Raw genomic sequence first — 55,998 nt, 5'->3', positions numbered from 1 at the left:
GAAGTTGAAGACTGTGTCGACCGGGGCGTCGATTGTGATGCTGCGTGTCAGTGTGGCCACTGTACTTAACTCCCTCAATATGGACGGTCTCCCGTCTTCGTACTCCGACGCTAGGCAGGTGGGATGGCAGGCTCTAGAGGAGAAGGTCCCGGCTGGCCCGGGCATCGCAGGGGACCACATCGCGGACATCCCGCCCGGCTGCCTGTCCGTGACTCACCGCAGCGCAGCCGCAGAAGCGAACACTCGCGACGCCCACGCCCACACCCGTGCCACACGCTCATCGGCAGTTCCGGTAAAACGTGCCCCTGGCGCAAAGCCGCAAATGGCCGCCCCCCGTAAGGCAAGTGGAGCCGGCTGTCGCGCCGAGCGGTTCCTCCCGCACTGCGGCGCGCCCCCGGCAAGGAGAAATGCACCCTGTTCGCCTGCGGGTAGGACTTTGAGCCCTAGCCTCGGCCTGTCGATCAGGCGATCCTCTTGTAGAAACGCAATGTCCATCAGAACGAGTGTCATGGCCGCCGCGCAATGATCTGGCCGTGTCTCGAGAACTTTTGCTTTTCGAGACCATCTACGAGCCCAAATGGGACGGCTACTTTCACTGAACCCTTGTCAATCCCCTCTCACAGCGTCTGGCGCTGACAATGCCTCTATCGCTGGTGCGTTGATTCTGGCGGTGGAGGTTAGCCGACGCGGCCAACCGGTACGGGGAATTCCCATGGCCCGCGTCGCCCTAGCCTGGGTGCTGAACAACCCCGTCGTAACCGCACCGATCGTCGGGGCCACCAAGGAACACCACCTCCCCGACGCCGTCGCCGCGACGTGGACCGCGCGCCGACGCTCGTAGTACGCAACAGCTCGACCCGCGCCACCCCCCACAGCACTTCACCAAAGAACACATGAAATTTCTCCAAACAAAGTGTGGGCGGCATTGCTGCGGGCTCGTTGATAAGGGCCAATCGGCCCATGCCCAGCCAGGGTCCGAAAGTCAGGATGGCGCCCATCCTGCCGTCGATTCCGCGTGAGCGGATAGGTACTCGGGGGAGTGGCGGAAATTCAAGGGCCAGAGTCCGGTTCGATTCCCACCTCGGGCGGACGCTGTCACGCTCAAGCGACTTGTCCTTGGTGCCAACAAGCAGTCCTTCGAAATCGCACAGCATGCCATAGTCAAGAACCAGACCAAATCACCCACCGTGGCGTCAGTGATTCAGGAACACATCGACCTTCTTGTGCGCCCGTCCGTCGGGACTGTCCACCCGAACCAAACGATGCTGAAACTGCACATCGCAGATGTCATCGATCATATTCCTGTCGACAAGCGCGACTACCGGCACCTGACCTACTGGATCAAAACGATGCAGAAGAGGGGCAGGTCTCCGAAGACCATCAAGAACAATCACGGCCTGGTCTTCGAGGCCATGCAGACGGCTGTCATGCTTCGCTACCGGAGGGACAATCCCTGCCGGCACCTCCAGCTCCCGTCAGGTGGAAAGGCAGAAGACGAGGCGCGGTTCCTACTGCACGCCGAATTCGGCATGATCCGTGAGGGTATCCCTCAACGGACGCCGGAGCGTCCTTTGCTCCGTCGGCTAAATGGTGCGGACCGACTGGGTCTTGCGGAGCTGGGCGATGCCGATGATTGTCAGTGCGGCCGTGCCCAGCAGGATCACTATCAACAGCAAGAGAAGCGGAAGATTGTGTGGGGCAAGCTGCGGAATGCGGCGCGAGGGCACAGCCAGAACGCCCACGAAGGCGCCGAGCAGGCCGAAGTAGGTGCCGGTCATGAAACTGCGGTGAGCTTTGATGTTAGCCGCCGCCGTTGGTGCCCAGGATCTTGATGGCCTCCTGCGAGGCGACCGGGCCTCCGGGAATCGTCTGGCTGATTCCCGTTGCTTGATTGGTGACGTCGGTGGACCAGAAGTTCTGCACGACCCCGCCGATCACCATAACGACGGCGGCCAGCCGGCCGGTCCCGGGAAGTCTGGCCTGCGGCGCCTCAGCCGACGTGGACCCAGGGCCGTTTGGTGACGTCCGGTTCGGCTTCGCGGAGCACTTCGCGGGTCACCGGAGCGATTTCGCCCTCGCCCAGGAACAGGAATTTCAGCAGGTTAATGACCGGGTTGCCCTCGGTCCACCGGAAGTAGATGTGCGGCATCAGGCCCGTCACGTCACGGATGTGCAGCAGCACCGAGGCGATCGTGTTCGGCACCACCGGCCCGTGGACCTCCAGGATCTGATATCCGTGCCGGGTCACGCCGCGGACCTCCAGTGCTGTTTCGAAATCGGAGGAATCGTCCACGATCACCTCCAGGAACAGCGCCTGGTGCTCCAGCGGAAGATGGCTCACCTCGATCGCGGAGGTGAGCTTGTCCCGGTAGGCCTCCGGGCTCAGCCGGAGCGGTTCGTGGGCGATGAGCGCGATCGGGCCGGACAGGTTGGAGGACATGAATTCGAGCGCCGGCCTGTCCAGGTGGACGTGGGTGGCGTGAAGTTCAAAGGACCGCCGGATCCGGGAGAGCAACGAGATTACGATGATGCCCGCGATGAAGAACCCTGCGATCCGGATGCCCTCGGGCCGTTCGAAAATGTTGGCCACCGTCGTGTAGATGAACACCACGGCAATGACACCGAACCCCATCGTGCGTTTACGCTGCTTCCGGCGCCGGGCCGACAGGGTCACGGCCACCGCTGCCGAGGTCATCAGCACCAGCACCCCGGTAGCGTAGGCGCCGCCCTGGGCGTCGACGTCGGCGTCGAAAAGCCAGGTGATCAGGAACCCGACGGCAGTGAACACGAGTACCAGCGGCCGCACGGCCCGCGCCCACCCGGGGGCCATACCGTAGCGGGGCAGGTATCTGGGGACCAGGTTCAGTAGCCCCGCCATCGCGGAGGCGCCAGCGAACCAGAGAATCGCGATGGTGCTCACGTCATACACGGTCCCAAAACCCGGGCCGAGGTATTCGTGGGCCAGGAATGCCAGGGCGCGTCCGTTGGCCTGGCCGCCGGGCTGAAACTCCTGCTCCGGGATCAGGATGACGGTGGTGAAGCTGGTCGTGACGAGGAAGGCACTCATGATTACTGCTGCGGTGGTCAGGAGCCGGCGGGCACCGTCGATCCGTCCGACCGGTTTGTCTTCGGTATCCCCGGGCCTGCCTTTGATCTGCGGCATTACGGCCACACCGGTTTCGAAACCGGACAGACCCAGCGCCAGCTTCGGAAAGACCAGCAGCGCGATGCCGACCACCATGAACGGATTCCCATGGGAGGAGGTCAGTGCATGCCACCAATCGGCCACGGCAACCGGATGGGTAAAAGCCTCGACAATGGTCGCGGCCACCACGACCACATTCAGGCCCAGATAAATACCGACCAGGACGACGGCCACACCAATGGCTTCCTTGAAGCCGCGCAGGAACACAGCCCCCAGCAGTGCCAGCAGGAACAGCGTGACCAGAACGTTTTGTCCCTGCATCCAGGACGGCGTGAAGGGGTTCTGGATCGCGTGCGCCGTCGCATCGGCTGCGGAAAGGGTCATGGTGATCATGAAGTCCGTCGCCGCGAACCCCAGCAGCACCAGAACCAGGAGCTTCCCGCCCCAGCGCGGCAGAAGCCGTTCCAGCATGGCGATGGACCCCTCGCCCCGGTGGCTCTCCCCGGCAACCCTGCGGTACACGGGCAGGGCACCGAGCAAGGTGACAGCGACCAGCACCATGGTCGCGAGTGGTGAGATAACGCCCGCCGCCAGGGCGGCGATGGCCGGCTGGTAACCCAGGGTGGAGAAGTAGTCGACACCCGTCAGGCACATCACCTGCCACCACGGATGCCTCTTCAGATGCGAATCGCTCACCGCGCCGGGCCCCTGGTGGATCCCCTTGGCGTCCTGCAGGCCGAACAGCAGCCAGTTCCTGAAGTGGTCCGCGGCTCCCGGCCGTGCGGCCTGGGGATCCGCCGGCGGCCTGCTCATCGTGGTCATAGCGGCCTTCCCTTGCGATGCGCGCCATCGCGGTCACTGCCGACGCTAACACCGGCTCCGCGCTGTGACATCGGCGTCGGAACAATCTTGACGGATCCTTAACGCCGGAACGATACGGACATCCGGTGAGGCGCTTGTCCGGGACAGGACGGCCCGCAGCCTGGACGGTGGGACGGATATCAGTTCGGCGGGGCCGGGACTTCAATGTACAGGTTGAATCCGGCGGCCGCCGGCAGATACCAGTGCCTGCGGTGCCGCAACGGCCGGTAGACGTGGCCGAAAGGGTCCTTCACGTGGACATGTTCGGGCAACTCCTCATGCCCGAGCCAGCGGTCAATATCCTCCAGATCGGTAGGTTGCGATGCAACGCCACTGACATCCATGGTCCAGGAGCCCCCGGCCGGCTCCGGCCCGTGTTCCAACACCAGCGTTTCGAACAGGTCCGAGACCACCTCGTCCCTGGTCAGGGGGAAGAAGCGTCGAAGCCGGTGCCGTTCCGGGTGCGCGTTTTGAGCGTCTAGCCATGCCTGGCGAAGCCAGTGGAACTCCACAGGGCCGCGCAATGGTCCCAGGACCAGATGCCGGTTCGAATCCAACGCCAGACGATAGGCGCGGCCGCTGCGGTCGATAATGCACGCAGCTTCCCCGACATACTCAAATGCCGACACAAGGTCCTGTTCGGACCGGTGATACGAAAAGTCGCCGCTGTCATCGACCGCGATGAAATCCCGGGCGTCACCTGTAGGACCCGGAAGACCGGATGTGCCCTCGATCCGCTGCGCCGTGTTGTTCATTCCGGTTGGCTCCTGCCGGGGACTAACCGCGGCCAGGGTGGTCGGAGCGTCCTCTTCCTTCATGACATCACCGGCAACGCCGTACCGGAACCTGCCTTGATGGTTTCCATACGCCGGCACATCGAAAATTTGCGTGATCTTAACGCGACCGACATTCCGTAAATCAGGGTGCCCCCGAATCTGTCCTGTTCGAATGATAGGGCACCCCGTCGCGTCAATCAGAAGGTGAGCAGCCGGGTCTCGGCGGAGCCATCGCTATAGCTAACCTGTACGGGCAATCCTTGATCCGAGGCATTCTGCAATTCGTTGCCCGGTAGCCAGAAGGCGAACTGGCCTTTCGCTACGGTTGCGATCACCTGGTCGTTGGCAGCGTTGGTGTAGGAAACCGCTGTGACATCGGTTCCCACGCGCCCTGAGGCAATTGAGATCGGCTTGTCTGCAATTGTTCCGGTTCCGAGTTGAGTAGCAGTGATACCTCGTGCCGGGAGTGCCGCTACATTACCTGGTTTGCCGATGGAGCCGATCAACCCTTTGCGGAACCAGGGTGCCGTGGCGTCCGTGGTGCACGTTGCTTCAAAGCCCTCGGGTCCACTGAGGACGACCGTCACCCAGGCTCCCCGCCGCTCGACGATGGCTACTTCGGCTGCTGAAAGTTCGGCTAAGTACATGCCTCCACCTACATTTTGTTTTGAGTTGAGGCAGTCTGAGACGGCGTTGTCACGTTCCGCGCCAGTGAGTGTCCCGGGTGCTGCGGTCCATGTTGCGAAGGCCGGATCACCGCCGGAGAGTGCGGGCATGATGAGCAACCCGGCAGTGACTGCTGCTGCCAGACCTCCAAGAGTGACGGCTCGTCGTCCGCGGGCGGCCTTGGGTTTAGCCGGCTCGTGGTTAACTTCCGTTCTTCTGTCAGAGGCAGTGGAAACTGGTTGAGAGCCAAGAATGAGGTTCAGGTCGGTTTGTGCCCGGGCAGGATTCGGCGGTGAGCTGTGCTCTGCTGCGTCCATGGAGCGGAGAAGTGTGTCGAGGTTCTGATCACTTTTCATGGTGTTGACGCCGTTTCAGCTGATGCTGCCGAAATGTCGGAAGCATGGTGGGGGAGGTGGTCAAGGAGGAGCCGCAAGGCCCGTCTGGCGCGGGTCAATCTCAGACGAAAAGCCACGGGTGAGATTCCTAAGACTCTGGCAGCCTGCGGCGCCGCGAGGTCCTCAAAGACGGCGAGTCCCAGGGCTTCTTGATGGACTTCAGAAAGAAGCTCCCATGCGCGGCCTAAATCTATACGGCTATTGACCAGATCAGCATGAGAGGTGCGGAGGTAATCGGGTGTTGTTTCCGCAAGTCGGATGCCTAGCGAATGACGTCGTTGTTCTCCTCGCTGAGCATTCAGGATGAGGTTCCTCGTGATTCCGAAAACCCAGGCACGAGCATCACTCTCGTGCGCCGGCGCTTCGGAGAAGCGCCTCCAGACAACAAGAAACGCCTCGGCGACCACGTCCTCGGCGTTTGCCGGCTCTGTGCGACGCTGAACGAACTTCAGCAGGTCGGTGTATGAGGATTCGTATAGCGACCGGAAGGCGTCCGCCCTGTCAGGGGCCCTCGATAGATGACTCATACCCTGTACCTGTCCGCCACGTGCATAAGTGTGTCGCAAATGGTGCAGCAATTCTGCTGGAGAGCGTAGACACTGTGCGATGTCAGCGATGTGGCTTGGGCTGGTTGCTGTGGCTGCAGGTGTTCCCGCTTACCTCGCCGCGACCGTCTGGATTCAATGCCCGCCCTGGGATGTTTCGCGGTACCGCGCGGAGAGGCGGTCCGTGACTTTGGCGATGGCTTCACGCTATTCCGTATCGTCCATTGGATTAGCTTGACGCATGGGGACGGCGGCGTTCATCAGCTTGTTTACTGCATTCAGCGGGCCGCCACGGGCCGGTGCCGGGGGACCTGCTCAGGAATGTCGGCTGCGCTTCGACCGGGCGAGCGGCTGGCATGAAGAAATCACGTGGTGGAAACTTTCGGGCCATCTGGGGCGTGCACAGTGTAGACAGGGAACGCTTCGGAAAGGACCCGCTCGTGAACGTAGCTGAGAAGAGAGTCGTTGAGTCCTGCCATGAGTTGATGGACGGGGACAGGATCGACGCCCGTTACAGAGAAGCTTTGGTGCACCGGGGACGGGTCACGGAGAGGATGCCGGACCACGGGTTGTTCTAGATCATGGATGAGATTTCCGGCGGGAGGAGGCTGCTGGACATGGCCGAACTGGACATCGTCCTTCTGCAGGAGCCCCTTCAAGGTGCTGCGGGTACCAAACCGACCGCCGCCTAACGCCGGACCGACGTGGGGCGGGGGGACGCAGGCGTCCCGGACTTCCATTGGGGGAGCCCGGGCTCATTGCGGGGGAACGTGTGTCCTGGGTGAACGGTCACGTTTTGTTGGCCCTCACGCTCCGCGCCTTGCTGGTGAACATCACATGTCCTTGGGGACAGATTCCGGAAGAATAGGCTGCCCGCCGCGTGCTCCACGGGTTGAGGCCACGCCTAGAGGCGCCGGCCGCGGGCCTTCTTGCGCACCTTCCGGTAGGCTACCTCGGTTTTCGCGGCCGTTTCGGCTTCCTGTTCGATGAGGGCCTTGTAGACGGCCGTGGTCCCGGCGGCCATGTCCGGGACTGCGGCGAGCCGGTGCAGGAGCTCGCGCGCGACGACGGCGTCCTGGTGGTCGCCGAGGACACTTTGAATCCGGTGGCCGGTTTCTTCCAGGACGCGTGCCCGCTTCCCATGGATGGCGGTGACGGATTCTGCGGCGTGACGGAGCCGTTTGGCGTCTTTGCGGACCTGGTGGAGGGCCGCATCGTGTCCGGGGGTTCCGGCAGCTTTCCTGGCGGCCTTATGTGCCCGGTCCAGGCGGCGGGCAGCCTTGTTCACCAGTCGTGCGCTGGTCTTGCGGGCGGGTTTGGAGGCTTTGGCTTTGGATTTCACGGGCGGGTTGTCTCGGAAGTGTTCCAGGGCGGTCAGGATCCGGTAGTACCGCGCCGAGCTAATCGTTGCGAGGGCGCGCTGGTAGCCGGTGTTATAGGCCGTGCCGAGTTCATGCTCGATCTGTCCGAGGACCGGCCCGGAGGCCTGCGCTTCGGGCAAGGCGTGCAGATTCGCGAGAATCCGTTCCCGCATCACTTCGGCGTCGCGGGGGCGGCCCAGGATCCGGCCGAGCCACTGCAGGTCCCGCTCCAGTCCGACGACGGCGCCCTTGGTGAACAGGGTCCGGTAGGTCCGCAGCGCGGACCGGGTGCGGCGGGCGGCGGAGCGCATCTGGTGTACTGCGTCCGGCAGTTCTTGCCGGACGCCGGCGTCATGGGTGAGGAGTTCGTTGATCTGCGCGCCAACGTAGGCGGTGACGACGTCGCGGACAGGTCCCTTTTTCCGTGCCGAGCCGGGGGCGGCGGTCCGGGCCTCCGGCCAGGCCGGGCCGAGGGCGCGGACGAGCTTGGCGGCGTGGGCTGAGGGCACTGCCCCGGCTGCTTCCAGGGCCGGTTGCGCAGCGGTGAATAGCTTCGATGTGGCGTGGACGAGTTCGAGTTCCCATTCACGCCAGTGCGTCTCCGGACCCAACTTACGGAGCGGGACGGCGTGCACGCGGTCATCGGTGAAGTCGGCGAGGTGTTCCCCGGCCGGCCCGTGCAAACGGTAGGTGGTACGCCGGGTAGAGAGGCGGGCCACGGGCGAGAGCTGCCGCCCGCGGGTGATGGCGGCGAGGTGGTCGAGCAGTTCGGCCGGGACGTGGTCGGGCTGGCCGAGGGGTGCCTGGAGTTCACGGCGGGTGTCCGGGCCGGTCGGCAGCTTCAGGTGCCAGCCCTGGTCGGTGCCGCCGGTGCGGCGGCGCAGGGTGATGCCCCGGGTCGCGAGTTCCAGCCCGGCGGTGTCGTAGTAGACGGCTTCCAGGAACGTCTCGGCAGGTTCTCCGGCCTGCTCGACGCCGGCAATATTGGTCAAGTCGGGGACCCGGGAGGTGTGGCCGGTGTCGTACTTGCGCTCCGTTTCGGTGCTGTCCCGGGATGCCATGGGGCTCAGGCCGCCGGCCTGGCTGCAGGAATGTTCGTCATTGGGCATGTCCTTGCCTGGCGCCGGGGGCAATGGCTGGGGCAGGGCGCCCCGCCTGTTCCGGTCGTGCACTGATTCTAGGGCCCGATGCGTGGCCCGGGCCAGTGCCGTTTGGGCGGGGTTTTAGTGGACCGGGGACGCGGCACCGACCGTACCCCCGGCCCCGATCCGGGCAGCGGGCAGGATGACGCCGTGCGGGCCCATCGTCGCGCCGGCGTCGACTATCAGGCCCAGCAAGGAGGCGGCGGCATAGCCCGCCGCCCTGCGATCAGACACCCGTTCCCGCCGAATCGCCAAGGCAGTCGCGGACCTCAGGGCTGGCAAGAAATAGCTCCGGGGTCCTAAGCCGACGGCCGGCAGTCAAGCGGAGGTCAGCGTCGCAAAACGTGTCCCCTGACTTGCTCACCGAAAGATCGTCCTGCGTTCATTCGGTGTTCGTCCTCGTCCCGGATGCTGTCCGGACGATCCCTCATGGAAAGGTCACAATGACGCTTCGCCTGCCCCGAGCTCTGCCGACGTTACGCACTGTCACAGGCCGCTTTGTTCTGTCCCCGTTCAGCGCCGGGGACATCCACGCGCTGGCACATATCCTTGCTAATGACGACATCTGGGCCACGGGGTTCGGCGACGGTCACCACCGTCCACTCACGCACGAGGAGACGGTCGGCTTCATCAGCCGCCGCCATGCGGGTCTCCGGATCTTCTCGGTCCACTACACCGGACTGCCCGGCGGTCCGCTCTTTGTCGGGACCACCGGCATTACGGAAACCCATGCCCCGACGGAACGCGTAAAGATCGGCAGAACCCTCATTAGCCCGGCGTTCTGGGGCATGAAGGTCAACCTTGAGGTGAAGCTGGCGCTGCTCGACTGGGTGTTTTCCCATGGGGCAGGGCGTGTCGAATGCGATGTGGATCCTAGAAACCACAGGTCCATTTCGTCCCTCAGAAGGTTCGGTTTCACTATCGAGGGCACCCGCAGGCGCTCCTCGCAACGGATCGACGGTTCCTGGCGGGACATCGTAGTGCTGTCGTTGCTCACGGAAGAATGGCCGGCGATCAGGGAACGGGCGCTCCTAGGCCTGGAGGCAGTGCGTGATTCCCGGCTGTACATCTAAGCCCGGGCGCACCCGTTTCCGCCCGGGCCTGCAACGAGCGAGGCGCAGCGGCACACGCCGACGCTGCCACCAAGCTGCCGGAAGCCATGACCGGCGGGGCAAGCCCCGCGAAAGCGGGGGTCGGCGACAATCCGGTCTTCGCATATATCGCCGGCCTGCCGCAGCCGCGGCGCGGCATCGCCGAAGCGGTCGATGCGCTGGCAGCTAAGACGCTGCCCGGCCTGGATCGGGCGGATGATCGAGGCGAGGATCCCTGACGCGAGAAGTCCTGGCCCGAGCGGACCGGTGGAATTCCCACCCAGCGGTGGCAAGCGCCGAAGTGCACACCGGGCGGCAGCCACCGCAGCCGGGCTGGTTACCTATGTTGCGGCACGGCCGGCAACAAACCGCCAGCGGATCCCGTCGGCGGCACTGAGCTCACCGCGAGCGAAGGCCCGGGATCGGGCGATGGCGTCGCGGGGCCGACCATCCGTCGGTGCCTCTGACTCAAATATGGCCACGACCCGCTCAGCGCAGTCAGCGGCCCACATCGCGACGACACGGCGCTCAGCCTCGCTTAGCGTCTGCGGAGACGCAATATCAGTACCGTACACACTGCCCGCGTACCCATCGTCAATTGACCGTGGACCCGGTCGGGGGGAAACTTGGCAAGTGAACATGGACGATGAATCAAGAGCCATCGATAAGGTGGTGGACCATCTCGCCGAACGATTCCCGAGTGTTCCCCGCCCCAGCATCGAACGGGCCGTCCGTGAGGAACACCAGGCTTTGGCCGACGGCCGAATACGCGACTACATCCCCGTTCTCGTTGAGCACGCAGCCAAAGCCCGCTTGTCCCGCTAAGCGCCGATAGGTAATCGGTTCCCGAGCGATCTGACCTTCGTGCGACATGCACGGGCCTTGTCCCTGGACGTGCCGGACGATGCGTCGGTCACCCGTTGTAATGCGGCGGGCATCGGTTTGGACTTTCTGGGGCTGGCATCGCTCCGCATCCCGGTCGAAGCGGTGGCTGGCCGTGCCTCGAAGTGCTGGGGGGACTTGATGCGCGACAGCTCTGCGCCTGTGCCGCACGAGCAGGGCGCGGCCGGGGCGCGGGGCTGGTGCTGCAGCCCGAGGACATCGCCCACGTTGCCTCGGATCTGAAGAAGATCAAGGAGGGCAAGAAGCTCTCGCCCATCCTGATGGTCAGGGGCGGCCTGGCCCGAGGGATTCCCGCAATGGTGGCCGATGGCTACCATCGGGTATGCGCAAGTTACTACACGGACGAAAATAGCGACATTCCACTCAAACTGGCTGACGCGCCGCGGTAACTACCGCAGGCCAACCGCAATCCCGGTGGAAGGAGGAAGGTGTCGTTCTTTCAGCTTTCGCTGATCGCCGCGGTCGCGCTGTTGGGACCCCTGCTGGCACTTCCCAGGAAATGGCATCTTCCCGTAGTGCTTGGCCAGTTACTGGCCGGGATCGCCATCGGGCGGACGGGTTTGGGCCTGGTGGACTCTTCGGACCCCACGTTCACCTTTGTGGCCGACGTAGGGTTCGCCCTTGTCATGTTTGTCGCCGGGACTCATGTTCCGGTGCGGGACGAAGCCATCCGCCCGGCACTGGGCGCGGGCGCGTTGCGCGCCGGCGTGGCCGCAGTGTTGGCTGCCGTCGTCGGAATCGGCATTGCCTTTGCCTTTGGCACCGGACATGCCCCCCTTTACATCGTTCTGCTCGCGTCCTCTTCTGCAGCCCTGGTCCTGCCGATCGTCGATTCGCTGCGGCTGAGGGGACCAAAGGTCCTGACGACGACGGCTCAAGTGGCGGTAGCGGACATCGCCTGCATTGTGGCGCTCCCGCTTGCTGTCGACCCGCCCAATGCGCCGAGGGCGGCCGTTGGGGCAGCCGTCGTCGCGGCGTGCGCTGCAGTTTTGTTCTTCATCCTCCGCTGGCTGGAGCGCAGCGGCACGCGCGGACGGGTGCATGACCTGTCCGAGGACCGGAAGTTCGCCCTGGAGCTGAGGATCCAACTTGCCCTGCTCTTCGCGCTCTCCGGGCTTGCCGTGGCCGGCCACGTGTCCATTATGCTGGCCGGGTTCTCCTTCGGCCTGGTGGTTGCAGCGGTCGGCGAACCCCGGCGACTGGCTCATCAACTGTTCGCCGTCAGCGACGGTTTTCTAGGGCCGGTGTTCTTCGTCTGGCTGGGCGCGTCGCTGGATCTGCGCACCCTTGCGGTAAGCCCGAAAATGTTTCTCCTCGGGATTTGCCTGGGGCTGGGAACCCTGCTGGTCCATGGAAGCCTGCGGCTACTGCGCCAGCCTCTGCCGCTCGCGATGCTGGCAGCGTCCCAGTTAGGAGTGCCGGTTGCCGCTGCCACTATCGGCTCCCAGTTGCATTTGTTGGAACCGGGCGAGGCCGCGGCCATGATCCTCGGAGCGCTCATAACCATCGGGGCGAGCACCGCCGCTGGCTCACGGGCCGCCCGCACGTTTACCCAAGCCGCCTCGGCGCCGGCGGGCAACGCATCCGGGGGCGGCCCGACCTTGGCTGCGTAGTTGGCCACGCTGCAGGCAACTTCCGCCAGTCTCCGAGTTCCATGCTGTGGCCCGACAGTGAGGCCAGAGTCCGGTGCTCAACGTACTCCGGGTGCAGCTGGGCGGGGGCGATTCGGGAGCCGCCACCCAAGCAGCGCACGCTCTCGTTGTCTGCGGAAACGGCTCAGGTAAATGTGGCGCGATCGGGGCCTGAATGGCTGACAGGACCTTTCTTGGGTGGTGGCCGTTGCCGTGGCCGGCGTGTTCCTCCACTGGACACCTAATGGTTCGGCTCTGTTACGCCTTCATGGATGTAGGTGTCCGTAACTGCATGACCGCTTGTTGCCCTTCGAGCCGTTCTGCCGCCTGGAAAGGAAGGCCCCGTGAAGTGCCTGGTTCGCTACCTGGGACTGCTGTTCCAGCTGTCCCGTACCCAAGACCTGGCGTCGTGGGAGGCCGAGCTGGCGGCGTCCACCATGACATTGACATCGTCCGCCTGGGTGGGGCGGTACGAGCCGGACACTGCGGGCTGACCCGCCCTAGAGATCGAGATGGTCCGCGTGCTCAAGCAGCCTGGACACCGCGTAGCCGATGACCAGGCCCCAGAACGCGGCGTGGATGTTGAAAAGGTTCAGACCTGAGATGGTGACCAGGAATGTCACCAGTGATCCCAGCGTGAAGGCAGAGGCGAAAGCCGTGACAAACGCCTGTTGAAGGGCCCGCAGCATCGCGATGCCGCCCAGGGTGAGAACGAACTCCTTGGGGGTGGCGAGCATCAGCCTCGTGAGCAAGGGAGCCAGCACGGCGAAGGCAACGGCAAGCAGGCCGTAGACGACGGCAGCCGAGTACTGGCGCTCTTTCGTTCCGGAGGATGTCAACAGAGCATTGGTAGGGCCCGTGACGCACGCTGAAACGGCGCCGAATGAAGCATTGAGCACCGAAAACGCCCCGGACGCCACTGCAAAGACGTTAACGGGCGGACGATGGCCTGCGGCACGGAGAACCGCGATGCCCTGCCCATTCTGAACAAACAACACGGTCAGGGCCAGGGGCATAACCAACTCGACCTGGGCTGCCCAGGTGAAGTTGGGAACCGTGAACACGGGTGCAGCCAGAAGGGGTCCTGCTTCTCTGAGGACGAACTGGCCGGTTACCGCCACAGCCACGCAGCCGGCCATCAAGGTACCGAGTACCGGCGGAAGGAAGCGTCCCAGGACCGGTACGGCAGTGAGCAGCAGGAATGATGCCACCATCGGGCCGGCAATGGCCGGGTTGGATTGCGTCGAGGCAATAATGTCCGTGCCGAACTTAAGGAATACCGCGGCCACCATGGCCATGACTATTTGCATTGGCACCCGGGCCATGATTCCGCGGACCACGCCGCTGGCGCCCAAGGCCAGGATGAGTACGCCCGAGGTGAAAAAGGCTCCAACCACTTCCGCGAAGGACAGGTGCTGCAGGGACGGGCCCAGGAGGACCGTGCCGGGAATGGACCAGGCAAAGCCGAGGGGCTGACGATACAGCAGCGACATGACCAGGGTTGCTGCTCCGCCGGAAAATAGAATGCCGAACACCCAGGACGCGAGCTGGGCGTCACTAAGTCCCCCCGCCGTTCCAACAGCCAGGGTTACAGCTATCGGGCCGGAAGCGGAGAAGATGAGGCCGATCACCCCGTTGGAAATATATGGTACGCCGAGGTCACGGAAGACCTGCCGCACGCCTGCGGGCAGAACACCGGGGCGTTCCAGCAGGGGCTGGCGCACCTGGGCCGCAGCAGTTTCCGTTTCGGGGACGGCGGGCGGGTCCTGGCGGGATTGTGGCATGTCGGCTCCTCGCAACGGCGGCACAAGATACAGGCGCCCCGGAGGTGGCCCTCCGGAGCGCCCTGTGGGGCCGGAGGGAACCGGCACCATTTGTGAGCGGTGGTTCTTACTTGTGCTGGCCTTCTTTGGCGAGGACGTAGTCATAGACCACTTCTTCGCCGGCGCCGCCATCCGTGCGCGGCTTGGGATCGAGCATAAGTTCAGGCTTGACTGCCGAGGCAATGTCGTCGGCGTTGTGGGGGTCGCCGGGGAAGTAGAGCTGCTGGGTTACAGGCTGGAAGCCGGGCGCCGAGACCTTGATGTGGATGTGCGCCGGGCGCCAGGCATGCCAGCCTGCCGCGCTGATCAGCTGCCCGCAGGCCCCGTCCGTGGGAATCTGGTAAGGCGCCGGGCGCATCGTGTTGATTTCGAAGCGGCCGTCGTCGTCCGCCTTGACCGTTGCCCGGAAGAGCCATTCCGGGAGGCCCGGCGCGTACTGGGAATAGAAGCCGGCGCTGTCGGCATGCCAAATCTCAACCTGGGCGTTACGGATGGGATTACCGTCCGTATCGGTGAAGCGGCCGCTAAAGTGCAGCGGGGTGCCCTCTTCGTCCTCACGCATTTCGACGGTGCCCGGGGTCTGGAGCAACGGGGAGCCCGGCACATAGTAGGGTCCTTCGATGGTGCCCACAGTGCCGGGGCGGTCCTGGGAGTTGACGTCCTCCACGGTGTGCTCCAGCCACACGTCAAGGAACAGCGGCCATTCCCCGTCAGTTCCCACTTTGATGAGCCAGGCTTTGAGTGCGTTGTATTCCTCGTAGGTGACCTGGTGTTCGACGACGATGTCGTTGGCGGCCTTGATGAGGGCCCCGGCCAGCAGGCTCACCCTTTCCTTCGGCACATCCAGACGGGAGAGCTTGCCTGAGGCGGTGAAGCGTTCGGTGGCCTTGGAGCCGGCTTCGACGGCTGTGCCTTCGTCCTCTTTGCGGGTGTCTGCTTGGGTCTCGGTCATGGTGATGTCCATACTCCTCTTTGAATAAAGGACAGGAAGTGATCCTGTGCCATTGCGAAGGCGTGCGGCCGGACTTGCACCTGCCACCACGCGACCTCGGGTGATGTCCGTCTCATCGTAGGCTTCAAATAAGGACGCTACAAATATCGATTTAGCCTGTTTTCAGTCAAAAAGGCGACATAAAGACACCCTTGGTCGAACCTAGGTTTTTGCCTGATGTGAGAGCTGTCACGGTGGACAAGAATTACCTGACAACGTCCTGGGCGTTCCGCGACGCTAGCCGGACCACGCGCCCATCCGTCCAGCACTCTCCAACGAAGGAGCAGCCATGACCGAGAACATGACCCATGTCCGCGAGGTCCTTGCCGACGCCGTGATCGACGACCGTGAGAACGGCGTCATCCGGGCCAAGCGTGAGATTTTCACGGATGAAGAGATTTTCGAACTGGAAATGAAGTACATCTTTGAGGGCAACTGGGTTTACCTGGCCCACGAATCCCAGATCCCCAGCGTGGGGGACTACTTCACCACCAACATCGGCCGTACTCCCGTGGTGATCACCCGTGACAAGGACGAAAAGCTCAATTGCATCGTCAACGCCTGCTCACATCGCGGTGCGATGCTGTGCCGCCGCAAGACGGACAACCGCACCACTTTCACCTGCCCGTTCCATGGCTGGACCTTCAAGAACTCCGGTGAGTTGCTGAAGGTCAAGGACTCCCGCAACGCGGGCTACCCGGAGAGTTTCAACAAAGAGGGCTCCCACGACCTCACCAAGGTTGCCCGCTTCGAGTCCTACCGCGGTTTCCTCTTTGGTTCCTTGAAGGCGGACGTGCTCCCGCTCGAAGAGCACCTGGGCGACGCCACCAAGGTGATTGACTCCATCGTGGACCAGTCACCGGAGGGACTCGAAGTGCTGCGCGGCTCCTCCACCTACACCTATGACGGCAACTGGAAGGTGCAGGCGGAGAACGGCGCCGACGGCTACCACGTCACCGCCGTGCACTGGAACTACGCTGCCACCACCGCCCGCCGCAGCGCAGGCGACTCCGCCAACAAGACCAAGGCCATGGACGCCGGCAAGTGGGGCAAGGTCAAGGGCGGCTTCTATTCCTACGACCACGGACACCTGCTGCTGTGGCAGGAGTGGACCAACCCCGAGGACCGCCCGCTGTGGGACCGCCGCGACGAGCTTGTGGCGAAGTACGGCGAGGAGATGGCCAACTTCATGATCAACATCTCGCGGAACCTGTGCCTGTACCCGAATGTCTACATCATGGACCAGTTCTCCTCCCAGATCCGCCACTTCCGCCCGATCTCCGCGGACCAGACCGAGGTCACCATCTACTGCATCGCACCCAAGGGCGAGTCCCAGGAGAACCGCTCCAAGCGCATCCGCCAGTACGAGGACTTCTTCAACGCCACGGGCATGGCGACCCCCGACGATCTCGAGGAGTTCCGGTCCTGCAATAAGACCTACTGGGCTACTTCTGCGCCTTGGAACGACATGACCCGCGGGTCCACCCACGAGATTACCGGTCCTGACGAGCAGGCCCAGGCGCTGGGAATGACCAGGGTCATCGCTTCCGGGGTACGCACCGAGGACGAGGGGCTCTACCCCATCCAGCACGGGTACTGGAAGGAAGTCATGGACCGTGCCCTGGCGGAGGAGGAGACCTCCGCACTGGACGCTGTTCCAGTCCGAGCCTGACCCAGAGCCCGCCGGAAACAGAGAGAGCACAGAACCCATGACCAACCTGACCCAAACCGCCCCGGTCCTGAAGACCGCGGAGGAGATCGCAACCCTGGAGACCGTCCGGGCGTTCCTTTACCGGGAAGCCCGCCTGCTGGATGACCGCCAGTTCGATGACTGGCTCCAGTGCTACCACCCGGACTCCGAGTTCTGGATGCCCGCATGGGACGTCGACGACCAGCTGACGCAGGACCCCCAGAACGAGATCTCCCTGATCTACTACGACAACCGCGGCGGCATCGAGGACCGTGTCTTCCGGATCAAGACGGACCGGTCCTCGGCCACGTCCCTGCCGGAACCCCGCACCGGGCACAACATCACTGACATCGAAATCATGGAGCACGACGGCGACCAGGTGAAAGTCCGCTTCAACTGGTTCACCCTGTACTTCCGCTACAACACAACGGACACGTACTTTGGAAACAGCTTCTACACGATCGATCTTGCCGGCGGCGACCCCGTCATCCTGAAAAAGAAGGTCGTCCTCAAGAACGACTACATCCATCACGTGGTGGATATCTACATGATCTGACGGTCCCGTGCCGGTGCCGGGCGTTTGCCTGGCGCCGGCCCTGAACGTTTCACCATTCGCCCGTTCGGGCACATCTGCACATTCCCGGGCCGCGTCGAGGCGGCCCCCAGCCAGGAGGAAACCATGGGCCACAAAGTTGCCCTCAGCTTCGAAGACGGCGTCACCAAAGTTATCAAAGTCGGCGACTACGAGACCGTGATGGACGCCGCGTACAAGGCCCGTATCAATATCCCGTCGGACTGTCGTGACGGCGCATGCGGCACCTGCAAGGCGTTCTGCGATTCCGGCTCCTTCGATCCGGGGGACTACATCGACGACGCCATGACGGAGGAAGAGCTCGATAAGGGCTACATGCTTACCTGCCAGGCCGTCCCTGAATCCGACCTGGCCATCCAGATCCCGGCCACGTCGGAATCGGCCAAGACGGCGGCCGCCACCTTCAGCTCCACCATCAAGGAGCTCAACCGGCACACCGACACCACGGTCTCCTTCACCCTCGAGGTGGAGAACCGGGACGCGCTGGCCTTCCTTCCCGGCCAGTACGTCAACCTCAAAGTCCCCGGCACCGACGCCGAGCGCTCCTACTCCTTCAGCAGCGGCCCCGAGGTGGACGATGCGTCCTTCATGGTCCGCGTGACCCCGCAGGGCGCCATGTCCGAGTACCTGCGCGACCGCGCCGCGGTAGGCGACGCCATCGAATTCACCGGCCCCTACGGATCCTTCTTCCTGCGCGAGCCCAAGCGGCCCCTGCTGCTCCTGGCCGGCGGCACCGGCCTGGCCCCGCTGCTGTCCATCCTGGAAAAGCTCACCGAAAACCCGCCGTCCAGCCCGGTCCACCTGATCTACGGACTCACCCGCGAGGCGGACATCGTGGGCCTGGACTGGCTCCGCGCCTACGAGGCGAAACTGCCTGGCTTCACCTGGGACTACATCGCCTCCGAGCCGGGCACCTCCGCCCCGCACACCGGCTATGTCACCCAGATCATCGAACCGAAGCACCTGAACGACGGCGATGTTGACATCTACCTGTGCGGACCCCCTCCCATGGTCAACGCCGTGTCGAAATGGCTGGACTCCGAGGGCCTCAAGCCCGCCAACTTTTACTTCGAGCGCTTTGCCCCAAAGGAAACCACTGGCGGCGACGCGGAAACAGGTGCGCCGGCAGCCGCCGAGAAGATTGCGGCCGACGGCGACACGATGAGCCGCAGCGAGGCCGTTTCGTCCCTGGAGACCGGCCGGCTGGATTTCCGTAAAGAGGACAGCTTCGCGCAGCTGGACGCGCGCATGGGCCTGGAACTCGCAGTGAGCGAACTGATGGTGGGCCGCCTGAGCGAGGAGCAGCTGCACCAGTTCCGCCGCCTCGCCGAGGCAACCAAGCGCTCTGTAAATGCCGGCACCATCCACGAACCGGAAGAGTTCGCGCGGACTAATGAGGAGTTCCACGAATACCTCTTCATGATCTGCGACAACCCCATGCTGCTCGAGTCCTACCGTCGGCTGGACGTCCACGCGCAGATGGCGGCGGCCTTGGAAACGGGAACCAGGATTTTCGAGCGGGTCATACAGGACCATCTTGATGTCGTTGACGCTTTTGAGCGCCAGGACAAAGCGCGGGTCCGGGAGGTCATCATGGCCCACGCCCACGATGCCAAGGAAACCATGGCCGGCGCCATCGACGCCAAGGCCGGCAGCTGATGACACAGCCATATGCCGGACAGTTCGTTACTCCCGGCCGGTACGCCGGCAAGGTAGTTGTTGTGACGGGTTCCGCCCAGGGCATCGGCCAGAAGGTGGCCGAGCGCATTGGTGCCGAGGGCGGCGCCGTCGTCCTCGTAGACCGTGCCGAGCTGGTCCATGAGGTGGCGAGCGGGATACAGCAGGCGGCACAGGGGACCGGTTCAGGTGGCTCGGCCACCTCGGTGACTGCGGATCTGGAGACCTTCGCGGGAGCACAGCAGGCCGTCCACGCGGCACTGGCCGCCTACGGCCGCGTGGATGTACTGGTTAACAACGTCGGCGGCACCATCTGGGCGCGTCCCTATGAAGAATACGACGAAGACATGATCGAGAAGGAGATCCGGCGCTCCCTCTTTCCCACCCTGTGGACCTGTCGGGCGGTATTGCCGGCCATGCTCCAGCAGGGCTCGGGCACCATCGTCAATGTTTCGTCGGTGGCCACGCGCGGGCTGCACCGGGTGCCGTATGCGGCAGCCAAAGGGGGTGTCAACGCCCTGACCCAGTCATTGGCGATGGAGGTGGGAGGGCGCGGCATCCGCGTGGTGGCGACAGCCCCCGGCGGCACCGAGGCGCCACCCCGCAAGGTCAAGCGCGGGCCAGAGGCCGAATCCTCCACCGAGAAGGCCTGGTACCAGGTAATCGTTGACCAAACCGTGGAGTCGTCCTTCATGAAGCGCTACGCGACGCTGGACGAGCAGGCCGCGCCGATAGTCTTCCTCGGATCAGATGAGGCGTCATACCTGACGGGCACCATCCTTCCGGTTGCTGGCGGGGACCTGGGCTGAGCCCGCCGTGATGGATGTCCGCCGTCAGGCCCGGCCGGCCGGCTCCGGTAGAGTTGCGGCCATGACGGCGGGCTCCATGCAAGGCGATACTGCAGAGGGCTTTCCCCTCGTCGGCCGGTCAGGGGTCTTTGAGGAACTGCTGGGCATTCTCCGCACGGTTCGCAAGGGCAAAGTGGGCGCAGTGGTGATCACCGGCCCGTCCGGTTCCGGGAAGACCGCCGTGCTGGAGTCCTTCCTTGAGCACTGCCGCACTGTGGCCCGTGGTGTCCGGGTGTTGTCCGCCATGGGCGATGAATGGGAGGCGCAGTTTCCGCTCGCGGGTTACTCCCAGCTCATGCTCACCTCGCCGCTGCGCTCGGCAAAGGATTACGACGGCGGCCCTGCCCTGCCCGCGGGTCCGGTTGCGGCTCTCACCGCCGCCCAGGTGGTTAATTACGCTTCCACCCTCGGCACCCACCTCGAAGGGCTGCAGGCTCATGGCAGCGTAGTTGTTGCCGTCGATGACGTCCACAAACTCGATGTGGAGAGCCTCCGCATCCTCACCTTCGTCATGCGCCGGGTCTACGGAAAACGGATTATGTTCGTGCTCACCCTCAACCCCGATGACGCTTTACGCGTCCCCGGTGGAGTGCTTGACTTCCTCACCGGCCACCAAGTAGCCAGTATCCCGCTGGATCCGATAACCCCGCAGCAGGCTCAGGATCTCGCCCGGAGGATGTTCGGCCTCGACCTCAGCGCGACCGCAGCACACGGCCTGGTCCAGCACACCCGGGGACTCGCGCAACCGATCGTGGAGCTGCTCCGTGAACTGCCGCCCGAAACCTGGCAGACGTGGTTTCCCTCCCTGCCCCCGACATCCCGCGTCCGCGCCAGGGTGCGAAGTGTCCTGGCAGCAGCGTCCCCGGGGCTGGTTGCTGTGGCAGAGGCAGCGTCGGTGCTCGGGCGGACCGCCAGCATGGCAGAGGTTTCCCAGGTCAGCGGGGTGGGCGCCATTATGGAGGCGCTCGACGAGGGGCACCGCGCCGGGCTGTTGGGGCTGTCTGTCGACCAGGCACGTTCCGCCGTCGTGTTCTTTGAACCAGCCACCGACGCAGCCGTCTATGAACAGATCGCTCCCAGCCGGCGCATTGGGCTTCATCGGCTGGCCGCCGAGGCCGTCCAACCCGAGGGCGAGAGGTTGGGCCACCGTGTGTCCGCCACACCCGGCGCGGACGAAGCCCTGGCCCAAGAGCTGGAAGAATTTGCCCGACGCCAAGCCCTCGTTGGAGCCTGGCAGGACGCCTCAACAGCATTGTTCTCCGCCTCCCGACTTTCCGAGGACATCCGTTCCCGGAACGACAGGCTCCTGAGGGCCGTGGATGCACTGGTGGGTTCCGGCAACATTGCCCAGGCCCAGATGTGGACGGCGGCAGTGGACGCGCTTCCGCCGTCGCCGCTTCGCTCGTCCGTGTTGGGCTACCTCTCCACCGCGTCGGGACAGAATGACAGTGCACAGAAGCAGTTGGAGATGGCCTGGCGCACCTCCAACCCGCAGCGTGATCCAACGGCCGCCGCGCAGGTGGCGCAGCGCTTCGTCCTGCACGGCGTGGCGTCGTGGGACGGTCCGGTTATTACCACCTGGGCAGAACGGGCCATGGAACTTACCCAGCCGGGCACCCCCGCCCATATTGAATCAGAGGCCATCTACGGCCTCGGCCTGTACGCACAGGGTCGGCTTTCCGAGGCGGAGGCTTCCTATCACCGGGCTTTTGAACATGCTGCCGAGAACGCCCAAAAACAACGGGTCCAGATGGGTGCGGGCTGGCTGGCGCTGCGGCTCGACAACGTTGAGACAGCGCTGGTGAACTTCGAGTCGGCGGCTCCCACTGAGTATCAGGGCGGCTCGATGCGGATTTCGCTTTGGGCCGAGGCCTGGCTGGCTCGCACTCACCTGGTACTCGGCAACTGGGATGCGGCGGCCGCCACAGTGGCGCGCGCATCCGTGCGGCTCGAGACTTCGCGGATGCCGCTGATCCGGCCCCTGCTCTATTGGACTGCAGCGGAGCTATGGTCCATGCGGGGAGACTGGGAGCGGGCCCGGTACTACGTTTCCCAGGCAGCTGTTCAGCCAGGGACGTACCGTGCCATGCAGGTGCCCGCGAGCCTCGCCCGCGCCCGCTTCCATGAGGCCAGGGCGGATTACGAAGGGGCCTTGGCTGTCCTGCAGCCGCTGACGGAGCTGGACCCATGGACCGAGAACAGGGTGTCCTTCTGGCCCTGGCAGGACACCTATGTCAACGCCCTGGTCATGACCGACCAGCTCGACGCCGCCGACTCATTCCTTACGGCGTTCGAACGCGTGCCGCGCGAGCGGGAAGTGCCCTCGGATATGGCGCGGATGGCGTGGGCCAGGGGACGTCTCGTGGCTGCACAGGGAGACCCGGACACTGCGAGGGAACATTTTGAGGCGTCTTTGGGGCACCTTAGGGGGCTCAACCGGCCTTATCTCCGGGCACGGATTAGTTTTGCATTCGGCCAGAGCATGCGCCGGGCGGGCAAACGGCGCCTGGCCTCCTCGGTCCTGCGGGCCGCCCGTGACCTCTACGACTCCCTGGGCGCGGCCACGTATGTGGAACGGTGCGACCGGGAGCTCAAGGCAACAGGGCTCGACGTCGGGAGCCTGGCTGACCCTGCCGACCCCGTGCTGACCGCCGTCAGCGACCAGCACCTCCAGCTCACAGCCCAGGAACGCGCCGTGGCCGAACTGGTAGCGGGCGGCGCCACCAACAAGGAAGCGGCCCGGACCCTGTTCCTGGCAGAGAAGACCGTGCAGTACCACCTGACCCGGCTTTACCGCAAAATGGGAATCCGCTCCCGCAGCGAGCTCGCGGCCGTGTTCCGGGCCAGGGACTGAACCCGGAACAGGGCCAGCCCGGAGGCCTCGCGCCGGTGACTACTTGACGTCGGAGGGGTGCTTCGCGAGCGGGACCACCGAGATGTCCATGTACGGGAACAGCGGCAGGTTCTGCAGGATCTCGTGGAGTTCGTCGTTCGAATCGACGTCGAAGATCGAATAGTTGGCGTATTCACCCACCACCCGCCAGATTTCCGGCCACTTGCCAGAGCGCTGCAACTGCTGCGAGTAGGCCTTCTCCCTGGCCTTGATCTCCGCGGCTTGGCCGGCGGGAAGGTCTGCGGGCAGGTTTACGTCCATGTGGACGAGATACTTCATGAGTGTCCTTTCGGTAAAGCGGTTTCTAGCGGTCGGTGCGGTAGCGCGAAAGCTTTTCTTCATCAACAGCGGCGCCCACGCCCGGGCCCTCGGGAACACGGATGCGTCCGCCCGTGATGGCCAAGGGCTCGGCCAGGAGGTCGTCGGCCATGTCCAGGTAGTTGGACAGCTCCGCTGCCCGCTTGGCCGAATGGGCAAAGGCGGCGCCGAAGACCACCGAGGCTACCGTGCCGACCTGGGTGTCGATCTGGTTGCCTATATAGACATCGATGCCCATACCCTCGGCCATGCCAACGATTTTGGCCGCCTCGGTAAAACCGGACCGGGCAGTCTTTACCGCCAGGAGGTTTGCACCGCCCGTGAGGATCTCCCGAGCGGCCTCGCCAAGGTTGGCAGCAGACTCGTCCGCGGCGATCGGGATGGGGGAGTTCGTCACGAGGCGGCGTCGGCCGAGGACTTCGCGGGCGTCGTCGGGCTCCTCCAGGAACTGCAGGCCCAATTCTGCCGTGCGGCGCAGCACTTCGGCGGCCTCGTTGGCGGACCAGCCGCGGTTGGCGTCCATGTACAGCTCAGCGTCCTCGCCAAGACCCTCGCGCAGCACCCTGGCGGCCTCAACGTCGAGGTTGAGCGGGCGGCGGCCGGTCTTGAGCTTGAACGTGTTGATGCCATAGGTCTCGCGGAACTCCAGCGCCAAGGCGAGCAACTCCTGGGCAGGCTTGAAGCCGAGCATGTGGGAGACCCGGAGCGAGTCGGTGTACCCGCCTAGCAGCTTTGTCACCGGCTGGCCGAGAGTCTTGCCGATGACGTCCCACAGGGCGATGTCTACGGCGCCCTTAGCCGTCTGGTTGTGAACGGTCCTGTGCAGGATTGACTGAACTTTCTCCCGGTCAAAAATATCGACACCGATCAGTTGCGGAGCGAAAATGTCCTCCACCACCGCCACGATCGACTTCTGCGTCTCACCATAGGTGTAGGGGCGCGGCGGGGTATCAGCGGTCCCCACCACGCCGTCGTCGGTGCGAAGCCTGACGAGCACGTGGTCTGCCTCGTGCACGGAACCGGAAGCGAAATGCAGTGGATGAAGATAGGGGATCGAGTAGGGAATCGCCTCAATGGCTGCGATCTTCATGAGCGGGAAAGCCTTTCATCAGTGGGAAACGGCACAGGGCCGGGGGCCGGGGCAGGCACCGTTGGTCCCGCAGTTGCGGTGGCCACGATGTCCAGGAAGTTGCGGAGCAGCGCAGAGTGATGCCCGCGCATCCAGGCGACCGCGAGCTCCACGTCGGGGACGTCTTCAATTTGCCGGTAGGCCACGCCTTCGAGCTGGAAGGCCTGCACGCTGGACGGCATCACCGCCACCCCGCCCCCTGCAGCTACAAACGCCAGCATCGTCGAGGTCTCACCAACCACCTGGGCAATGCGTGGCTGGAAGCCCGCCTGGCGGCACAGGTCTGCGGTGGTGCGGTGAAGCACGGACTCGGGCGGGTAGGCGATGAAGTCCTGGTCCTGCAGCTCGTGCATCGCCACGGGCCGATCCACGGCCAGGGCACTGAAGGAGGGAAGCGCGACGACGAGCGGCTCACGGGCCACCGTCCGATAGTCGATGTCTTGCGCTGCGACGGGGGGCCGCAGCAACGCGGCGTCCAGAGTACCGTTCCGCAGGCCCGTTTCCATGGACGGCGTGAGCATTTCGCCGTGCAGGGCCAGGGACAGGCCCGGCAGCAGCTGTTTGGCAAGTCGGGCTACCTGGGGCATGACGCCATACGTTGCCGAGCCCGAGAAGCCGACCCGCAGGACGCCGGTTGCGCCCCTGCCCACCTGATAAACATCAGCCTGAAGAGTCGCCACGTCATTGACTATCTGCCGTCCCCGATCCAGGAGGAGTTGCCCCGCCGCCGTGAGGTCCACCCTGCGGGTAGTGCGGTTGAGCAACTGGACTCCTATCTGGTCTTCCAGCTGGCGGATCTGCTGCGAGAGAGGTGGCTGGGCCATATGAAGGCGCTTGGCCGCGCGGCCGAAGTGCCGCTCCTCAGCAACCGCAATGAAGTAGTTCAGTTGGCGGATGTCCACGGTGGTGCCGTCCTTCAGCTAACCAGCCCCGACGATGCTGCCGTGGCTTATTTATTCAAATAGTAACCATAATAAGCCTCACTAGGATATCCAGGACACGTAATGTTGCTGCTGTTCCGGTGGATCATGGGCGGATTGCGGACTTTGTGAATTGCTCAGCAGGAATGCTGTCTTCTGCCCGACCCACTGCGATTTCTTCGACCTTGTGCTCGGCCTCCTCCAGCTTCCGCTGACGCGGCACCAGCACGGTGACCATGGCGCCGACGAGGGCCACGGCCCCGTAGATGTAGAAGGCCGTGGATCCGCCAATGCCGGCGGCGGCCAGCCACCCGCCGATAATCGGACCGAGCACGCCGCCCAGCCGTCCCACGCTTGCGCACCATGCGACGCCCGCGGCCCGGGCGTTGGTGGTGAAGTAGTTGGACTGGAACCCGTAGATCAGCACCTGGGTTCCCAGCGTTCCCACGCCTGCGAGGGCGATAAAGGCAAAAAGCAGCGGCAGTGGAAAGCTGAAGGTCATGAGCGCCAGGGAAATGGTCGCCAGCGCAAAGGTGGCCGCGATGACCCGTTGTGGACCGCTTCTGTCCGCGAGGCGGGACGCAAGCAGGCCGCCCGCCACAGCGCCGAGGTTCAGTGCCAGCGGGAAGAACAGCGAGTACGTCCGCCCGTAACCGTAGCCCTCCATGATTTTGGGCAACCAGGTGTTGAGTCCGTATGTCAGCAGAAGACCGCAGAAGGACATCAGGCCCAGCAGAATCGCTGCCACGGCAAACTGGCGGGAAAACACGGCCGCAAAGCCTGATTTCTGCGGCGCGGCGCCGACCTGCAGAATGATCCGCTCCTCGATGAGCGGGACACCGGTGCGTTGCGCGGCGGCAAGTGCTTCCTGTTCACGGCCCCGGGACAGCAGCCATCGCGGTGATTCGGGGAGCTTGCGCCAGGCAATGGGCAGGAGAATGACCAGCGGCAGTGCCCCTATCATGAACAGCCCGCGCCAGCCGATGCTGTCGAGGAAAAGGATGCCCAGGATGGAGGCCAGGACGCCGCCTGCCGGGATGCCTGAGTACACAATTGCGTTGTAGAACTGCCGCCTTCCCGCCGGTGCGAATTCAGCCATGGTGGCGCCGGCGCTGGCGATAACGATTCCCAAACCAAGTCCGGTCGCAAACCGCAGGGCACCAAAGGCAGGGACGCTGGTGGCAAAGGCTGTGGCGAACATGCCGATGGAGAACCAAGCTATGCCCAGGAGCATCAGGCGGCGGCGGCCGAAAAAGTCGCCGACAGCACCGCAAACGAGTGAGCCTACAAGTACCCCGATGAGGGCCCAGGAGCCGAGGAGGCCGGCGGTGACTGTGTCAAACACTCCGATCTGGCCCGGGTCCGCGAGCAGCCCTGGTAGAACGGTGCCGTAAATGACAAGGTCGTAGCCGTCAAACAGAAGGGCTGTGCAGATGATGAAGGCCACCCAGTTGGCAGTGCGCGCCTCCCTTTGTGGATTTTCGGCTATAACGGCGTGCGGTTGTGACATGGTCCCTAAGTCCTCTCTGACTCAAGTGGAGGCCTGCGGCACCGGGAGAATCCGAGGGGCCGTCCTCCGAGTGCCTTCAGCCTGACAGAGGTGTGACGCGCGACATATGAGGGAAATGCCCGGCTTTCCGCCCGGGTGCGATTCATATGCTGTGGATCTGAAACGCCCTCTTTGCGGAGTTAAGGCGTCGGCAATGCCGCCCGTCTGAGTCGAGACGATCTGGATATGGAAACACGGGGCAGGAACGGTGGTTTGAAAACTGGCCCGTGGGTAGGCTGGCACAATGATCAACCCTGCACGCCTTTACTCGGACCTGTCCCGCCTAGGCAGGGAAACGGACATGTTCCTGGCTACCGTTGAGTCCTTTGCCGATGACGAGCTGAGGGTTCCCTCGCTGTGCGAGGGATGGAGCCGTGCCGACGTTATTGCCCACGTCGCATCCAGTGGCCGCGCCCTGGTAAAGCTCATCGACTGGGCAACCTCCGGCGAGGAACGTCCCCTGTACTCTTCACAAGATGCGCGCTCCTTGGAGATCGCTGCTTTGGCCGCCCTGTCGCGCGAGGAACTCATCGGGGAACTGCGGGAGTCCGCCCGGAACTTTGCTGAGCAGGCACAACGCCTCGGCGGCGAACTCGCGGCCACGGAAGTGCAGGTAAACGGCAAACCGGTCCCCGCCACTTCCATCGTGGCGCTCCGGATTGCCGAGGTGGTGGTGCATCACCACGACCTCGACACGGCCTGGACCGTCGAAGAAGCCGATCCGGATTCGCTGCTGAACGCCCTCGAAGCCGTAGTGCGGTCCCTGCGCGCCAAAGGTGCTCCCGGCATGACGCTGGTGACCGAAGAGCGTGACGAGTGGGTCATCGGCGACGGTGGATTGCGCGTTGAGTCCGACCGTGAGGGCCTGCTCCAGTGGCTGGCGCGCGGGGACGCCGAACACGTGGATATTGACGGCCCGGCGCCGGCACTGCCGTCCTGGTAAGCAGGCCGCCCAGTCCGAGCTAGGGACTATCTTCGTTTCCCGTGAGTTCGGAAAAACTGAGGGCATTCCGGTCGCGAACTTCACCGTTGTATCGACGCCCCCGGCTGCGCCTGCCCACCGTCCGGGCAGTCCTGGACGAAGCCCTCACAGTCGCAGGGAAGGAACACCAGATGCCCAGCAGACCGATGATCATAATAGTTCCCAGGACAACAACGCCAATAGCGGCGACGATGATCACGAGCCGGGTCAATCAAGGTCGTTCCGTAATTTGGCGCAAGATGCTGCATCTAAACTCCTATTTCCACGGATGCTCAAGAGCTTCGTATCCTGCACCGGACCAAGTCCCCGAAGCTTTGGTTGATCCTGACGTGACTGTCCCGACATCCCCGCGGAGGTCCGGTTTTTTTGGCGCGGCAACTAAATCCCTGCTGTGAGATGTCAGGCGGCAACCCGTGACCGGTGCTCCGCACATTCGGCAGACGCTGGTTGGAGAGGTGTGGGGTGGTCCTGAATCAGCCCGTCTCGTGGTCCTCAATCTGGTTGACATAGTCAAGTAAGACATTTGCGATTAACGATCCGTTGGCGGTTAGTATCAGGCCGATAAGGGGGATGGGTCATTTGGATGCTTTTGTTGCCGCGGTTGTCCACAACGCGACCCCTAGTGACGACGGGAATGAGATCACGTGACGGCAACGCCTGCAGAGGGAGTCGGCTTCCGCTCGAAGCGCGGTCCCATACTGATTTCCTTGATGCTCTCGACGGGCTTGGTGGCGATCGATTCGACGATCGTCGCGACGGCGGTGCCGTCGATCGTTCATGACATTGGTGGGTTCACGTCTTTTCCGTGGCTCTTTTCTGCCTATCTGTTGGCGCAGGCCGTGTCCGTGCCCGTCTACGCGAAGCTCTCCGACGTCGTCGGCCGTAAACCGATCATCCTGATCGGTATCGGGCTCTTCCTGCTCGGTTCGATCCTCTGCGGATTGGCATGGAGCATGCCAGCCCTCATCGCCTTCCGTGTGCTGCAGGGCCTGGGCGCGGGAGCAGTCCAGCCGATGGCGATCACTATCGCCGGCGACATCTATACATTGACTGAGCGGGCGAAGGTGCAAGGCTACCTTGCGAGCGTGTGGGCGGTGTCTTCCGTTGTTGGCCCGACGCTCGGGGGCGTGTTTTCGGCGCTGGGCATTTGGCGTGGGATCTTTCTCGTGAACATTCCACTGTGCCTCCTGGCGGGGTGGATGCTGAGCCGAACGTTCCACGAGAATGTCGAGCGAACGGGGCACCGGGTTGACTATCTGGGGGCCGGCCTGCTGACCGGCTCGCTGACGCTAATCATTCTTGGGGCACTCGAAGGCGGCCAGGCGTGGGGCTGGACCTCCGCCATTAGCGTTGCAGTGTTCGCCGGCGGAGCACTCTTGTTTGCCGTGTTCATCCTCGTCGAGCGCAGGGCAGCCGAACCGGTCCTGCCGCCGTGGGTGGTCTCCCGGCGGCTGCTGGCGACGACGGCACTGATCTCCTTTGGCGTTGGAGCGGTCATGCTTGGCCTCACCTCTTACGTTCCCACGTTCCTCGAAGGAGCCCTCTCGACCTCCCCGATCCTGGCCGGGCTCGCGCTGGCAGCATTGACGATCGGCTGGCCGATCAGTGCGTCCCAATCGGGCCGGTTCTATCTCCGGATGGGGTTCCGGAAGACTGCAATGATCGGCATTATTATCACGGTCATGGGTACGGCGGTACTTGCCCTCACCGCCTCCGCACCCAGCGTTCTCCTGGTGGCGGCCAGTTGCTTTATCGTAGGGCTCGGGCTCGGGCTGGTTGCCACCCCGAGCCTCATCGCCGCCCAGTCCAGCGTCGACTGGAATGAGCGCGGAGTTGTCACAGGTACCAATCTTTTCGCACGGTCGATCGGTAGTTCCATCGGCGTCGCGGTTTTCGGTGCGGTTGCGAATGCGATCTACGCAGGCACTCCGGGCGGTAATACCGATCCGCACACAGTCGTCTCGGCCTCCGGGGCTGTCTTCCTAGCCGTACTGGCCGCCGCCGTACTCACCGTCGTCGCCGTTGTCGCGATGCCCGCATCGGATAACAAGACCGCCGCCCCCTCGACTACGGACCCTGCGGTTGCCGCCGAGCCCAGCCCTGCACCTTCACAGGACTAGCAAAATGCCTTCGCATTCAGCCTGGCTCAGATTAGCGTCTACATCGAGCCTCCGCTCGGCTTCCAGAAGGCACGGCGAGCTGCCAAAGGTGGCCGTCGGCGTACCCGGGACTTCATGCAGACGCCGATCCGTGCGGACGCGTGATCACCTCGAGTAAGTGCCCGTCCGGATCCGCGAAGCGTCTACGTCCAGCGCACCAACCCGCCGCGAACGCGAAGATCGGATCAGGCCTTGGCGACCGGCAACACCAGCAGGTAGCCGGTCGGCAGGTCAGTGCTCCAGCGTCGCGGCTCACGGACGACGAACTGCGTCGCCAACTGCTCGGGGGTGAGCAGACTGTTAGGCGCAGGGGACAGGCCCCACTGTTCGCCGCCGTAAGGGTAGAGCGGATCTTGCACGCGGATGGCGGTGACCGAGAACTCCGGGAACTGGCCGGGATCGCCGAGTGATTCGAAGCCGCTCATCACCGATACGTGGCGACCGCGCCACAGGACCAGCCCGACCGGCCGGCCAGTGTCGACGATGGCACGTGCAGCGGCCTGCAGCGCGTCCTCATAGTCAGCGATGCTGACGACGGCGTACGGCCCCATCCCGACCTCGTTGAGCACCTGCGCCCAACCCAAGGGGTTGGCACCGTTGAACGAGTTGGACGACCGTGCCCGGGCCATCTCCCAGAGTTCGCCTTGCTGAACGCTATCGGCCCACGTCACGGTCCCCGTCTTGTCGATGAGGTTGTGCATGATCTGGATGCTTGCCGCCACACACCATTCAAAGGTGTACTGCGGCACGAAGTCGCCCTCCTGGTAGAGGTTGAGGGCGAACGCTTGGGGTACCGGGGGCGGCGCGGGAACCGATGTCGGGGTGGGGGACGGCGTCCGTTGAGGAGGGGGGACATCATCGCGTGCGGCCGCCGGGGCGGGTGGGGTCCGGGCCGGTTGATCGGTGGTGACTTCATCGAGTCTGATTGCAGGCGCGCAGGCCGAGAGGAGGGTCGCCAGGGCGACGAACCAGGCCACAACAAGACGGAGCGGAGCACCGATCATGATCGGTCCAGTTTATCCCAACGCGGCGGGAATGCGTCGTGTAGTGGTTGGCACCCGTGAGCCTCAAGGCCGGCGGCGGCCTTGCGGAAGGCGCTTACTGGCTTGCTCGACCAGTTCTGTTATCCATGGGCGGTGCCCGCGGTGGAAAGCCATTCCTCCAGGCAGGCCCTGGACGGATGGGACGGACCCGGTGATGTCTATGGTGATCCTGCCGCCGGCCAAGGGTGCGTTCGTGATGTGGAGGTCGCCGTACGATTCCGGAAGCACCGGATCCAGCCAGAAGCCTCCGCGGGAGACGTGGGCGTCATACCGCATCAGGCTTGTCACCAGAAGGATCGGTGTGGTCGCTGCCCAGGCCTGCGGTGAACAGGCCGTGGGGTATGGCACCGGCTCAGCAAACTGCTCACGGCTGAAGCCGCAGAACAACTCCGGTAGCCGGCCGCCCGAGTATTCTGCAGCCTCCAGCAGCGCGGTGGAGATCCGCTGAGCTTCCGCAACGAAGCCATAACGGAGCAGACCGGCCGCGATGATTGCATTGTCGTGCGGCCAGACTGAGCCGTTGTGGTAGCTGGCGGGGTTGTAGGCACCCATGTCGCTGGCGAGGGTGCGCACGCCCCAACCGCTGAACATCTCCGGTGACATGAGGCGTTCGGCCACTTTGGATGCTTTGTCCTCATCGATGAGGCCCAGCCATAGACAGTGGCCCATATTGGATGCGCAGGCATCTACCTGCTGCTTTTTGCCGTCCAGGGCCACTGCATAATAGCCCCGCTCAGGCATCCAGAACTGTTCGTTGAACTGTTTCTTCAGTGCCGATGCCCAGCCGGCGAGTTTGTCGCCCAGAACCGTGTCGCCGGCGTCGTATGCCATCCATGCTCGCGCCAGATACGCCGCGAAAACATAGGCCTGAACCTCGCAAAGCGCGATGGGTGGTTCTGCCAGTCGGCCGTCGGCGAAGTTGATGCCGTCCCAGGAGTCTTTCCATCCCTGGTTGATCAGCCCCTGGTCGTTGAGGCGCTGATACTCGACGAACCCGTCGCCGTCTTTGTCTCCGTAGTCACGGATCCAGTCCAGCGCCCGGTCCGCGTGGGGCAGTAGTGCGGCGATGGTGTCCTTGGCGAATCCCCAGCGGCTGACCGCCCCGAGGACGTCAACAAACAATGGCGTGGCGTCAACACTTCCGTAGTAGACGGACTTACCTCCCAGGGATAGTCCGCTGGAGACATCGAGCCTGACCTCGTGGAGGATTTTTCCCGGTTCCTCCTCGCTCATTGGATCGACCACGGTCCCTTGGCGGTCCGCCAGAGTCTGGAGCGTGCCCAAAGCCAACGATGGGTCCACCGGTAGCGCCATTTCCGAGGCCCACAGCGAATCCCGTCCGAACAGAGTCATGAACCAGGGCGCACCGGCCGCCACCACGACCCGGTCCGGGTGGTTCGGATCCTCGATGCGAAGGGCGCCGAGGTCGTCGTAGCTGCGCCTAAGCGTGCGTTCGATTGACGGGTTCCCCATGTGGAGCACCGGGATCCGGGCCACCCACTCCTGGCGGCGCCGGTCACTAGGGGACAGCCCGTCACCCTCAGCATGCACGAACGAATCAGAGGTGGCTCCGCCCATGCCGGGTACCGCGATGAGGAGAGCGCTCCACTGGCCGTGGGCTGCGATAGAGGCCCGGTACGTGATGGCCTCCGGAGTCATTTCCGCTCCCGGGGCGCGGACTACAACGCCTTTTTGGACGTCTTGCCACGCAGACCGGATGGTCAGCACATGGCCTTCCGCCTGACGGTTTTCGCTCCATTGCCGCTGGATCCGCGCTTCTTTGACTTCAAAGAGATCGGCGAAATCAGCCTCAACGGTAAGAGAGACAGAGCATTCGACAGGGTCCAACGAGAAATTGCGGACGGTAATCTGTTCTCGGATTCCAGTTCCCACCTCACGGAGCCGCTCGACTATCAGGGGGCTGTCGGCATATCCGTCGGTGCGTGGAACACGTCCCGCGAACAGTGCACGGTACGGCTCCTTCGTCTCCGCGGCCAGTGGCTCAAGCGGTTGTCCGTTGATGGTCAGGCTCCACTTGGAAAGGATCCGAGTGTCCTGGACGAAAAGGCCATGGGGATGTTCCGGATGGATGTCGCCATTCGGCAAGGAGATACAGAAGGACGACCCCTCGACCAGGGTGACCGTCCCGGCCCCCATGGGACCGGCCGCGGTGTCAGAGTTCCACCCAGCCATTTTGGCCTCCCTCGGAATCAAGGCCCCTGCGGCCTCGGTTCCAGGCCGCTGCCGTCGAAGCCAGCTCTGTGATCGACGCTACGCTCGCAGGCCCTCCGACGCTAGGGCTTTGATCAGCGGGAGGAGGCCACGGCATAAGTACACCCGTCTTGCGCGCGCCGGATGTTTGCGGGGGTGGACTTCAGTTCGATTCCGACCTTGGGGACGTGTTTTCCCTGTTCAGGGGGTTGGGACTCTGCGTGTCGCATCGGGCGGACCATGCCATCAACGTGACACAGCCTGCGAAGACCGTAGCCGTAGTTCCCTTAGAACAGCGGCCAGGGCACCGCCGACATCTCACCGCGCGGAGCCGGAAACCGCCCTGCCAAGCGCAACCGGGCGCAGCGAGCGGCGAGCGCTTCGATTTCTTCGGCGCTGAGCAAGTCCGCCAGGTTTCGGCCCAGCCCACCGTTCAGTCCCTCGCTGACACGATCTATGCCCTCGCGTTCCTCGGCTGTTAGAGCGTCTCCTATCCACCCCCACAGGACCGTGCGCAGCTTGTGGTCCCGGTGAAAGGTGAGCCCATGGTCCACGCCGTGCCGGTGTCCGTCCGTCATAGCAAGAATGTGGTCGCCCTTGCGATCGGCGTTGTTGACGATGACGTCGAACACCGCCATGCGTCTGAGCGCCGGCGAGTCTTCATGAACGAGGGCGACCATCCGTCCGTTCTCATCCTGACCCTCGAGAACGTGTTTCCAACCGGTCTCCGGTACGTCGTCGGACGAAACGAGATCCACCGCGTTTTGGTCGGGGTCTGTCTCCTGCCAGAGCTGCACCATCCCTTCGCCCAGCGGACCATCGCGCAGCCAGGTGTGCGGCACGACGTTCCAGCCGAGGACCTCCGAGACCAGGTAGGCGGCTACCTCACGGTGAGCCAGGGTGCCTTGGGGAAAATCCCACAACGGTTTCTCCCCGGCTAACGGCTTATAGACGACTGTCGTGTCGCCGATGCTGCCTAGAAATGTAGCGTTCGACGCCGTTGTGATGCGCCCGGTGAGCGTCAGCTCGGCCGTAAGCAGGTCCGGCGCTGGCATCAGACCTCGGGAAGGGTGCAGATGTGCCCGTCGGCGTCTATCGGGTAGCCGCAGCGCGAGCACGTCGGACGCCCGGCGCCCACGATCTCCCGGGTGCGCTTGGCGAATGCGCGGGCGGTGCCGACCGGCATTCGAACCAGCAGCATTTCGGGCTCGTTAGCGCCGTCCCCATCAAGCGATTCGTCGTTGTCATCATCGACATCGGTGATGGGGTAGGCCTCGATGACGACCTGGGCCGTGGTTGGGTCCCAACCTAAGCTTATGGCGCCGGCGCGAAACTGCTCCTGGACGGCCTCGAGCTGGTCATTGTCGACAAGTTCAATGGGAGTACTCTTGGGAACGCTGAAGGGGTTGCCCTCGACGGTGATGAGCTGGTCGAGAATTTCGTCGATCTTCTCCGCGAGCAGAGCCGACTGCTGTTTCTCCAAGGCAACACTCACGATCTGCGTCCCGGCGCGCACCTGCAGGTAGAACGTGCGCGCCCCCGGAAGACCAATGGTGCCAACGACGACCCGATCAGGCCAGGCAAACTCGTGAACAAGTGTAGGCATGTCAGTATTCTAGGCACATGAGGTTCATAGCGCCTTTTGCCCTGAACCGCCGCCCACCGGCGCATCGCCCGACTGGATGCCGTTCGAGAGCCACGACAGATCACCCGCGTCGGTGTTAGTCGCGTAAACACTCGGCCGGCTAGCTCCATAGCGCACGACCGATACGGAGGCGGGCCCCACGTTAATACGCTGGAACAGGTCAAGGTGCATGCCGAGCGCGTCGGCGAGAATTGACTTGATGATGTCGCCGTGACTCACCGCCACCCACACGGCACCGGGCCCGTACTCGGCTTCGAAGGCTGCATCGTGGCGTCGAATCGCTGCCACCGACCGCGCCTGCATGGCGGCCATGGATTCACCGCCGGGAAAGACGACGGCGGACGGTTGCGACTGCACAACCGGCCACAAATCCTCGGTCGCGAGATCGCTGAGGGTGCGGCCCTGCCACTGACCGTAATCGCATTCGGTGAGATCGGGATCGACCGGAGCGTACGGCGAGCCAGCCTGGCGATCGAGGATGAGCCGGGCGGTCTGCTGACAACGTTCAAGAGGGCTCGACACCACCCCGACTACCGGCACGGCCGCGAGCCGCTCGCCGGTCCGAGCTGCCTGGTCACGCCCGATCCGGTCCAGGCTGACGCCAACGGCCCGACCGGCCAGCAGTCCGGTGGCATTGGCTGTGGTGCGGCCGTGCCGCACAAGAATTACTGTCGCCATCCACCCAGCCTAACCACCCGCTCGACGGCCGTGTGAACCGTACCGGGTCCGCTCGGGTCGTGTGCCTTTGATGTGATGGACCACATCGACGCCGGGTTGTGCGTCCAGAACCACGACGCGGGCACTAATTGGAGACTACGGCTCGCCTTCCCGATCCCGGATACAGCTGTTCGCTGGCGGGCACGACCTTCGTCGGGTGGTCTTACGCCCCGCGGAGCAGGAAGACCGGTAGTTAGTGGTGGCGAGTGCTGTTCACCATCGTGCCCGTGGCCCGATCCACCGCATAGGAGACGGCAGCACCGCTGACGTAGGCCAACAAATCCGCGGTCCCGAATGTGGTTCCGAGGACGAGCCGAAGGGGTGGCCAGGATTGTCCGAGGTCGGCGGGAAGACCAGTGAGCTGGAACAACTCGATCATCATACAGACCGCTAAGGCTGCGGCCGCAACAAGGGCCTTGGGCTTCGAGGGAATCAGGATGGCCACGAGAATGTAGATGAGCACCGCATACAGGCCATCACCGGCAGGGCCGGTCCACTCCGCATCGCTGAGCATGCGAATGCCCAACCCGAGCACGGTGCACATTAGCGCGGCGATGCACAGCAAGGCCCGTCTGATTCTGGAACGCCCCGGTTCGACAGTACGGCTCACAGTTCCGGTACCGCTGCTGTTGGAAGACAGATCACTGCCCTTAGCCTCCAACTGTCGAAGCTGCTCATTACTTTCCCTAACGCGGACCCATGAGAGTCTTCGCACTTAGCCTAGCTCAGCACTCTGGTGCGATGAGGGTCCTCAGCCCCGGTGTCGATCTGGCGGCGGACGTGGCGGCCGGGCTGGAGGCGTAGTTGCACCTGTGGTGGAGCCTTTGCGTGTGACGCTGCCGTGCGCGGGGGTGGTCAGGGGCGGGAAAGTCCTTGCGGGTTCGCCTTCACGGATGCCTTCGGGAAGCGGTCGTAGACTCAGGGCATGTCTGATGTGGGGGGACCAAGACTTGTCCGCTTCGTTGCTGCCCTGGTAGCGGGAAATATGCTGTGTGCGGGCCTGGCCTCCTGCGCCTATGAGGATGAAGAAGATCCGCAGCCGACGGCGGCCGGGCGCAGCGCCCGCCCTGCACCTTCCCTCCCGAGTGCTAGTCCTGAAATTCTGAGCGTTCAAGCGGGTAATTACGTCGAGCTGGAAAAGCGGCTGGCAGGGGCCCCGGGTTCCGTGCTGCTCGACCAGTCCGGCCCCGCGGATGGACCCGGCGTTGGATTTAGCAAAATAGCCACAGTGAAGACGGCTGGCACGTATACCGTCACGGCAGCTTGCGTGGGTACCCCCGGGGCGCAGATTATTCTCGGCCGCCCGGGACTAAATGACTTTGTGCCGCTTGACTTGGATTGCTCCGGCGTCTTCTCCCGAGTGGTCGAATTGCAGGCCGGAACCCTCAGCGCCCAGCTGATGCGACAGAACGTGAACGGGCCGTGGACCGGGGCGGTCGCCGGGCTGCGCATCACGACGGAATGATGCCAGGCGCGAAGTCAACCGCGTGAAACCATCGACACAGCGTAACGTGCCACTGACATCGTGATCGGTTCGGGAATGACCGGGATGACGCCGGGAGCCTCGGGGCCTGCAGCCTTTCACCTCTGACTTGGGCGCTGCGGGAGCGGAACTCCTTCGTCGTGGCGCTGGCATCAGTGCACGCCGACGCCTTAGCTGAGTCGGTCCAGGATGCGAATTTTGTCCGCGAACGTCTGGTTAACCTACGTGGATCCGCGGGCGCCGGGCAGGGTCCGGTTCGTGCTTGCGGATGATTTCCCGCACAACCGGCGGGGTGTCGCCGCGGCCCAGGAGCAGGTAGCGCATCAAGTGTGCCAGCGGGTTGCCTTCGGACCATTCGAAGTAGGCGTGGGGGATGACGCCGGCGGTGTCCCGAAGAGCGAGCAGGATCGCGGCGATGGCGTTGGGCGCTGCCGGGCTTTCGACCCGCAGGACGCGGTGGCCGTCGACTTCGACGCCGCGCACGTCCAGCGTCCCGCCGAAGTTGGAGGGGTCGATGATGTCGATTTCGAGGAAGATGACATCAGCCGTCCCGGGGACTGCGTTCTGGCCACGTTGCTCGTATTCTTTGTCGGCATACTCCCGGCTGTCGCCGCTTTGGCGGCGGTTGGCGATCAGGTTCAGGGCGCCGTCGTAGTCCAGGGAGTCGGCGATGAACCGGCGGCTATTCTCGTCAAACCTGATCAGGTCTGCGCGCAGCTCGGTGGTCCGCGCGACACGGGAGACGAGGGAGATCGCGATGATGCCGAGGATGAAGAAAGCCGAGATGGTCAGCCCGTCGGGTTTCTCAATGACGTTGGCAGCCAGCGCGTACAGCAGGATCAGGGACAGCAGCGCAAAGCCTGCCCCGGACCGTCGGCTGCCCCGGCTGAAGGCGGAGATTGTGACGGCGATGGACCCGGAGACCATCATGGCCAGGATTCCGGTGGCGTACGCGCCGGCCTGGGCGTTGACGTCGGCGTTGAAGCCAATGGTGATGAGGATGCTTACACCTGTGTAGACGAGGACCACGGGACGGACCGCGCGTCCCCATTCCGGGGCCATTCCATACGCGGGGAGGTAGCGGGGGACGATGTTAATCAGGCCGGCCATGGCGGAGGCGCCGGCGAACCACAGGATCAGGATGCTGCTGACGTCGTAGACCGTGCCGAAGCCGTTCCCCAGTAGATGGTGTGCCAGGTAGGCCAATGCCCGTCCGCTGGCTTCGCCTCCGGGTTCGAATTCCTTGGCCGGGATCAGGACCGTGGTGACGAAGCTGCTGCCCAGAAGGTAGACGCTCATGATGGCTGCGGCCGCAGTGAGCAGTTTGCGGGTGTTCCGCACCCGGGAGGTGAGGCGTTCCTCGGCCGTCCGGCCCTCGGCGGCAACCAGCGGCATCATGCTGACGCCGGTTTCGAATCCGGACAGGCCAAGGACCAGCAGCGGGAAGGCTATGACGGCAGGGCCCAGAATGTCCGTCATGCCGCCGCGTGCTGTTAGGTCTCCGGTCCAGGCGGACAATGGGGCGGGATCGCTGACGACCGTGGCCACGCCGGTGATGATGACCACGGCATTGAGGAGCAGGAATACCGCCACGAGGGGCATGGCAAGCACCACGGCCTCGCTGAACCCGAGGAGGAACACGCCGCCCAGTATCAGCAGCAGGACCACGGTGATGAGTACGGCCTGTCCGTCGAGGAATTCGGGGAGGTAGGGGTTTTCCAGCATGTGTACGGTGGCGTCCGCCGACGAAAGTGTGATGGTGATGATCCAGGACGTTGCCACGAACCCCAGGAGGATCAGGACGAATATCTTCCCCCGCCAGAACGGCAGGAGGCTTTCCAGCATTGCCACGGAACCTTGTCCGTGGGGACTTTCGCGGGCGACCCTGCGGTACATCGGCAGCATTCCGAGGAGCGTGAGGGCAACGATCAACAGGGTGGCCAGCGGGGACAGGGCTCCGGCGGCAAGGGCCGCGATGGCCGGCAGGTAGGACAGCGTGGAGAAGTAATCGACGCCCGTCAGGCACATGACCTTCCACCACGCCTGCGGCGTGGTGTGGTCCTCGGCGCTTTCCGGGCCGATCACGGGCTGGACCTGGTGTTTGAGCAGCCACCGCACCAGAGAGCTTCCCGTATCGGGCTCCGGCCCCGGCCGCCTGACTTCAGCGGGAATGGTCTGGTGGCCCGTGTCGCTCATGTGCGTCTCCTCTGTTGCCGGGGCGCAGCACGTCCAAAATGTCCGACACCTCGGCGATTCAACCTAGTCCCCGGACGGACCACAAATGCGTGTTTCGGCATTTTCTTTACGCGTTCTTAACGCCGGCCGTTCCGCCCGGGTAGTGGCCGCTGCCCCGGCGATTGCCGCGTTGGCATGACGAGGCATGGTTATCACGTACACAGCACGTCACCGCCTCCCTTAGAGGCCGCGGCGTCCTGCCCAAAGCCCGTGCAGCAGCGGCGCTAGCGAGCCGATCATCAGCAGGTTGCCAAGCAGCGTGTCGTCCGCCCGGGCCACGGAACCTGCGATGAGCAGGGCGCCGAAAACCAGGGCCGAGGCGGTTCGCTGCGCCGTCCGGTCCAGCCGTGCCACCTGCCGTTCGAGACGCGGATTAGCAACGGATAGTGAGCCGTCCTCGATTCGAGTGAGAAGCGTGTCCAGTCGTTTCGGCAGACCCAGTGCGACGCCGGCGGCCTCGAGCGCCTGCCGAGCCACGTCCTGCACGATGTTTCCGCGCTCGTCGCGCAGCAATTGCGCCGCATAGGGTTCCACCGCGTCCCACAGATTGAACCTGGCATCCAGCGAGCTGCACACCCCCGAGGTGAGCGACATCGCCCGGATGATGAGCAGGAAGTTCTCCGGCAACTGGAAGGGAAGCGAGCGCACCAGGTCGCCGAATTCCACCGCAAAATCGATGAACTCCCGCGGGTCCACTTCGCGAAGCTCAGCGAAGCCCATCCCGCCGAACCGGGCGAAGAGATGCGTCATCGCCCGCTCAAGCTCGGCCGTATCCGCCGACGGCATCAGCACACCCACATCGCGGATCGCGGCCACCAGGCCCTTGCCGTCACGCGAGGCGGCCGCGATCAGAAGCTTCCGCAGGCCGCTGCGGGTACTGGGAGGAACCTCGCCCATCATGCCGAAGTCGATGAACGTCAGCTTCCAGGGGCGTCCTGCGGATGCATTGGAAGCCGGTGTGACGAAGATGTTCCCGGGGTGCGGATCGGCATGGAAAAAGCCGCTGCTGAACAACTGGTCGAACATGACCGAGGCGAAAACCGTGGCAACCTGCGCCGGATCGATACCCGCCGCAAGAAGTTCCTCCGAATCAGTGATTTTGATCGCCGCGACATTTTCGAGGACGAGCACGCGGCGGGTGCTCCACTCCCATGCGACATCGGGCACACCAACCCGGTCGTCGTCGGCGAAATCAGCCGCGAAGCGTTCTGCATTCGCTGCTTCATGCAGGTAGTCGATCTCCTCAAGACTAATTTGCGCAAACTCCTCTACCAGCGCGGGCATGTCCGCACGATCGGACACCAGGCGCACACGGCTGAGCCAGCCGCCCACTTTGCGCAGTGCCGCCAGGTCGACGTCGACAATCGCTTCGATGCCGGGGCGCTGCACCTTCAAGACCACGCTGTGGAGACCGGCGTCGGCGGCATTGGCGGGAAGGAGGTGCGCACGGTGCGCCTGCCCGAGGGATGCGGCGGCGATTGGCACCTCTTCGACTGAGGCGAAAACCTTGTCCAGCGGCGCGCCCAGCTCCGCCTCGGCAAGTGCTCGGATGGCGGGAAACGGGACGGGGGGCACCTCGTCCTGGAGTCCCTCGAGTTCCTTGGTGATCTCCGGCGGAAGCACGTCGAGTCTGGACGACAGGAACTGACCCACCTTGATCATCAGGCCGCCCAAATCCACGGCCAGCACACGGAAGCGCTGCGCGAAGCGCCGCATCCTCCTCGTCCGTGTGCGCTCGGCAATCTTGCCTAGCCCGACGCGGGGGAGGAACAGCTCACACCACCAGGTCACCGTAAGATGCCACGCGGCGAAGCGAAGGATGCGGCGGTATCGGGCGCGGGTGTTCCCGGCGCTGGCTACCGGATCTGCCCGGTCCCGACGGACCGACGTCACCCCGTCAGTCCTGGGCGAGGATCGAATACAGCCGGCGACGTGCCTCGTCAAGCACCGCCACGGCCTGTTGCACCTGCTCCGGCGAGCCGGTGCGACCCACCTGGGACGCGGCCTGCGCTAGCTCAAGGCCAGCCTTGGGCAGTGCCGCGAAGCCGGTGCCGGAAGCCTGGCCTCCTAACTCCCACGGCGCTGACGCATGCGCGCCCGCCATTTCCTCCCGGCCTGCTTCGGTGAGCGAGTAGATCTTGCGGCCATTGGACTCCTCGGCGCGGATCAAGCCCTCATCGGCCAGCAGTTGCAGCGTGGGGTAGACCGAGCCGGCGCTCGGCTTCCAGCTGCCGCTGCTGCGCTCCTCGATTTCACGGATGATCTGATAGCCGTGCATCGGCCGCTCCGCCAGCAGGGCCAGCACCGCCGACCTCACGTCGCCCCGCCCCGCGCGGGTGCCGGAGCGCTTCTCAAACCTTGAACGCAGCTCTTCAACGGCCTGCCACATGCTGTCGATGTTGGGACCGCCAAATCCGCCAGCCGGGTGTGCATTACGCATGTTGCTCTCCTTAATGAATCGCGAACGATACTCAACGATACATTCCGATATACGCTGAACGCTTGGTTGGTCCGCTATCGAGGGTCAGCCCCCGAGGCGCCGGCTAAATGACACAAGACGCGACTGCATCTCCCAGTACGGAGTGGCGGCCGGCGCCTGCTTGCCGTCCCGCAGGGCGCTGACGACGTTCACGGCCGCGTCAATTGCTGCGCGGTACGGCAGGGAACCGGAACTCACCCGCCGGACGCCCAAGTCACCCAGCTCCGTAATAGTAAGCGAGGGATGTGCCAGCACGTTGACCGGCAGTCCAATGCCGGCGGTAACGTGGCGGATGTCCTCCGGAACCACAAGTCCGGGGACAAAGATTCCGTCCGCCCCGGCGTCGGCGTAGGCAGAGGCGCGGAGCAGGACGGCATCCACAGTGGGCTGTTCGCCGAACCATATGTTGTCCACCCGTGCGTTGACGAATGTGGCCGGGCTGCGTCCCTTGACTGCGGCAACCTTGTCGGCAAAGGCTGCCGGATCGACCAGGTGCCCGGCCGTGCTGTCCTCCAGGTTGACCCCGGCCACACCATGGGAAGCCAGTCGGGCCACAAATTCAGCAACCTCGGCGGGATCATCGGAGTAGCCGTCTTCGATATCCGCCGTGACATGGACGGGCAGGCGGCACAGCTGTTCCACGAGTGTGGTGGTCACAGCCTTGCTGGATCGGCCTCCGTCCGGCAGGCCGGCACTTGCCGCAATGCCAAAGCTCGTGGTGCCAACGGCCGGGAACCCCGCTGCCGCGAACGCCAAGGCGGATCCGACGTCCCACGCGTTGGGCAGCAGCAGCGGCGCCGCAGTGTGATGGAGTTCCCGAAAAGTGGCCATTTCATTCCCATCCCCTGCTGCCGAATAGGTGAATCCCCATTCAGTCTACAAACGCGACCGGGCGCCGCAAGGGATCGACGTTACACGGAGGCCGGTAGCCGCTAAAGCGGCCAGTCGGCTCTTCCTCAAGTCCGCGAGAACCTCCGGCGGTAACATGGAAGAAGATACATGCGCCGGCTTGCCAAGTTCACCGAAAAGGACTGGAGACGTTGCCACTCGAAACACTGCCCGTTCTCGACTTCTCCCGATTGACCGCGGGTGCGGAGGAGGCGTCCCGGTTTCGGGACGAACTGCGCAACGCCATGCATGAGGTCGGTTTCCTGTACCTGGCCGGCCATGGCATTCCGCAAGAGCTCATGGATGCAATGCTGGATGTGTCCCGCCGCTTCTTCGAGTTGTCCGAAGAGCAGAAGCTCGCGATCGAGAATGTCCACAGCCCGCAGTTCCGTGGCTACACCCGTGTCGGCGGGGAACTCACGGACGGTGCAGTCGACTGGCGCGAGCAGATCGACATCGGCGTGGAGCGGAAAGCAGTGGAGCCGGGTCCGGGTGTCGCCGACTATTGGCGCCTCGAGGGGCCCAACCAGTGGCCGGATGCGCTGCCCGAAATGCGGGGGATTGCCGCCGAGTGGATGGAGCGGCTGAGCAGCATTTCATTGACTCTCCTGCGGGCCCTGGCGTTGTCCCTCGGGGCGCCCGAAGACACCTTTGATGAGGCCTTCGCTGCACGGGCCTTCCCCGTACTTAAGGTTGTGCGGTATCCGGGGTCATCCCACGAGGAACCGATGCAGGGGGTGGGCTCCCACCGCGACGGCGGTGTGCTGACGCTCCTCCTGGTGGAGCCCGGGAAGGGTGGCCTCCAAGTCGAATACGAGGGGACGTGGATTGACGCACCTCAGGTGCCTGGAACTTTTGTGGTCAATATCGGCGAGATGCTTGAGCTGGCCACGAACGGCTACCTGAAGGCGACCCTGCACCGCGTGGTCTCGCCGCCTCGCGGCACCGACAGGGTCTCCCTTCCGTTCTTCTACAATCCGGCCCTGGATGCCAGGATGCCGCAGCTCGCGGTGAGCCCTGAGTTCAGGAGCAAGGCGCGCGGCCTGTCGGTTGACCCTACGAACAGCCCGATTCTGGAAACCTACGGGGAGAATGCCCTTCGATACCGGCTTCGGGCCCATCCGAACGTCGTCGCGGAGCATCACGCGGACCTGATGACGGGCTGACGGCGTCCACGCTCGTCCGGAGGTGTCGCCTATTTCCTCCAGAGCTATGGTGAGGGTTTCTGCGGATGGGGTCAGGCGTCCGGTCCGGCGGCGCCTTCCAGGGACTAGGGGGCAAATACCGCCGCTACGACGTCGTCGCGGAGGTAATACTGGCGTTGTTCCAGCGGTACCAGGCTGCCGCGGACGACGTAATAGCCCCGACCTTCGCCGGGTCCGCCGGCGGCGCGGTCAATGGCATCAAGCATGTCCGGGTCCAGGAGTTGGTTCGGGCCGCGCTCCCGGAGCGCAGCCAGGACTTCGGGCCGAAGGGAGCTGAGGAGCCCTTGAATGTCTGTCATTGTCCGCATCCTTGCCGGCACCGCTGGAACACACATACTTCCCCCGCGGGCGAGCCCCGGGGTGCCTTGACCGGTTGCGTCCACCCCGATTGTAGGACCCTGTGAACGGCCCGAACAGACCTTGTTTTCAGGCCGCACAAGCGCTAACAGGGAATCGCGGCAGTGCTTTCCGGAACCCGTGGAGCCGCAAGTCATCCCGGGGGCTATGGGCTGTGATCGGACTGCTGACGTTCACGGCGGCAGCGATAGGTCTTGGCGGCCGGCGATCTACGACCGGGTTGTGAGCGAAGGCCTCATTCCCGGGGCTTACTCGCTCTATTCGATCTTCATCCTTGGTCTCTGGTTTGGCCTGCCCCTGCGCGTCAGGTCGCAGGGGCGGGTGCCGTGCTGTTGCGAACCACCAGGCGAGGGGTAAGCACTTCGGTGCGTTGCGGCAGGGAGGGGTCGGCGATGCGCTCGAGGAGCAGCCGGGCGGCGTGGATGCCGACGTCGCGGCTTACGGGGTCCACGCTGGTGAGGGACAGGTGCCGGATTCCGGCCAGATAGGTGTTGTCGTACCCGACAAGGGAAAGCTGCGCGGGAACTTTCATGCCGTGGTCGTCGGCAGCCGAGAGCGCCCCGACGGCGAGGACGTCGTTGCCGGCGAGGACTGCTGTGGGAAGCTGTCCGCTGAGGATGAGGTTGTTCATTGCCTCGAAGCCGGAACGTTCACTCAGGTCCGTTTGAACCATGCGGATGTGCTCTTGGAGACCATGGCGGGTCATCGTGACCTGATAAGACTTAGCCCGCAAGGCGGCTGAGCCGGTGGGCGCAGTGAGGTAGGCGATGTCCTTGTGGCCGAGGCTGATCAGGTGTTCGACGGCGATACGCGCCCCGGCGACGTCGTCGTTGGTGACGAGGTCCGCGGTGGGAAGCTCGAATGCGCGGGCCCCGACAACAACAGTCGGGGTATGCGCGGTGGCGCGCACCAGGTCGTCGTCGGTCTTCACGTCTCCGGCGATGATGAGCCCGTCCACTCGGAGTTCCATGAAGGCAGACACCGGGCTCTCCCCGGGCCGGGCGAGGTAGGTGGGGTCGCTGAGGACCATTCGCAGGTTTTGCTCACCCAGTACGCTCTGCAGCCCGTCGAGCAGTTCCACGAACCAGGGATTCGCCAGATCGTCCAGCAGCACCCCGACAATCCGGGTGCGCCCGCTGGCCAGCCAGCGGGCAGCATTGCTGGGGCGGTAGTCGAGTTCTGCGATGGCCTCGGCGACAGCCTGTCGCTTTTCTGCGCTGACTTTGGGGGAGTCCCGCAGCACCAGCGAGACCAGGGCGCGGGAGACGCCGGCCACCCGCGCGACGTCGTAGATCGTGGCGCGTTTGGGTACTTCCTGGTGCTTCACTTCACTCCCGGAGGATCGGCCGCTTTCCGAAGGCAAGCGTATCGCGGCCGGTGCGGCACCCTGCCGCCCCGGCCGCGATCGTCATGGTTGCCTGGCGGGGGAGATGCTAGCTGGCCGTGGCCTTCGCACCCGGCGCCGCCGTCGGGGGCGCGATGACGGGCAGGCTGCCGGTGCGGAAGTGCACCTCCAGTTCCTCCAGCGACTGGCCCATGGTCTCGGGCACGAACTTGGACACGAAGACCAGGGACATGACGTTTACCAGGACGAAGAGCGCGAACGTTCCCGTCGAGCCGAGTGCCACAACGAGGATCGGGAATAGGAAGGAGATGCCGGCATTGACAGTCCAGAGGGCAAAGACGGCGATGCCCATGGCGAACCCGCGGATGGCCATCGGGAAGATCTCCGAAAGGAGAAGCCAGACGCAGGTGCCGATGAAACACTGCACGAAAGCGACGAAAAGCATCATGGCGGCCAGGATGGTGTAACTGACCACATCCGACTGCGGCAGCATAAAGACGACGGCGAGGATCGCCTGGGAGGCGACGACGCCGGAGAATCCGATGACCAGCATGCGGCGTCGTCCGATGAACCCGAGCAGGTAAATGCCCAGGATGGTCATCAGAACCGATGTCACGCCCACCGCAACGGTGGCTATCAGAGATGCACTGACGCCGAGTCCGCTGCGTTCCAGGATCGTGGGAGCGTAGTAGTTCACCGTGTTGATGCCGGTTGCCTGCTGCACTACTGCCAGGCCGATGCCGATCCACAGGAGCTTGCGCATCCAGGGATTGTCCTTCAGGTCACGCCACGCGTGGGACCGCTCGTTCTTTGCCGTGTTGGCCGAATCGACGATTTCCTTGTATTCGAAATCCGCTTCTTCCGCGCTGCGGCTGAGGTCGAGGATGCGGCGGCTCTCTGCAAAGCGCTCCCGGATCGCAAACCAGCGGGGCGATTCCGGGAGAATGAGCATGCCGATGAGCAGGGCGATGGCCGGGATCGATGCCACGCCCAGCATGAGGCGCCAAACCTCGGGGTCGTGGATGAGAGCGTCGAGGAGGGCGTTGATGGCGAAGGCGAGCATCTGGCCGGTCACGATCATGAGTTCATTGATGGTGACCATGCGGCCGCGCAGGTGTGCCGGTGCCATTTCTGCAAGATAGAGCGGGCAGGTGACAGCCGCGGCGCCAACGCCGAGGCCCAGGATGACGCGGGACACCACCATGAAGCCGACCGTCGGGGCAATCGCACAGCCCAGGGCGCCCACCAGGAACAGCAGCGCGCAAACGAGGAGGGTGCCGCGGCGTCCAAGCGTGTCGGCCAGCCGGCCGCCGCTGAGCGCGCCGACCGCTGCCCCGGGGAACAGCAGGGCGCTGACCACGGTGGCTTCTTCGACGGGGCTCATGCTCAGGGAGTCCTGCATGTAAAGCAACGCACCGGAGATGACTCCGGTGTCGTAACCGAACAAAAGTCCACCGAGAGTGGAGATGACGGTAAGGCGGGCAAGATACCCGCGATGTTTGGAGCCAGGTTTGTTGAGCGGTGTGGTCGAGCGTGCTGCGTGCAACGACATTGTTGACTTCCTCGGATCGAGTGGCCCGAACAACTGGACCGTTGGTGGGGGTTCCGGCGAGTGCGCCAGATCACGTTCAACTAACGTTAGAGCGCTCTAACGCCGGAGTCAACAGTTTGTTCTGACATGCGATCAAAGTGGCGGGTCCGCCGATGATTCCCGCCGCAGTCACGTACGCCCGGTCCCTGGTCCTGGCCCCCTGTGTCCCCGCGTTGGGATACCGGACCGCTCCTGGTGGAGAATGCGTTCATGACCAATGACGATCTACGGCCTGTCTACTTTCTTTCGGACAGCACCGGCATCACGGCGGAAACGCTCGGCAACACCTTGTTGACGCAGTTCCCCGCAAACAACTTTGACCGGATCACGGTCCCCTTCATCACTACCGTCGAGCAGGCCAGGACCGTGGTCCGTACCATCGACGACCTGGCCGCCACCGGTCCGCGGCCGATCGTCTTTTCCACCGCCGTCAGTAGCGACATCCGCCGGGCACTGGCCAAGTGCCAGGGGATCGTTGTGGACCTTATCGGGACGCACGTCGGACAGCTGGAGGAGGCGCTCGGCTCACCGGCCAGCGGCGAACCTGGCAGGGCCCATGGCCTGGGCAATGCGGAGCGGTACCAGTCCCGGATGGCCGCCGTCGAGTACGCCATGGAACACGACGACGGCCAGAGCCTGCGTGCGCTCGAAAAGGCGCAGGTCATCCTGGTGGCACCGTCACGCTGCGGGAAGACGCCCACCACCATGTATCTGGCGCTGCAACATGGGATTTTCGCCGCCAATTTTCCGCTGGTGGACGAGGACTTTGAGCGGGAGGGGCTTCCCAAGCCCCTGAGGCCTTTCGTTGAGAAATGTTTCGGACTCTCCTCCAACCCCCTGCGCCTGAGCCAGATCCGTACCGAACGCCGCCGCGGCTCGCCGTACGCATCACTGCGGCAGTGCGGCTTCGAGCTGCGCAGCGCCGAGCAGCTGTACGTATCCCACCGGATTCCGTACCTGAATTCGGCCACGGTGTCAGTGGAGGAAATGGCTGCGACCATCCTGCAGCGGATGAATCTCAAGCACTAGGGAAAATTTTCACAAACTGAGTGTGGCGCACATCATGTGGAAACGGCGCCCGAGACCTGTCACTGTGGACAGGATTTGCGCCCACCAACCGGTCATCGCCGGGAGCGGGGCGGCACATCTGCATGCCATCCATCTGCAAAGGAGCAGCAACTATGACAACAGACATCCTGTGGTTCTCTGAACTCGGACTCAAGGACCTTGACCGGGTGGGCGGAAAGAACGCCTCCCTCGGTGAGATGGTGCAGAACCTTACCTCTGCCGGCGTCCAGGTCCCTGACGGCTTCGCCACCACGGCCGATGCCTACCGCACCTTCCTGTCTGACTCCGGCCTGGACCAGAAGATCGCCGACCGGCTGGTCGGCCTGGACACCGACGACGTGACGGCACTCGCCGCGGCGGGCCAGGAAATCCGGACCCTGATGCGTGAGACGCCTTTCCTTCCCGACTTCGAGAAGCAGATCAGGAGCTCCTACCAGCAGCTGGTGGACAAGCACGGCGGCTCGGACGACCTGTCCTGGGCTGTCCGTTCCAGCGCAACAGCGGAAGACCTGCCCGATGCCTCCTTCGCCGGACAGCAGGAAACCTTCCTGAACGTCCGCGGCATCGAGAACATCCTGCTCGCCATCAAGGACGTCTTCGCGTCCCTCTACAATGACCGCGCCATCGCGTACCGCGTGCACCACAAGTTCGAACACTCGGAGGTGGCGCTCTCCGCAGGGATCCAGCGGATGGTGCGTTCCGACGTCGGCGCTTCCGGTGTCATGTTCACCATGGACACCGAATCCGGGTTCCAGGACGCGGTGTTCGTCACGTCTTCCTACGGCCTCGGTGAGGCCGTCGTCCAGGGCGCGGTGAACCCGGACGAGTTCTACGTCTACAAGCCCGCCCTGCAGGCCGGCCGCCCGGCCATCCTCAAGCGCGGACTGGGCGAGAAGGCGCTTCAGATGACGTACACCAGCAACCACGAAGTCGGCCACACCATTGACTTCGTTCCGGTTGAGGCTTCGTTGCGGAACCGCTTCAGCCTCACGGACGACGACGTCGAGCAGCTCGCCCGCCACGCCGTCGCCATCGAGAACCACTACGGCCGCCCGATGGATATCGAATGGGGCAAGGACGGGATCGACGGCGGCCTGTACATCCTCCAGGCGCGCCCCGAGACCGTGCAGTCCCGCCGCGCCTCCGGCAGCCTAAGCCGTTTCCGCCTCAACGGGACCGGCCGGGTGCTGGTCGAGGGCCGCGCAATCGGCCAGCGCATCGGCGCGGGCAGCGTCCGGATCCTCACCGCGATCGACCAGATGGCCGCCTTCAAGACCGGCGACGTCCTCGTCGCCGACATGACCGACCCGGACTGGGAACCGATCATGAAGCGCGCCTCCGCTATCGTCACCAACCGCGGCGGACGCACCTGCCACGCGGCCATCATTGCCCGCGAATTGGGGATTCCCGCCGTCGTCGGCACCGGGAACGCCACGGATGTCCTGTCCGACGGCCTCGACGTGACGGTGTCCTGCGCCGACGGTGAGACCGGCGTCATCTACGAAGGACTCCTGGACTTCAGTGTCGAGGACACCGAAATCACCCAGCTGCCCGAGGCCCCGGTCAAGGTCATGATGAACGTCGGCACGCCCGAGCAGGCGTTCACCTTCGCGCAGCTGCCCAACCACGGCGTTGGCCTGGCCCGGCTGGAATTCATCATCAACCGCCAGATCGGCATCCACCCCAAGGCGCTCCTGAACATGGACGACCAGCCGGCGGACGTGGCCACGGTGATCCGGGAACGGATTGCCGCCTACGACAGCCCGCGTGGTTACTACATCAAGCGCCTTGCCGAAGGTGTCGCGACCATCGCGGCGGCCTTCGCGCCGGAGCCGGTCATTGTGCGCATGTCCGACTTCAAGTCCAACGAGTACGCCAACCTGATCGGCGGCCCGGCCTACGAGCCGCATGAAGAGAACCCGATGATTGGCTTCCGCGGTGCTTCACGCTACCTGGAGCCGTCCTTCCGGGACTGTTTCGACCTGGAGTGCGAGGCTCTGTCCTTTGTCCGCAATGAGATGGGGCTGACCAACGTCAAGCTGATGATCCCCTTCGTGCGGACCGTGGACGAGGCCAGCGGCGTCATCGACCTGCTTGCGGAGAACGGCCTGCGCCGCGGCGAGAACGGCCTCGAAGTGATCATGATGTGCGAGATTCCGTCCAACGCGCTGCTCGCCGACGACTTCCTGGACTACTTCGACGGATTCTCCATCGGGTCCAATGACATGACCCAGCTGGCCCTGGGCCTGGACAGGGATTCGGCGATTGTTTCGGGCGGCTTTGATGAACGCGACCCCGCCGTCAAGAAGCTCCTGCGTATGGCCATCAAGGCATGCAAGGCACGCGGCAAGTATGTAGGCATCTGTGGCCAGGGGCCCAGCGACCATGCGGACTTTGCCGAGTGGCTGGTCGGGGAAGGCATCGATTCCGTCTCGCTCAACCCGGACACTGTGGTGGACACCTGGCTCCGGCTCGCCGGCTCAGTTGGCCTCGCCGGGGCCGGCACGGCAGTCGGCGCCGAAATGAACTAAGCCGCCGCGCCGACCTCAGTGCCCGCCCGGGAAACCCGGGCGGGCACTGACGGACGCTTCCGCCGCAGTGGGGCCGGACTGCCTGGTGGCCAGCGTGGAGGAGGCCCTGTGGCCCTACTCCACGGGGGCGGCCAATCCCTAGCATTGCGTCATGGAACAGTTGCAGGAAGCCAACGCCGAAGAACCGGAATTGTCTGCCACCACAGTTTTCGCCAGTCTCGCGGAGTTGAGGGACGCCCCAGGCTATGGTCCCAAGGCAATAGCTGAAAGGCTCATGAATTCGCTGGGCCCTGATGCAGCGGCCCCTCTGCTGGGCGTGAGTGTCGGACTCCTGGATCGGTGGGCATCGGGCGAAGATGCGCCGGATGCCGAGGGCCGGCTTCAGCTTGCGGACCTGGACGCCCTCGTCGGGCATCTACATGGTGCTTTCACGCCAGCCCAGGCCATGATCTGGATGTGCAGCCCCAATGTGCAGCTGGGCTCCAGACCCATCGATGTGTACCGCACCCAGGGGTCGGCGCCGGTGATCGGCGCCATCAGGGCCCACGTGCGGGAACCTCATTAGCCGAACTCCAGGGCACAGGAAAGCGAGGTCGGCGTCCCCGACCGCGGGAGTCAACCCTCTTCCCTGCTTCACGATTCCGGAGGCTGCATCCCAGCCCCCGACTGCGTATCTGGTTCCACAGTTAGACGGCACCCAGAAGAAAGCACTTGCCATGTGCCGATTATTTGGGCTCCACGCCGGTTCTCTACCGGTCCGGGCGACGTTCTGGCTCCTGGACGCTCCGGACAGCCTCGCGGACCAGAGCCGGAGGGAGCCTGACGGAGCCGGCATAGGGACCTTCGACGCGGACGGGAAGGCTCGCATAGCCAAGCAGCCCCTTGCCGCCTGGCAGGACCACGCTTTCGCTCGTGAGGCACGGGACGTGAAGAGCACGACGTTCCTGGCCCACGTTCGGTACGCCAGTATCGGCGCCCATACTTTGGTCAACACTCACCCGTTCGAGCAGGACGGGCGGCTGTTTGCCCACAACGGTGCCTTCGGTGATCTCGAACGGCTCGACCACCATTTGGCCGATCTTGGCGTTGCGGTCCTCGTGCAGGGGCAGACCGACAGCGAACGCCTTTTCGCGCTTATCACCGCTGAGAGCCGCCTGACCGGCGGCGACGTCGGCGACGGTATTGTCAGGGCGATCGCATGGGTCGCCAAGGAGCTGCCCGTCTTCAGCCTGAACCTCATCATGACCACGGCTACGGACCTGTGGGCACTCAGATACCCGGCAGCCCACGAGTTATACATTCTGGAAAGGGATCCCGCCGTTGCCCCGGCTCCGGCCGCGCCCCTCGACGCCCGGAGCCACCGGATCCACTCCCGCAGCACGGAACTCGCCTACAATCCGCATGTCCTTTTCGGCACTGAACCAATGGACCATAACCCGGCCTGGCGACCCATGGCACCCGGTGAACTGGTGCACGTCGATCCGTTCTTGACGGTGACCGCCACTTTTCCCTTCCCGGACGCCCCTGCCCATCCGCTCGCTCTCGCCGATCTTGAACCGAACGAAGCCGCATCGCAGAAGCCTTGACCAGTTCTGCTGACCTGGCCCGGGTTCTGACCCCGACCCAAGCGTTACCCACGACACCAGACGGATGCGACCCTGGACCGTACTATCGAGCGTATGGGCGCACAACTGCCCGGGCTCGACGAGTACAAAGGGAAAGAGGAGCAACCATGAAACTCTTGACAGTAGCGTGGACGGCGGCCGCGACGGCAGCTACGGCAGCGGCCGGGGCGTTGGCGACGGATCCTGACAGCACCTGGTACCAGCGGCTGCGCAAGCCGGACTGGCAGCCGCCCGCACTGGCCTTTCCCGTCGTGTGGACTGCTCTTTACGCGGACCTTGCCGTGAGTTCCGCCGTCGCCCTGGACAGCAAGGAGGCGACCGATCCTGTCGGCGGACAGGACAGGCGGCAGGAGATCCGCGCCTTCCGGGGCGCCTTGGCCGCAAACCTTGTACTCAACGCAACGTGGAGCTGGCTTTTCTGGCGTGCCCGCCGGCCTTGGCTGGCAGCAGCAGAGGCCGCAGTGTTGGCTGCAAGCAGCGCTGACCTGGTGCGGCGTACGTACAACCTGAACCGCAGCGCCGGCGTGGCGCTGGCCCCCTATGCGCTGTGGTGCGGCTTCGCCACCGCTTTGTCCGCGGGAGTCGCGAGACTCAACCCCGGAATGGGCGGCCGGTAGTAGTTCAGGTGTCCGCTGCGTTTGCCGTGGAGGGTGTTATTCGGCCGCCGGACGCCGTCGTTGCTGTTTCGTCGCCGACCTCTGTTCCTTTGCGGCGAGGCGCCTGCGGTTCGATCCCCGGGTCGGTTTCGTTGGACGCCGGGGAGCGGATTCGGGAGCAAGCGCCTCTGCCACTAGGCCGGAGAGTTTAGCCAGGGCGATCTCGCGATTGCGCAGCTGTGACCGCTGCTCTGAAGCCGTCACGGTAATGACCCCGGCAATGAGGCGTCGGTGGAGACGCGTGAGCAGCATCAGCCGTTGGCCGTCCGAGAGTACCCGCGAATCTCTGATGTTCCAGGAAAGCTCGGCGCGGCTGTCCGAGGTGTTGACGTGCTGACCGCCCGGCCCCGACGAACGCGTGAAGCGCCACCGGAGTTCCGGAGCGGGAATAGTGAGCGCAGGCGACACCTCCAGATCCATGCAACCAGCGTTGCACACTATGAGCCGGCTTACTCCTGGCCGGCTGCGTTCAGATCTGGGCGGTAGGCGGTGAATCCCTCCCTGAGTTGGACGGAATCAGCGCTGACGCGCGCGATGTCTGCCCACATGACGAGGAACGAACCACGGTGCCTCCATCGCAGGATGCTTGCCAACGGCCAGGGCTGGGTGAGTCCGGTTCGTTCATATCCCAGGAATGATGCCGCGCTGTGCGGGCTGACTACGAGCCCCAGCAGGCGCACCTGAGCCATTAATTGCCCGGGACTGCCGTCGACGACGAACCTGGCATCCGCGACCCTGCCAAGGCGCGCTCCGCGGGCGTCGTGAACAGGCGATCCCAAAAGGTCACCGAGGATCATGGCGGCCTCCCGGGATGCGGGCGATGATTTTGCCGCGGATCCAGCGTTCCACCCAGCCGGCGTCAAGGGTCTCTCCCCGGACGCCGAGGGTAACAATGACCCCGACGTCTGCGACGTCTTTCCATTTGATCCGGATCAATCGCGACGATGGCGGCCTGCCTCCGAAGATGCGGGTCGCGAGGACCGGCCCGGTGAGCAGGGCAGTGAGGACAGGGGCCGGAGTTCCTTCCGCGATGGGACCGGTTGTGTCCAACCCGCTGATTTCGAGGTCGTCGACTGTCGTGACGGGCGTGCCGTCGCTGTCGAGCACCTGCCGGTCAAGTAAATGAAGCTGCGCGTCGAGGGTCCGTCCGGCCACTGGAGGGGCGGGTTGCAGCCGGCGGTTGAGCGTCATGATCCGGCTCCTGTGATAATCATGAGCGGTATCGCTGCCAGGGAGGCGGCCAGGATGATGACGAGATAGATCATGGCCAGGACATTGACGGGACGCCCGTTGACGTGTGCCCCCATGTACTGCGGATCGTTGGCTACGATCAGGATCGGCAGATAGGTAAGCGGCAGCGCAACGGCTGAGAACACCACCGAGTATTCGGTCACGAGCACCGGATCGACGCCCGTGGACAGAACGCCGACCCCGATCAGCAGGCAGATGATCATGGCCAGGTGAAAGCGGGCGGCCTGGACGGGCCGGCGAAACTTTCCCCACGACCAGCCGAAGAACTGGGCCAGTGTGTAGCCGCTTGACAGTGTGGTTTCCAGGGCAGCGCCGAAAGTTGCGGCAACGATACCGATCAGGGCAAAGGCAAGGGCGAGCTTTCCGCCGCCCTGAGCCACGGGCAGGACCACCTGCGAGAGTGAGGTCACGGCGATGCCGGCCGGCAGCAGGACGACGGCCGCGCACCCCGCTATTGCCAGGGAGAGCAGGCCCCCGAGCGGAAAGCCGACCAGCACGTTGATCCGTGACTGGATCAGGTCCTTGACGGACCAGCCTTCCTCGACCGCGCCGGACGAGAAGAAGAAAACCTCGTACGGAGTCATCGCTGCTCCGAACAGTGCGATGGCGTAGTACCAGTACGAGGATCCGGTCTCGGATGCGGGGACCGCCATGGACACAGCCTGCCCGGTCAGGGAGTTCCAGTCAGGTTTGAGGAGGAACAGCGCCACGGCGAAGACGATGAGGCAGAGGCCCAGTAAGCCGGTCACGTTCTCCATGATGGAGAATTTCACCCGCCAGATGACCAACCACACTGCGAAGACGGCGACCGGGATCCACAGCAAATAGTGGACACTGCTGGCCAGTTGCAGGGCCAGCGCGATTCCGCCGAGTTCGGCTGTCACAGTCATCAGGTTAATGAAGAACGAAGCGCCAAGGTTGGCCAGTCCTGCCCGCGGGCCAAGCCGCTCCCTGATCACTTCGAACGTAGCCCTGCCTGACGCCGCGGCCACGCGCCCGGACATGTTTGCGAACAGGCAGATGCCCAGGACCCCTGTAATCACCACCCACACCAGCGAAAGGCCGAAGCGCGAACCGACCACGGCGTTCGTGACCAGATCGCCGATGTCCACGAAGCCTCCGATCGCGGTGAGAACGCCGAGGGCGACTCCCAGCAGCCGTTTCATGGCCTGCCCGACCGGATCTTCAGTTCCGACAACGCGCCCGCGGCGGACTCCAATCGCCTGGCGGTTTCGGACAGTGAGGCGCGGCCGTCGCTGCTGGACAGGGCTTCGGCCGCTGCGAGCATTGCCGACGTGCAGTCATCCATGGCCGACAGGGCCGCACCACGAAGATCCCGGTCGGCCTGCACCGTGGGAGAGAGGTTCACGACCGTCGTGCGCGCCGTGCCGAGCTCCCTCAGCGCATCATCGAGGGCAGTGGCGGCTGCTGCGTCCGTTAACTGCCCGGACGCGTTCAAGGCGGAGGCGAGCCTGGCGGTTCCAATGGCTGTAAGGCTCTTATCGACTGCGTCTGACACAGATTGGGGGACGCCGCCGCTGGAACAAGCGCCCAGCAGGCAACAGAGGCAAAGGGCCAGCA

General features: G+C 64.2%; 55 protein-coding genes and 1 pseudogene (1 of these 56 only partly in view). 21 read left to right on the top strand and 35 right to left on the bottom strand.

Annotated features, from left to right (window positions below; genetic code table 11):
* Positions 1–60, bottom strand: partial view of a DUF2505 family protein gene (locus ACFVWT_RS08380; protein WP_390246904.1) — the beginning only. 384 nt of this gene lie to the left of the window's left edge; only the first 60 of its 444 coding nucleotides appear in the window; it begins with the start codon at positions 58–60; the stop codon falls past the left edge of the window.
* Positions 61–670: 610 nt separating this feature from the next.
* Between ACFVWT_RS08380 and ACFVWT_RS08375 the strand changes: the two genes are divergently transcribed.
* Positions 671–841 (top strand): aldo/keto reductase, encoded by a 171-nt coding sequence (locus ACFVWT_RS08375; RefSeq protein WP_390246902.1) that lies wholly within the window; start codon positions 671–673, stop codon positions 839–841.
* Between the two features lie 352 nt (positions 842–1,193).
* Here ACFVWT_RS08375 and ACFVWT_RS08370 read toward each other — a convergent pair whose 3' ends face one another.
* From ACFVWT_RS08370 to ACFVWT_RS08330, 9 genes and pseudogenes are all read right to left on the bottom strand, one after another.
* Positions 1,194–1,463, bottom strand: coding sequence for a hypothetical protein (locus tag ACFVWT_RS08370; RefSeq protein ID WP_390246900.1), 270 nt, complete (start codon positions 1,461–1,463; stop codon positions 1,194–1,196).
* A 120-nt stretch (positions 1,464–1,583) separates the two neighbouring features.
* The gene (locus ACFVWT_RS08365) at positions 1,584–1,778 is read right to left on the bottom strand and encodes a hypothetical protein (protein ID WP_390246898.1); all 195 of its coding nucleotides are present in this window, start codon (positions 1,776–1,778) and stop codon (positions 1,584–1,586) included.
* A gap of 25 nt (positions 1,779–1,803) precedes the next feature.
* Positions 1,804–1,956 (bottom strand): annotated as a pseudogene (locus ACFVWT_RS08360) (potassium-transporting ATPase subunit KdpA); the annotation flags it as partial.
* Between the two features lie 34 nt (positions 1,957–1,990).
* The gene (locus ACFVWT_RS08355) at positions 1,991–3,967 is read right to left on the bottom strand and encodes an amino acid transporter (protein WP_390246896.1); all 1,977 of its coding nucleotides are present in this window, start codon (positions 3,965–3,967) and stop codon (positions 1,991–1,993) included.
* Between the two features lie 179 nt (positions 3,968–4,146).
* A complete protein-coding gene (locus tag ACFVWT_RS08350; RefSeq protein ID WP_390246894.1) occupies positions 4,147–4,761 on the bottom strand; it encodes a hypothetical protein in 615 nt (204 codons plus the stop codon).
* Positions 4,762–4,979: 218 nt separating this feature from the next.
* Entirely contained in the window at positions 4,980–5,804 is an 825-nt protein-coding gene (locus tag ACFVWT_RS08345) for a hypothetical protein (protein WP_390246892.1), read from the bottom strand.
* The gene (locus ACFVWT_RS08340) at positions 5,801–6,370 is read right to left on the bottom strand and encodes an RNA polymerase sigma factor (protein WP_390246890.1); all 570 of its coding nucleotides are present in this window, start codon (positions 6,368–6,370) and stop codon (positions 5,801–5,803) included. The genes ACFVWT_RS08345 and ACFVWT_RS08340 overlap by 4 nt, the downstream gene beginning before the upstream one ends.
* A 922-nt stretch (positions 6,371–7,292) precedes the next feature.
* Positions 7,293–8,858 carry a CHAD domain-containing protein gene (locus tag ACFVWT_RS08335; protein ID WP_390246888.1) on the bottom strand — a complete coding sequence of 522 codons (1,566 nt, stop codon included), beginning with the start codon at positions 8,856–8,858 and terminating at the stop codon, positions 7,293–7,295.
* Positions 8,859–8,972: 114 nt separating this feature from the next.
* Positions 8,973–9,125 (bottom strand): hypothetical protein, encoded by a 153-nt coding sequence (locus tag ACFVWT_RS08330; protein ID WP_390247143.1) that lies wholly within the window; start codon positions 9,123–9,125, stop codon positions 8,973–8,975.
* 209 nt (positions 9,126–9,334) lie between these two features.
* Here ACFVWT_RS08330 and ACFVWT_RS08325 point away from each other — a divergent pair, with 209 nt between their 5' ends.
* The gene (locus tag ACFVWT_RS08325) at positions 9,335–9,964 is read left to right on the top strand and encodes a GNAT family N-acetyltransferase (RefSeq protein WP_390246886.1); all 630 of its coding nucleotides are present in this window, start codon (positions 9,335–9,337) and stop codon (positions 9,962–9,964) included.
* A gap of 86 nt (positions 9,965–10,050) precedes the next feature.
* On the top strand, positions 10,051–10,221 hold the full coding sequence (locus ACFVWT_RS08320; RefSeq protein WP_390246884.1) for a hypothetical protein: 171 nt from the start codon (positions 10,051–10,053) through the stop codon (positions 10,219–10,221).
* 102 nt (positions 10,222–10,323) lie between these two features.
* Here the strand turns inward: ACFVWT_RS08320 and ACFVWT_RS08315 are convergent, their stop codons facing one another.
* Positions 10,324–10,623, bottom strand: a complete 300-nt coding sequence (locus tag ACFVWT_RS08315; protein ID WP_390246882.1) for a putative immunity protein — start codon at positions 10,621–10,623, stop codon at positions 10,324–10,326.
* On the opposite strand from ACFVWT_RS08315, the gene ACFVWT_RS08310 reads away from it, so the two are divergent.
* From ACFVWT_RS08310 to ACFVWT_RS08295, 4 genes are all read left to right on the top strand, one after another.
* Positions 10,622–10,807, top strand: a complete 186-nt coding sequence (locus tag ACFVWT_RS08310) for a three-helix bundle dimerization domain-containing protein (protein ID WP_390246880.1) — start codon at positions 10,622–10,624, stop codon at positions 10,805–10,807. The two genes, ACFVWT_RS08315 and ACFVWT_RS08310, sit on opposite strands and share 2 nt — an antisense overlap.
* Before the next feature lie 257 nt (positions 10,808–11,064).
* Positions 11,065–11,274 carry a hypothetical protein gene (locus ACFVWT_RS08305; protein ID WP_390246878.1) on the top strand — a complete coding sequence of 70 codons (210 nt, stop codon included), beginning with the start codon at positions 11,065–11,067 and terminating at the stop codon, positions 11,272–11,274.
* A 39-nt stretch (positions 11,275–11,313) separates the two neighbouring features.
* A complete protein-coding gene (locus ACFVWT_RS08300; RefSeq protein ID WP_390246876.1) occupies positions 11,314–12,498 on the top strand; it encodes a cation:proton antiporter in 1,185 nt (394 codons plus the stop codon).
* Positions 12,499–12,860: 362 nt separating this feature from the next.
* On the top strand, positions 12,861–13,010 hold the full coding sequence (locus ACFVWT_RS08295) for a hypothetical protein (RefSeq protein ID WP_390246874.1): 150 nt from the start codon (positions 12,861–12,863) through the stop codon (positions 13,008–13,010).
* Between the two features lie 6 nt (positions 13,011–13,016).
* On the opposite strand, the gene ACFVWT_RS08290 is transcribed toward ACFVWT_RS08295, so the two are convergent.
* Together ACFVWT_RS08290 and catA are read right to left on the bottom strand one after the other, a co-directional pair.
* Positions 13,017–14,300, bottom strand: coding sequence for a benzoate/H(+) symporter BenE family transporter (locus ACFVWT_RS08290; protein WP_390246872.1), 1,284 nt, complete (start codon positions 14,298–14,300; stop codon positions 13,017–13,019).
* A 106-nt stretch (positions 14,301–14,406) separates the two neighbouring features.
* Positions 14,407–15,303 (bottom strand): catechol 1,2-dioxygenase, encoded by an 897-nt coding sequence (gene catA / locus ACFVWT_RS08285; protein ID WP_390246870.1) that lies wholly within the window; start codon positions 15,301–15,303, stop codon positions 14,407–14,409.
* A 316-nt stretch (positions 15,304–15,619) separates the two neighbouring features.
* On the opposite strand from catA, the gene benA reads away from it, so the two are divergent.
* The 5 genes from benA (at position 15,620) to ACFVWT_RS08260 (ending at position 22,991) form a co-directional block, all read left to right on the top strand.
* Complete coding sequence (gene benA, locus ACFVWT_RS08280; protein WP_390246868.1) at positions 15,620–17,002, top strand: benzoate 1,2-dioxygenase large subunit; 1,383 nt, start codon at positions 15,620–15,622, stop codon at positions 17,000–17,002.
* A 37-nt stretch (positions 17,003–17,039) separates the two neighbouring features.
* Positions 17,040–17,576 (top strand): benzoate 1,2-dioxygenase small subunit, encoded by a 537-nt coding sequence (benB, locus tag ACFVWT_RS08275; RefSeq protein WP_390246866.1) that lies wholly within the window; start codon positions 17,040–17,042, stop codon positions 17,574–17,576.
* A gap of 123 nt (positions 17,577–17,699) precedes the next feature.
* On the top strand, positions 17,700–19,271 hold the full coding sequence (gene benC / locus ACFVWT_RS08270) for a benzoate 1,2-dioxygenase electron transfer component BenC (RefSeq protein WP_390246864.1): 1,572 nt from the start codon (positions 17,700–17,702) through the stop codon (positions 19,269–19,271).
* Positions 19,271–20,098, top strand: a complete 828-nt coding sequence (locus ACFVWT_RS08265) for a 1,6-dihydroxycyclohexa-2,4-diene-1-carboxylate dehydrogenase (protein ID WP_390246862.1) — start codon at positions 19,271–19,273, stop codon at positions 20,096–20,098. The genes benC and ACFVWT_RS08265 overlap by 1 nt, the downstream gene beginning before the upstream one ends.
* 61 nt (positions 20,099–20,159) lie before the next feature.
* A complete protein-coding gene (locus ACFVWT_RS08260; RefSeq protein WP_390246860.1) occupies positions 20,160–22,991 on the top strand; it encodes an AAA family ATPase in 2,832 nt (943 codons plus the stop codon).
* A gap of 39 nt (positions 22,992–23,030) precedes the next feature.
* Here the strand turns inward: ACFVWT_RS08260 and catC are convergent, their stop codons facing one another.
* From catC to ACFVWT_RS08240, 4 genes are all read right to left on the bottom strand, one after another.
* Positions 23,031–23,309: a muconolactone Delta-isomerase gene (gene catC / locus ACFVWT_RS08255; protein WP_390246858.1), complete on the bottom strand. Its 279-nt coding sequence runs from the start codon at positions 23,307–23,309 to the stop codon at positions 23,031–23,033.
* Between the two features lie 25 nt (positions 23,310–23,334).
* Positions 23,335–24,438, bottom strand: a complete 1,104-nt coding sequence (locus tag ACFVWT_RS08250) for a mandelate racemase/muconate lactonizing enzyme family protein (protein ID WP_390246856.1) — start codon at positions 24,436–24,438, stop codon at positions 23,335–23,337.
* On the bottom strand, positions 24,435–25,379 hold the full coding sequence (locus tag ACFVWT_RS08245; RefSeq protein WP_390246854.1) for a LysR substrate-binding domain-containing protein: 945 nt from the start codon (positions 25,377–25,379) through the stop codon (positions 24,435–24,437). The genes ACFVWT_RS08250 and ACFVWT_RS08245 overlap by 4 nt, the downstream gene beginning before the upstream one ends.
* A 124-nt stretch (positions 25,380–25,503) precedes the next feature.
* Positions 25,504–26,907, bottom strand: coding sequence for an MFS transporter (locus ACFVWT_RS08240; RefSeq protein WP_390246852.1), 1,404 nt, complete (start codon positions 26,905–26,907; stop codon positions 25,504–25,506).
* Positions 26,908–27,190: 283 nt separating this feature from the next.
* On the opposite strand from ACFVWT_RS08240, the gene ACFVWT_RS08235 reads away from it, so the two are divergent.
* Both ACFVWT_RS08235 and ACFVWT_RS08230 read left to right on the top strand, forming a co-directional pair.
* The gene (locus ACFVWT_RS08235; RefSeq protein ID WP_390246850.1) at positions 27,191–27,889 is read left to right on the top strand and encodes a maleylpyruvate isomerase family mycothiol-dependent enzyme; all 699 of its coding nucleotides are present in this window, start codon (positions 27,191–27,193) and stop codon (positions 27,887–27,889) included.
* A gap of 749 nt (positions 27,890–28,638) precedes the next feature.
* Positions 28,639–30,048, top strand: a complete 1,410-nt coding sequence (locus ACFVWT_RS08230; protein ID WP_390247139.1) for an MFS transporter — start codon at positions 28,639–28,641, stop codon at positions 30,046–30,048.
* Between the two features lie 224 nt (positions 30,049–30,272).
* Here ACFVWT_RS08230 and ACFVWT_RS08225 read toward each other — a convergent pair whose 3' ends face one another.
* From ACFVWT_RS08225 to ACFVWT_RS08200, 6 genes are all read right to left on the bottom strand, one after another.
* Positions 30,273–31,091, bottom strand: coding sequence for a hypothetical protein (locus ACFVWT_RS08225; RefSeq protein ID WP_390246848.1), 819 nt, complete (start codon positions 31,089–31,091; stop codon positions 30,273–30,275).
* 63 nt (positions 31,092–31,154) lie between these two features.
* A complete protein-coding gene (locus ACFVWT_RS08220) occupies positions 31,155–33,323 on the bottom strand; it encodes a glycogen debranching N-terminal domain-containing protein (protein WP_390246846.1) in 2,169 nt (722 codons plus the stop codon).
* A gap of 305 nt (positions 33,324–33,628) precedes the next feature.
* Positions 33,629–34,396: an SCO1664 family protein gene (locus tag ACFVWT_RS08215; RefSeq protein ID WP_390246844.1), complete on the bottom strand. Its 768-nt coding sequence runs from the start codon at positions 34,394–34,396 to the stop codon at positions 33,629–33,631.
* The gene (locus ACFVWT_RS08210) at positions 34,396–34,947 is read right to left on the bottom strand and encodes a DUF3090 domain-containing protein (protein ID WP_390246842.1); all 552 of its coding nucleotides are present in this window, start codon (positions 34,945–34,947) and stop codon (positions 34,396–34,398) included. Before ACFVWT_RS08210 ends, ACFVWT_RS08215 begins: the two co-directional genes overlap by 1 nt.
* Before the next feature lie 24 nt (positions 34,948–34,971).
* On the bottom strand, positions 34,972–35,664 hold the full coding sequence (locus ACFVWT_RS08205; protein WP_390246840.1) for a histidine phosphatase family protein: 693 nt from the start codon (positions 35,662–35,664) through the stop codon (positions 34,972–34,974).
* A gap of 232 nt (positions 35,665–35,896) precedes the next feature.
* Positions 35,897–36,268, bottom strand: a complete 372-nt coding sequence (locus ACFVWT_RS08200) for a DUF2809 domain-containing protein (RefSeq protein ID WP_390246838.1) — start codon at positions 36,266–36,268, stop codon at positions 35,897–35,899.
* A 663-nt stretch (positions 36,269–36,931) separates the two neighbouring features.
* Between ACFVWT_RS08200 and ACFVWT_RS08195 the strand changes: the two genes are divergently transcribed.
* Positions 36,932–37,168, top strand: a complete 237-nt coding sequence (locus ACFVWT_RS08195) for a hypothetical protein (RefSeq protein ID WP_390246836.1) — start codon at positions 36,932–36,934, stop codon at positions 37,166–37,168.
* Positions 37,169–37,402: 234 nt separating this feature from the next.
* Here ACFVWT_RS08195 and ACFVWT_RS08190 read toward each other — a convergent pair whose 3' ends face one another.
* The 4 genes from ACFVWT_RS08190 to ACFVWT_RS08175 all read right to left on the bottom strand — a co-directional run bounded on the left by ACFVWT_RS08190 (position 37,403) and on the right by ACFVWT_RS08175 (position 42,731).
* On the bottom strand, positions 37,403–39,382 hold the full coding sequence (locus tag ACFVWT_RS08190) for an amino acid transporter (protein WP_390246835.1): 1,980 nt from the start codon (positions 39,380–39,382) through the stop codon (positions 37,403–37,405).
* A gap of 219 nt (positions 39,383–39,601) precedes the next feature.
* Entirely contained in the window at positions 39,602–41,314 is a 1,713-nt protein-coding gene (locus ACFVWT_RS08185) for an ABC1 kinase family protein (protein WP_390246833.1), read from the bottom strand.
* Between the two features lie 4 nt (positions 41,315–41,318).
* Complete coding sequence (locus ACFVWT_RS08180) at positions 41,319–41,861, bottom strand: PadR family transcriptional regulator (protein ID WP_390246831.1); 543 nt, start codon at positions 41,859–41,861, stop codon at positions 41,319–41,321.
* Between the two features lie 84 nt (positions 41,862–41,945).
* Positions 41,946–42,731 carry an isocitrate lyase/phosphoenolpyruvate mutase family protein gene (locus ACFVWT_RS08175; protein ID WP_390246829.1) on the bottom strand — a complete coding sequence of 262 codons (786 nt, stop codon included), beginning with the start codon at positions 42,729–42,731 and terminating at the stop codon, positions 41,946–41,948.
* A gap of 209 nt (positions 42,732–42,940) precedes the next feature.
* Between ACFVWT_RS08175 and ACFVWT_RS08170 the strand changes: the two genes are divergently transcribed.
* Complete coding sequence (locus tag ACFVWT_RS08170; protein WP_390246827.1) at positions 42,941–43,954, top strand: isopenicillin N synthase family dioxygenase; 1,014 nt, start codon at positions 42,941–42,943, stop codon at positions 43,952–43,954.
* A 104-nt stretch (positions 43,955–44,058) separates the two neighbouring features.
* On the opposite strand, the gene ACFVWT_RS08165 is transcribed toward ACFVWT_RS08170, so the two are convergent.
* The 3 genes from ACFVWT_RS08165 to ACFVWT_RS08155 form a co-directional block, all read right to left on the bottom strand.
* Positions 44,059–44,292: a hypothetical protein gene (locus tag ACFVWT_RS08165; RefSeq protein ID WP_390246825.1), complete on the bottom strand. Its 234-nt coding sequence runs from the start codon at positions 44,290–44,292 to the stop codon at positions 44,059–44,061.
* Positions 44,293–44,654: 362 nt separating this feature from the next.
* Positions 44,655–45,677, bottom strand: a complete 1,023-nt coding sequence (locus ACFVWT_RS08160; RefSeq protein ID WP_390246823.1) for a LacI family DNA-binding transcriptional regulator — start codon at positions 45,675–45,677, stop codon at positions 44,655–44,657.
* Positions 45,678–45,783: 106 nt separating this feature from the next.
* Positions 45,784–47,247 carry a sugar porter family MFS transporter gene (locus ACFVWT_RS08155; RefSeq protein ID WP_390246821.1) on the bottom strand — a complete coding sequence of 488 codons (1,464 nt, stop codon included), beginning with the start codon at positions 47,245–47,247 and terminating at the stop codon, positions 45,784–45,786.
* Positions 47,248–47,496: 249 nt separating this feature from the next.
* Between ACFVWT_RS08155 and ACFVWT_RS08150 the strand changes: the two genes are divergently transcribed.
* The 5 genes from ACFVWT_RS08150 (at position 47,497) to ACFVWT_RS08130 (ending at position 53,127) form a co-directional block, all read left to right on the top strand.
* The gene (locus tag ACFVWT_RS08150) at positions 47,497–48,315 is read left to right on the top strand and encodes a pyruvate, water dikinase regulatory protein (RefSeq protein WP_390246819.1); all 819 of its coding nucleotides are present in this window, start codon (positions 47,497–47,499) and stop codon (positions 48,313–48,315) included.
* 152 nt (positions 48,316–48,467) lie between these two features.
* Positions 48,468–50,885 (top strand): phosphoenolpyruvate synthase, encoded by a 2,418-nt coding sequence (gene ppsA / locus ACFVWT_RS08145; RefSeq protein WP_390246818.1) that lies wholly within the window; start codon positions 48,468–48,470, stop codon positions 50,883–50,885.
* A 151-nt stretch (positions 50,886–51,036) separates the two neighbouring features.
* On the top strand, positions 51,037–51,450 hold the full coding sequence (locus ACFVWT_RS08140) for a hypothetical protein (RefSeq protein ID WP_390246816.1): 414 nt from the start codon (positions 51,037–51,039) through the stop codon (positions 51,448–51,450).
* 151 nt (positions 51,451–51,601) lie between these two features.
* Positions 51,602–52,471, top strand: a complete 870-nt coding sequence (locus ACFVWT_RS08135; protein ID WP_390246814.1) for a class II glutamine amidotransferase — start codon at positions 51,602–51,604, stop codon at positions 52,469–52,471.
* A gap of 146 nt (positions 52,472–52,617) precedes the next feature.
* The gene (locus ACFVWT_RS08130; protein WP_390246812.1) at positions 52,618–53,127 is read left to right on the top strand and encodes a TspO/MBR family protein; all 510 of its coding nucleotides are present in this window, start codon (positions 52,618–52,620) and stop codon (positions 53,125–53,127) included.
* Between the two features lie 36 nt (positions 53,128–53,163).
* Here ACFVWT_RS08130 and arfB read toward each other — a convergent pair whose 3' ends face one another.
* Genes arfB through ACFVWT_RS08105 form a run of 5 tightly spaced genes read right to left on the bottom strand, consistent with a single transcriptional unit; the run spans position 53,164 to position 55,936 of the window.
* Positions 53,164–53,586: an alternative ribosome rescue aminoacyl-tRNA hydrolase ArfB gene (gene arfB / locus ACFVWT_RS08125; protein ID WP_390246810.1), complete on the bottom strand. Its 423-nt coding sequence runs from the start codon at positions 53,584–53,586 to the stop codon at positions 53,164–53,166.
* A 29-nt stretch (positions 53,587–53,615) separates the two neighbouring features.
* Complete coding sequence (locus ACFVWT_RS08120) at positions 53,616–53,963, bottom strand: PRC-barrel domain-containing protein (RefSeq protein WP_390246808.1); 348 nt, start codon at positions 53,961–53,963, stop codon at positions 53,616–53,618.
* Positions 53,950–54,357, bottom strand: coding sequence for a hypothetical protein (locus tag ACFVWT_RS08115; protein WP_390246806.1), 408 nt, complete (start codon positions 54,355–54,357; stop codon positions 53,950–53,952). Before ACFVWT_RS08115 ends, ACFVWT_RS08120 begins: the two co-directional genes overlap by 14 nt.
* On the bottom strand, positions 54,354–55,583 hold the full coding sequence (locus ACFVWT_RS08110; RefSeq protein ID WP_390246804.1) for an Nramp family divalent metal transporter: 1,230 nt from the start codon (positions 55,581–55,583) through the stop codon (positions 54,354–54,356). The genes ACFVWT_RS08115 and ACFVWT_RS08110 overlap by 4 nt, the downstream gene beginning before the upstream one ends.
* Positions 55,580–55,936 carry a hypothetical protein gene (locus ACFVWT_RS08105; RefSeq protein ID WP_390246802.1) on the bottom strand — a complete coding sequence of 119 codons (357 nt, stop codon included), beginning with the start codon at positions 55,934–55,936 and terminating at the stop codon, positions 55,580–55,582. Before ACFVWT_RS08105 ends, ACFVWT_RS08110 begins: the two co-directional genes overlap by 4 nt.
* Positions 55,937–55,998 lie beyond the last annotated feature (62 nt).

It is taken from the genome of Arthrobacter sp. NPDC058288 (assembly GCF_042880995.1).
In the GTDB taxonomy this organism is placed as follows: domain Bacteria; phylum Actinomycetota; class Actinomycetes; order Actinomycetales; family Micrococcaceae; genus Arthrobacter.
Note: the sequence above shows the minus strand (reverse complement) of the source record. Positions and strands in the feature narration are given on the sequence as shown.

Excerpts from the sequence above, each read along its gene's own strand:
- ACFVWT_RS08190 (WP_390246835.1), bottom strand. The coding sequence starts at position 39,382 with ATGAGCGACACGGGCCACCAGACCATTCCCGCTGAAGTCAGGCGGCCG.
- ACFVWT_RS08235 (WP_390246850.1), top strand. The coding sequence starts at position 27,191 with ATGATCAACCCTGCACGCCTTTACTCGGACCTGTCCCGCCTAGGCAGG.
- ACFVWT_RS08135 (WP_390246814.1), top strand. The coding sequence starts at position 51,602 with ATGTGCCGATTATTTGGGCTCCACGCCGGTTCTCTACCGGTCCGGGCG.
- ACFVWT_RS08335 (WP_390246888.1), bottom strand. The coding sequence starts at position 8,858 with ATGCCCAATGACGAACATTCCTGCAGCCAGGCCGGCGGCCTGAGCCCC.
- ACFVWT_RS08345 (WP_390246892.1), bottom strand. The coding sequence starts at position 5,804 with ATGAAAAGTGATCAGAACCTCGACACACTTCTCCGCTCCATGGACGCA.
- ACFVWT_RS08115 (WP_390246806.1), bottom strand. The coding sequence starts at position 54,357 with ATGACGCTCAACCGCCGGCTGCAACCCGCCCCTCCAGTGGCCGGACGG.
- ACFVWT_RS08265 (WP_390246862.1), top strand. The coding sequence starts at position 19,271 with ATGACACAGCCATATGCCGGACAGTTCGTTACTCCCGGCCGGTACGCC.
- ACFVWT_RS08240 (WP_390246852.1), bottom strand. The coding sequence starts at position 26,907 with ATGTCACAACCGCACGCCGTTATAGCCGAAAATCCACAAAGGGAGGCG.
- ACFVWT_RS08130 (WP_390246812.1), top strand. The coding sequence starts at position 52,618 with ATGAAACTCTTGACAGTAGCGTGGACGGCGGCCGCGACGGCAGCTACG.
- ACFVWT_RS08175 (WP_390246829.1), bottom strand. The coding sequence starts at position 42,731 with ATGGCCACTTTTCGGGAACTCCATCACACTGCGGCGCCGCTGCTGCTG.
- ACFVWT_RS08250 (WP_390246856.1), bottom strand. The coding sequence starts at position 24,438 with ATGAAGATCGCAGCCATTGAGGCGATTCCCTACTCGATCCCCTATCTT.
- ACFVWT_RS08210 (WP_390246842.1), bottom strand. The coding sequence starts at position 34,947 with ATGCCTACACTTGTTCACGAGTTTGCCTGGCCTGATCGGGTCGTCGTT.
- benA (WP_390246868.1), top strand. The coding sequence starts at position 15,620 with ATGACCGAGAACATGACCCATGTCCGCGAGGTCCTTGCCGACGCCGTG.
- arfB (WP_390246810.1), bottom strand. The coding sequence starts at position 53,586 with ATGGATCTGGAGGTGTCGCCTGCGCTCACTATTCCCGCTCCGGAACTC.
- ACFVWT_RS08155 (WP_390246821.1), bottom strand. The coding sequence starts at position 47,247 with ATGTCGTTGCACGCAGCACGCTCGACCACACCGCTCAACAAACCTGGC.
- ACFVWT_RS08180 (WP_390246831.1), bottom strand. The coding sequence starts at position 41,861 with ATGCGTAATGCACACCCGGCTGGCGGATTTGGCGGTCCCAACATCGAC.
- benC (WP_390246864.1), top strand. The coding sequence starts at position 17,700 with ATGGGCCACAAAGTTGCCCTCAGCTTCGAAGACGGCGTCACCAAAGTT.
- ACFVWT_RS08225 (WP_390246848.1), bottom strand. The coding sequence starts at position 31,091 with ATGATCGGTGCTCCGCTCCGTCTTGTTGTGGCCTGGTTCGTCGCCCTG.
- ACFVWT_RS08365 (WP_390246898.1), bottom strand. The coding sequence starts at position 1,778 with ATGACCGGCACCTACTTCGGCCTGCTCGGCGCCTTCGTGGGCGTTCTG.
- ACFVWT_RS08220 (WP_390246846.1), bottom strand. The coding sequence starts at position 33,323 with ATGGCTGGGTGGAACTCTGACACCGCGGCCGGTCCCATGGGGGCCGGG.
- ACFVWT_RS08260 (WP_390246860.1), top strand. The coding sequence starts at position 20,160 with ATGACGGCGGGCTCCATGCAAGGCGATACTGCAGAGGGCTTTCCCCTC.
- benB (WP_390246866.1), top strand. The coding sequence starts at position 17,040 with ATGACCAACCTGACCCAAACCGCCCCGGTCCTGAAGACCGCGGAGGAG.
- ACFVWT_RS08150 (WP_390246819.1), top strand. The coding sequence starts at position 47,497 with ATGACCAATGACGATCTACGGCCTGTCTACTTTCTTTCGGACAGCACC.
- catC (WP_390246858.1), bottom strand. The coding sequence starts at position 23,309 with ATGAAGTATCTCGTCCACATGGACGTAAACCTGCCCGCAGACCTTCCC.
- ACFVWT_RS08310 (WP_390246880.1), top strand. The coding sequence starts at position 10,622 with ATGGACGATGAATCAAGAGCCATCGATAAGGTGGTGGACCATCTCGCC.
- ACFVWT_RS08320 (WP_390246884.1), top strand. The coding sequence starts at position 10,051 with ATGACCGGCGGGGCAAGCCCCGCGAAAGCGGGGGTCGGCGACAATCCG.
- ACFVWT_RS08290 (WP_390246872.1), bottom strand. The coding sequence starts at position 14,300 with ATGCCACAATCCCGCCAGGACCCGCCCGCCGTCCCCGAAACGGAAACT.
- ACFVWT_RS08350 (WP_390246894.1), bottom strand. The coding sequence starts at position 4,761 with ATGAACAACACGGCGCAGCGGATCGAGGGCACATCCGGTCTTCCGGGT.
- ACFVWT_RS08215 (WP_390246844.1), bottom strand. The coding sequence starts at position 34,396 with ATGCCAGCGCCGGACCTGCTTACGGCCGAGCTGACGCTCACCGGGCGC.
- catA (WP_390246870.1), bottom strand. The coding sequence starts at position 15,303 with ATGGACATCACCATGACCGAGACCCAAGCAGACACCCGCAAAGAGGAC.
- ppsA (WP_390246818.1), top strand. The coding sequence starts at position 48,468 with ATGACAACAGACATCCTGTGGTTCTCTGAACTCGGACTCAAGGACCTT.
- ACFVWT_RS08205 (WP_390246840.1), bottom strand. The coding sequence starts at position 35,664 with ATGGCGACAGTAATTCTTGTGCGGCACGGCCGCACCACAGCCAATGCC.
- ACFVWT_RS08110 (WP_390246804.1), bottom strand. The coding sequence starts at position 55,583 with ATGAAACGGCTGCTGGGAGTCGCCCTCGGCGTTCTCACCGCGATCGGA.
- ACFVWT_RS08340 (WP_390246890.1), bottom strand. The coding sequence starts at position 6,370 with ATGAGTCATCTATCGAGGGCCCCTGACAGGGCGGACGCCTTCCGGTCG.
- ACFVWT_RS08325 (WP_390246886.1), top strand. The coding sequence starts at position 9,335 with ATGACGCTTCGCCTGCCCCGAGCTCTGCCGACGTTACGCACTGTCACA.
- ACFVWT_RS08355 (WP_390246896.1), bottom strand. The coding sequence starts at position 3,967 with ATGACCACGATGAGCAGGCCGCCGGCGGATCCCCAGGCCGCACGGCCG.
- ACFVWT_RS08140 (WP_390246816.1), top strand. The coding sequence starts at position 51,037 with ATGGAACAGTTGCAGGAAGCCAACGCCGAAGAACCGGAATTGTCTGCC.
- ACFVWT_RS08315 (WP_390246882.1), bottom strand. The coding sequence starts at position 10,623 with ATGTTCACTTGCCAAGTTTCCCCCCGACCGGGTCCACGGTCAATTGAC.
- ACFVWT_RS08230 (WP_390247139.1), top strand. The coding sequence starts at position 28,639 with ATGCTCTCGACGGGCTTGGTGGCGATCGATTCGACGATCGTCGCGACG.
- ACFVWT_RS08120 (WP_390246808.1), bottom strand. The coding sequence starts at position 53,963 with ATGATCCTCGGTGACCTTTTGGGATCGCCTGTTCACGACGCCCGCGGA.
- ACFVWT_RS08165 (WP_390246825.1), bottom strand. The coding sequence starts at position 44,292 with ATGACAGACATTCAAGGGCTCCTCAGCTCCCTTCGGCCCGAAGTCCTG.